The organism is Oribacterium sinus (genome assembly GCF_963553175.1).
GTDB lineage: Bacteria > Bacillota > Clostridia > Lachnospirales > Lachnospiraceae > Oribacterium > Oribacterium sinus_B.
Map to the genome: position 1 here is coordinate 1 of NZ_CAUVME010000014.1, position 57,671 is coordinate 57,671.

General features: G+C 43.4%; 54 protein-coding genes, 2 pseudogenes and 1 other annotated feature (1 of these 57 running past the window's edge). Of the genes and pseudogenes, 13 read left to right on the plus strand and 43 right to left on the minus strand.

Annotated elements, in window-relative coordinates:
* Positions 1–81 precede the first annotated feature (81 nt).
* The 11 genes from RYO92_RS05385 to RYO92_RS05435 all read right to left on the minus strand — a co-directional run bounded on the left by RYO92_RS05385 (position 82) and on the right by RYO92_RS05435 (position 12,217).
* Positions 82–942 carry a type II secretion system F family protein gene (locus tag RYO92_RS05385; RefSeq protein WP_183683677.1) on the minus strand — a complete coding sequence of 287 codons (861 nt, stop codon included), beginning with the start codon at positions 940–942 and terminating at the stop codon, positions 82–84.
* A 10-nt stretch (positions 943–952) separates the two neighbouring features.
* Positions 953–1,807: a type II secretion system F family protein gene (locus RYO92_RS05390; protein ID WP_314634426.1), complete on the minus strand. Its 855-nt coding sequence runs from the start codon at positions 1,805–1,807 to the stop codon at positions 953–955.
* Between the two features lie 17 nt (positions 1,808–1,824).
* The gene (locus RYO92_RS05395) at positions 1,825–3,063 is read right to left on the minus strand and encodes a CpaF family protein (RefSeq protein ID WP_314328339.1); all 1,239 of its coding nucleotides are present in this window, start codon (positions 3,061–3,063) and stop codon (positions 1,825–1,827) included.
* Between the two features lie 1,053 nt (positions 3,064–4,116).
* Positions 4,117–5,022, minus strand: a complete 906-nt coding sequence (locus RYO92_RS05400; RefSeq protein WP_314833603.1) for an ABC transporter permease — start codon at positions 5,020–5,022, stop codon at positions 4,117–4,119.
* The gene (locus RYO92_RS05405; protein ID WP_315369724.1) at positions 5,022–6,107 is read right to left on the minus strand and encodes an ABC transporter permease; all 1,086 of its coding nucleotides are present in this window, start codon (positions 6,105–6,107) and stop codon (positions 5,022–5,024) included. The genes RYO92_RS05400 and RYO92_RS05405 overlap by 1 nt, the downstream gene beginning before the upstream one ends.
* Positions 6,097–7,638: an ABC transporter ATP-binding protein gene (locus RYO92_RS05410; protein ID WP_315369725.1), complete on the minus strand. Its 1,542-nt coding sequence runs from the start codon at positions 7,636–7,638 to the stop codon at positions 6,097–6,099. The genes RYO92_RS05405 and RYO92_RS05410 overlap by 11 nt, the downstream gene beginning before the upstream one ends.
* A 137-nt stretch (positions 7,639–7,775) precedes the next feature.
* Complete coding sequence (locus RYO92_RS05415; protein WP_315369726.1) at positions 7,776–8,957, minus strand: BMP family ABC transporter substrate-binding protein; 1,182 nt, start codon at positions 8,955–8,957, stop codon at positions 7,776–7,778.
* On the minus strand, positions 8,957–10,273 hold the full coding sequence (locus RYO92_RS05420) for an amidohydrolase (RefSeq protein WP_315369727.1): 1,317 nt from the start codon (positions 10,271–10,273) through the stop codon (positions 8,957–8,959). The genes RYO92_RS05415 and RYO92_RS05420 overlap by 1 nt, the downstream gene beginning before the upstream one ends.
* A gap of 123 nt (positions 10,274–10,396) precedes the next feature.
* Positions 10,397–11,644, minus strand: a complete 1,248-nt coding sequence (locus RYO92_RS05425) for an MFS transporter (RefSeq protein WP_315369728.1) — start codon at positions 11,642–11,644, stop codon at positions 10,397–10,399.
* A gap of 111 nt (positions 11,645–11,755) precedes the next feature.
* On the minus strand, positions 11,756–11,977 hold the full coding sequence (locus RYO92_RS05430; RefSeq protein ID WP_315369729.1) for a hypothetical protein: 222 nt from the start codon (positions 11,975–11,977) through the stop codon (positions 11,756–11,758).
* Between the two features lie 27 nt (positions 11,978–12,004).
* Positions 12,005–12,217: a DUF3791 domain-containing protein gene (locus RYO92_RS05435; protein WP_183683659.1), complete on the minus strand. Its 213-nt coding sequence runs from the start codon at positions 12,215–12,217 to the stop codon at positions 12,005–12,007.
* A 175-nt stretch (positions 12,218–12,392) separates the two neighbouring features.
* On the opposite strand from RYO92_RS05435, the gene RYO92_RS05440 reads away from it, so the two are divergent.
* The gene (locus tag RYO92_RS05440; protein WP_442945624.1) at positions 12,393–13,016 is read left to right on the plus strand and encodes a DUF6088 family protein; all 624 of its coding nucleotides are present in this window, start codon (positions 12,393–12,395) and stop codon (positions 13,014–13,016) included.
* A gap of 77 nt (positions 13,017–13,093) precedes the next feature.
* On the opposite strand, the gene RYO92_RS11140 is transcribed toward RYO92_RS05440, so the two are convergent.
* Both RYO92_RS11140 and RYO92_RS11145 read right to left on the minus strand, forming a co-directional pair.
* Positions 13,094–13,198, minus strand: a complete 105-nt coding sequence (locus RYO92_RS11140) for a type III toxin-antitoxin system ToxN/AbiQ family toxin (RefSeq protein ID WP_331618437.1) — start codon at positions 13,196–13,198, stop codon at positions 13,094–13,096.
* Positions 13,177–13,305, minus strand: coding sequence for a type III toxin-antitoxin system ToxN/AbiQ family toxin (locus RYO92_RS11145; protein ID WP_243155854.1), 129 nt, complete (start codon positions 13,303–13,305; stop codon positions 13,177–13,179). The genes RYO92_RS11140 and RYO92_RS11145 overlap by 22 nt, the downstream gene beginning before the upstream one ends.
* A 369-nt stretch (positions 13,306–13,674) precedes the next feature.
* Between RYO92_RS11145 and RYO92_RS05450 the strand changes: the two genes are divergently transcribed.
* Entirely contained in the window at positions 13,675–14,391 is a 717-nt protein-coding gene (locus tag RYO92_RS05450) for an AzlC family ABC transporter permease (RefSeq protein WP_183683655.1), read from the plus strand.
* Between the two features lie 33 nt (positions 14,392–14,424).
* Positions 14,425–14,757 carry a branched-chain amino acid transporter permease gene (locus RYO92_RS05455; RefSeq protein ID WP_007158147.1) on the plus strand — a complete coding sequence of 111 codons (333 nt, stop codon included), beginning with the start codon at positions 14,425–14,427 and terminating at the stop codon, positions 14,755–14,757.
* Between the two features lie 33 nt (positions 14,758–14,790).
* On the opposite strand, the gene RYO92_RS05460 is transcribed toward RYO92_RS05455, so the two are convergent.
* Positions 14,791–15,372: a hypothetical protein gene (locus RYO92_RS05460; protein WP_007158148.1), complete on the minus strand. Its 582-nt coding sequence runs from the start codon at positions 15,370–15,372 to the stop codon at positions 14,791–14,793.
* Entirely contained in the window at positions 15,348–15,527 is a 180-nt protein-coding gene (locus tag RYO92_RS05465; protein ID WP_040649604.1) for a hypothetical protein, read from the minus strand. The genes RYO92_RS05460 and RYO92_RS05465 overlap by 25 nt, the downstream gene beginning before the upstream one ends.
* A gap of 130 nt (positions 15,528–15,657) precedes the next feature.
* Between RYO92_RS05465 and RYO92_RS05470 the strand changes: the two genes are divergently transcribed.
* The 5 genes and pseudogenes from RYO92_RS05470 (at position 15,658) to RYO92_RS05490 (ending at position 20,601) form a co-directional block, all read left to right on the plus strand.
* Positions 15,658–16,008, plus strand: a complete 351-nt coding sequence (locus RYO92_RS05470) for a nitrous oxide-stimulated promoter family protein (RefSeq protein WP_007158150.1) — start codon at positions 15,658–15,660, stop codon at positions 16,006–16,008.
* Between the two features lie 61 nt (positions 16,009–16,069).
* A complete protein-coding gene (locus tag RYO92_RS05475; RefSeq protein WP_304069370.1) occupies positions 16,070–17,923 on the plus strand; it encodes an ABC transporter ATP-binding protein/permease in 1,854 nt (617 codons plus the stop codon).
* Positions 17,916–19,637, plus strand: a complete 1,722-nt coding sequence (locus tag RYO92_RS05480) for an amino acid ABC transporter ATP-binding/permease protein (RefSeq protein WP_007158152.1) — start codon at positions 17,916–17,918, stop codon at positions 19,635–19,637. Before RYO92_RS05475 ends, RYO92_RS05480 begins: the two co-directional genes overlap by 8 nt.
* 58 nt (positions 19,638–19,695) lie before the next feature.
* Positions 19,696–19,836 (plus strand): annotated as a pseudogene (locus RYO92_RS05485) (YbaK/EbsC family protein); the annotation flags it as partial.
* A gap of 330 nt (positions 19,837–20,166) precedes the next feature.
* On the plus strand, positions 20,167–20,601 hold the full coding sequence (locus RYO92_RS05490; protein ID WP_040649605.1) for a hypothetical protein: 435 nt from the start codon (positions 20,167–20,169) through the stop codon (positions 20,599–20,601).
* A 163-nt stretch (positions 20,602–20,764) separates the two neighbouring features.
* Here the strand turns inward: RYO92_RS05490 and RYO92_RS05495 are convergent, their stop codons facing one another.
* Positions 20,765–21,631: a PD-(D/E)XK nuclease family transposase gene (locus tag RYO92_RS05495; RefSeq protein ID WP_183683652.1), complete on the minus strand. Its 867-nt coding sequence runs from the start codon at positions 21,629–21,631 to the stop codon at positions 20,765–20,767.
* Positions 21,632–21,859: 228 nt separating this feature from the next.
* A complete protein-coding gene (locus RYO92_RS05500) occupies positions 21,860–22,798 on the minus strand; it encodes a YARHG domain-containing protein (protein WP_007158158.1) in 939 nt (312 codons plus the stop codon).
* A 248-nt stretch (positions 22,799–23,046) separates the two neighbouring features.
* On the opposite strand from RYO92_RS05500, the gene RYO92_RS05505 reads away from it, so the two are divergent.
* Positions 23,047–23,391 (plus strand): type II toxin-antitoxin system RelB/DinJ family antitoxin, encoded by a 345-nt coding sequence (locus RYO92_RS05505; RefSeq protein WP_050768777.1) that lies wholly within the window; start codon positions 23,047–23,049, stop codon positions 23,389–23,391.
* 192 nt (positions 23,392–23,583) lie between these two features.
* On the opposite strand, the gene RYO92_RS05510 is transcribed toward RYO92_RS05505, so the two are convergent.
* A complete protein-coding gene (locus RYO92_RS05510; protein WP_315369731.1) occupies positions 23,584–24,993 on the minus strand; it encodes an MATE family efflux transporter in 1,410 nt (469 codons plus the stop codon).
* Between the two features lie 189 nt (positions 24,994–25,182).
* Between RYO92_RS05510 and RYO92_RS05515 the strand changes: the two genes are divergently transcribed.
* The gene (locus RYO92_RS05515) at positions 25,183–26,502 is read left to right on the plus strand and encodes an MATE family efflux transporter (protein WP_315369732.1); all 1,320 of its coding nucleotides are present in this window, start codon (positions 25,183–25,185) and stop codon (positions 26,500–26,502) included.
* 1,391 nt (positions 26,503–27,893) lie between these two features.
* On the opposite strand, the gene RYO92_RS05520 is transcribed toward RYO92_RS05515, so the two are convergent.
* The 10 genes and pseudogenes from RYO92_RS05520 to RYO92_RS05565 all read right to left on the minus strand — a co-directional run.
* The gene (locus tag RYO92_RS05520) at positions 27,894–28,772 is read right to left on the minus strand and encodes an aldose 1-epimerase family protein (protein ID WP_315369733.1); all 879 of its coding nucleotides are present in this window, start codon (positions 28,770–28,772) and stop codon (positions 27,894–27,896) included.
* A 214-nt stretch (positions 28,773–28,986) separates the two neighbouring features.
* Positions 28,987–29,220, minus strand: a complete 234-nt coding sequence (locus tag RYO92_RS05525) for a FeoB-associated Cys-rich membrane protein (protein ID WP_315364907.1) — start codon at positions 29,218–29,220, stop codon at positions 28,987–28,989.
* 552 nt (positions 29,221–29,772) lie between these two features.
* Positions 29,773–31,983, minus strand: a complete 2,211-nt coding sequence (gene feoB, locus RYO92_RS05530) for a ferrous iron transport protein B (RefSeq protein WP_315369734.1) — start codon at positions 31,981–31,983, stop codon at positions 29,773–29,775.
* 10 nt (positions 31,984–31,993) lie between these two features.
* On the minus strand, positions 31,994–32,221 hold the full coding sequence (locus tag RYO92_RS05535; protein ID WP_183683705.1) for a FeoA family protein: 228 nt from the start codon (positions 32,219–32,221) through the stop codon (positions 31,994–31,996).
* Positions 32,222–32,346: 125 nt separating this feature from the next.
* Entirely contained in the window at positions 32,347–32,556 is a 210-nt protein-coding gene (locus tag RYO92_RS05540; RefSeq protein ID WP_040649688.1) for a FeoA family protein, read from the minus strand.
* Positions 32,557–33,010: 454 nt separating this feature from the next.
* Complete coding sequence (locus RYO92_RS05545) at positions 33,011–33,406, minus strand: metal-dependent transcriptional regulator (protein ID WP_007158168.1); 396 nt, start codon at positions 33,404–33,406, stop codon at positions 33,011–33,013.
* Positions 33,407–33,516: 110 nt separating this feature from the next.
* The gene (locus tag RYO92_RS05550) at positions 33,517–35,667 is read right to left on the minus strand and encodes a heavy metal translocating P-type ATPase (RefSeq protein ID WP_304069354.1); all 2,151 of its coding nucleotides are present in this window, start codon (positions 35,665–35,667) and stop codon (positions 33,517–33,519) included.
* A gap of 124 nt (positions 35,668–35,791) precedes the next feature.
* A complete protein-coding gene (locus RYO92_RS05555; protein ID WP_040649607.1) occupies positions 35,792–36,091 on the minus strand; it encodes a DUF6110 family protein in 300 nt (99 codons plus the stop codon).
* Between the two features lie 642 nt (positions 36,092–36,733).
* Positions 36,734–36,934: a hypothetical protein gene (locus RYO92_RS05560; RefSeq protein ID WP_315369735.1), complete on the minus strand. Its 201-nt coding sequence runs from the start codon at positions 36,932–36,934 to the stop codon at positions 36,734–36,736.
* 246 nt (positions 36,935–37,180) lie between these two features.
* Positions 37,181–37,951, minus strand: a pseudogene (locus RYO92_RS05565) (transposase); the annotation flags it as partial.
* 52 nt (positions 37,952–38,003) lie between these two features.
* Between RYO92_RS05565 and RYO92_RS05570 the strand changes: the two are divergent.
* Positions 38,004–38,807, plus strand: a complete 804-nt coding sequence (locus RYO92_RS05570) for a KilA-N domain-containing protein (protein WP_315369736.1) — start codon at positions 38,004–38,006, stop codon at positions 38,805–38,807.
* Between the two features lie 7 nt (positions 38,808–38,814).
* Positions 38,815–39,123 (plus strand): transposase domain-containing protein, encoded by a 309-nt coding sequence (locus RYO92_RS11170; RefSeq protein ID WP_315369751.1) that lies wholly within the window; start codon positions 38,815–38,817, stop codon positions 39,121–39,123.
* A gap of 206 nt (positions 39,124–39,329) precedes the next feature.
* Here the strand turns inward: RYO92_RS11170 and rplL are convergent, their stop codons facing one another.
* The 3 genes from rplL to RYO92_RS05590 all read right to left on the minus strand — a co-directional run bounded on the left by rplL (position 39,330) and on the right by RYO92_RS05590 (position 42,932).
* The gene (rplL, locus tag RYO92_RS05580; RefSeq protein ID WP_009428111.1) at positions 39,330–39,713 is read right to left on the minus strand and encodes a 50S ribosomal protein L7/L12; all 384 of its coding nucleotides are present in this window, start codon (positions 39,711–39,713) and stop codon (positions 39,330–39,332) included.
* A gap of 65 nt (positions 39,714–39,778) precedes the next feature.
* Positions 39,779–40,276, minus strand: a complete 498-nt coding sequence (rplJ, locus tag RYO92_RS05585; RefSeq protein ID WP_315369737.1) for a 50S ribosomal protein L10 — start codon at positions 40,274–40,276, stop codon at positions 39,779–39,781.
* 118 nt (positions 40,277–40,394) lie between these two features.
* Positions 40,395–40,577 (minus strand) — a sequence feature (ribosomal protein L10 leader region).
* A 111-nt stretch (positions 40,578–40,688) separates the two neighbouring features.
* Positions 40,689–42,932: a right-handed parallel beta-helix repeat-containing protein gene (locus RYO92_RS05590; RefSeq protein WP_315369738.1), complete on the minus strand. Its 2,244-nt coding sequence runs from the start codon at positions 42,930–42,932 to the stop codon at positions 40,689–40,691.
* 439 nt (positions 42,933–43,371) lie between these two features.
* Here RYO92_RS05590 and RYO92_RS05595 point away from each other — a divergent pair, with 439 nt between their 5' ends.
* Entirely contained in the window at positions 43,372–44,133 is a 762-nt protein-coding gene (locus tag RYO92_RS05595) for a type IV toxin-antitoxin system AbiEi family antitoxin domain-containing protein (protein ID WP_315271190.1), read from the plus strand.
* Between the two features lie 245 nt (positions 44,134–44,378).
* On the opposite strand, the gene rplA is transcribed toward RYO92_RS05595, so the two are convergent.
* The 12 genes from rplA to RYO92_RS05655 form a co-directional block, all read right to left on the minus strand.
* Positions 44,379–45,071 carry a 50S ribosomal protein L1 gene (gene rplA / locus RYO92_RS05600; protein ID WP_314328291.1) on the minus strand — a complete coding sequence of 231 codons (693 nt, stop codon included), beginning with the start codon at positions 45,069–45,071 and terminating at the stop codon, positions 44,379–44,381.
* A gap of 19 nt (positions 45,072–45,090) precedes the next feature.
* Positions 45,091–45,516, minus strand: a complete 426-nt coding sequence (gene rplK, locus RYO92_RS05605) for a 50S ribosomal protein L11 (protein ID WP_007158181.1) — start codon at positions 45,514–45,516, stop codon at positions 45,091–45,093.
* A 108-nt stretch (positions 45,517–45,624) separates the two neighbouring features.
* The gene (nusG, locus tag RYO92_RS05610) at positions 45,625–46,155 is read right to left on the minus strand and encodes a transcription termination/antitermination protein NusG (protein WP_007158182.1); all 531 of its coding nucleotides are present in this window, start codon (positions 46,153–46,155) and stop codon (positions 45,625–45,627) included.
* 10 nt (positions 46,156–46,165) lie between these two features.
* On the minus strand, positions 46,166–46,366 hold the full coding sequence (secE, locus tag RYO92_RS05615; protein WP_007158183.1) for a preprotein translocase subunit SecE: 201 nt from the start codon (positions 46,364–46,366) through the stop codon (positions 46,166–46,168).
* On the minus strand, positions 46,366–46,515 hold the full coding sequence (gene rpmG / locus RYO92_RS05620; RefSeq protein ID WP_007158184.1) for a 50S ribosomal protein L33: 150 nt from the start codon (positions 46,513–46,515) through the stop codon (positions 46,366–46,368). The genes secE and rpmG overlap by 1 nt, the downstream gene beginning before the upstream one ends.
* A gap of 153 nt (positions 46,516–46,668) precedes the next feature.
* On the minus strand, positions 46,669–47,220 hold the full coding sequence (locus tag RYO92_RS05625; RefSeq protein ID WP_315369739.1) for a prolyl-tRNA synthetase associated domain-containing protein: 552 nt from the start codon (positions 47,218–47,220) through the stop codon (positions 46,669–46,671).
* 164 nt (positions 47,221–47,384) lie between these two features.
* The gene (locus RYO92_RS05630; protein ID WP_315369740.1) at positions 47,385–48,011 is read right to left on the minus strand and encodes a Fic family protein; all 627 of its coding nucleotides are present in this window, start codon (positions 48,009–48,011) and stop codon (positions 47,385–47,387) included.
* A 473-nt stretch (positions 48,012–48,484) separates the two neighbouring features.
* Positions 48,485–49,306 (minus strand): Spy0128 family protein, encoded by an 822-nt coding sequence (locus tag RYO92_RS05635; protein ID WP_315369741.1) that lies wholly within the window; start codon positions 49,304–49,306, stop codon positions 48,485–48,487.
* A gap of 15 nt (positions 49,307–49,321) precedes the next feature.
* Entirely contained in the window at positions 49,322–50,065 is a 744-nt protein-coding gene (srtB, locus tag RYO92_RS05640) for a class B sortase (protein WP_315369742.1), read from the minus strand.
* A 244-nt stretch (positions 50,066–50,309) separates the two neighbouring features.
* Positions 50,310–51,521: a QVPTGV class sortase B protein-sorting domain-containing protein gene (locus RYO92_RS05645; RefSeq protein ID WP_315369743.1), complete on the minus strand. Its 1,212-nt coding sequence runs from the start codon at positions 51,519–51,521 to the stop codon at positions 50,310–50,312.
* A gap of 419 nt (positions 51,522–51,940) precedes the next feature.
* Complete coding sequence (locus RYO92_RS05650; RefSeq protein WP_315369744.1) at positions 51,941–56,980, minus strand: cell envelope integrity protein TolA; 5,040 nt, start codon at positions 56,978–56,980, stop codon at positions 51,941–51,943.
* 477 nt (positions 56,981–57,457) lie between these two features.
* Positions 57,458–57,671, minus strand: the 3' portion of a protein-coding gene (locus RYO92_RS05655; RefSeq protein ID WP_183683622.1) for a metal-dependent transcriptional regulator. 194 nt of this gene lie beyond the right edge of the window; only the last 214 of its 408 coding nucleotides appear in the window; the start codon falls outside the window, past its right edge — the gene reads right to left on this strand; the stop codon is at positions 57,458–57,460.

The following is a 57,671-nucleotide window of genomic DNA, read 5'->3' on the forward strand; positions in this document are numbered from 1 at the left end:
CTTCTTCTACTGTTGCTTCTTCTACTGTTGCTTCTTCTACTGTTGCTTCTTCTACTGTTGCTTCTTCTACCGTTGCTTCTCCTACAGGGAAATTCCCGCAAAGGCGGAGGATAAAATAATGATAATAATGCCTAAGAAAATCAGCATGATGGGCATTAAGAGCTTGGCAGAGGCCTGTTCTCCCTTTTGTAAGAGTCTTTGCTTTTTCTCGTTCCAAAGGTCACTGGACTGTCTTGCCAAAAAGAGGGGCAGCTCTCCTGCGCCCTTTCCCATACTTTGCATTAAGGCACTGGTAAACTTGATAATCTCCGGAGAATTGGTGGCTCTTCCGAACTTGGCTATGGCCTCACTGTCCGCATGGCCGTTTCGAATATCCTCACTGGCATCCCGCATCAGGGCGTAGATGTCCCCTTCCCCTCTGCCGCCCACCATGTTCCAGGCGTCTCTAAGGATCATGCCGGAGTTCACCAGAATCGCCATGGTGGAAACTACCTCCGGAAGCTCCGTCTCGCAGTTTTCCGTTCTCTTTACCAGCTTCTGTCGCATGGAGTCGCAACCGTAAATCAGCCCTACAATCGCCAGAAAGATGCCCAGATAGAAGAAGTTCCTGCTATCCTGCCAGCCTGCCAGAAGGCAGCCAAAGCATAAGATAAAGTGGAAAAAGCTAAGGGCCATGGCGTAATACACATTGGCATAGTATTCCGCATACATTTCTCCGTATAAGACCTTGGCATTTTGCTCCAGGCGCTCGAAAAGCACGCCCCTCAAGCGAAGAGGCGGTAGCTCCGCCCAGCAAAAGCCCACGGTATAGATATCCTTTAACGGAAAATCCTTTTCTTCCAAGCCCTCCACCAGCTCTTCGTACTTCTGTCCCCGAAAAAGCTGAATCAGGAACAAAATCGCCAGAATGGTTCCTAAAATCATTGCTATGCTTCGCATCATTTTCCCCTTCTTACTTCACCACCTGCATAATCCGCTGTCCCATCACATAAGCTCCCGCAAAGATGCCGATGGCGATGGTCACCGCAACAATTCCGATGGGTGTGGAAAAGCTTCGATTAAAGCTGGATCCCATGCCCCTAAGCATTCCCGTAAGCACCACCGGGATAATCATCATGGCGGTAAACTGAATCTTGTTGGAAGAAATCGCCGTCTGGATTTCCTCACTGATTTCCATCTTTTCTCCGATAATGTCCGCGGTTCTTCGGACGATTTCCTTGATATTTCCGCCGGCCCGGTAGCTGACGTTGAAAATGATGGCAAAGTTCTCGATATCCTTATTGGCACTGCGCTTTCCCAGAGAAAGCATCATGTCCTCAATGGCTAAGTTGTTTCGTAAGCCCAGAATCATTTCCGCAGTTTCCCTGGTGATTTTTTCATCCTCTCCGAATTCCATCACCATATCCTTATAGGTACTGTCCAGAGAATCGTGCATGTTCATTCCGCTGGCCAGCGCCACCGCCAAGGATTCCAAAAAGCCTCTGAACTGTCTGGCTAATTCCTTCAGCCGTTTTTCCTTACATTGGTTTGCTCGAATAGGGAGGAAGAAGAAGCCGCAGAGACTGCCCACCAGCAGGAAAATGATGATATTTCCGTACATGGTGGCCTTCGTAGCCCTTCCTGTTGCATCCAAAAACTGATTGCCGTAAAACACCAGACTCACCGCACCGCCGATGACCAGCGCTATGGCAAAGGCCTGAAGCTTTTCCCTGAAATTCAGATAATATACGTTGTAATTGGTCAGCTCCGTTCCCAAGGGGGAAAGGTAGCTTGCCGGTTCCTTTTCCTTCTTTTTCCGAAAAAACATTTGTCCCTCCAAAGCGCTTAAATCACCGTGTTGATTCCTGCCAGACGAAGCTTAAAATCCTTCTGCATCTTATTTTCCGTCCGCTTCAAAATGCCGTGTACCTTGGTAACGGTACTCTGCTCGTCCTCCTCAAAAACATAGAGGGGGTTCAGAAGAATTTCCCCGTTATGGAAGCCTAAAACCTCCGTAATCTCCATGGTCTTTCGGGAACGGTCTCTAAGACGGGACAGGTGAATGATGATGTCCACCGCGGAACCGATCTGCTGCTTGATGGCTTCCAGAGGTACATTTGCCGCTCCCTGCAGCACCATGGTTTCCAAACGGCTTAACATATCTCTGGTGGAGTTGGCGTGTCCTGTGGAAAGGGAGCCGTCATGTCCGGTGTTCATGGCCTGGAGCATATCCAGCGCCTCCCGGCCACGAACCTCTCCCACAACGATACGGTCCGGTCTCATTCGGAGGGAGGACTTAATCAAATCCGTCATGGAAATCTCACCCACGCCGGCGGAGTTGGCATTTCTGGTTTCCAAACGCACAAGGTTATCTACATTTTCAATCTGTAACTCTGCGGTATCCTCTACGGTGATAACACGCTCGTCTCTTGGAATATAGTTGGACAGGGCATTCAGAAAGGTGGTCTTTCCGGAACCCGTACCGCCGCAGACGAAGATGTTGTAACGAGCCTTGACCAAAAGCTGAAGCTTCTCCGCAATTTCCTTGGTGAGGGAGCCGAAGCGAATCAGCTTCTCCATGGTCATAGGCTCCTTGGAGAACTTACGGATGGTAATGGTGGGGCCGCAGAGGGCAATGGGGGGAAGCACCACGTTGACACGGGAGCCGTCCGGTAAGGTGGTATCACAAATAGGATTGGCCTGGTTTACTTCACGGCCTGCCAAACCTACGATTCTTTGGATAATATCCTCCAGTCTCTTCTCGCTTTCAAACTGCCGATCCAGCTGGAAGAGATGTCCCTTTTGCTCTATAAAAATGTTTTCCGGGCCGTTAATCATGACCTCGGTAATGCTTTCATCCTTTAAAATGGCATCCAAAAGGCCGAAGCCTCTGATGGCTCCGTAAACCTGCTGAACGATGGAGAGCTTCTGCTCCACGGAGCAGTAAGAGTTGCCGATTCTCTGGGCAACCACTTCCTTCACCTTCTCCTCCAACACGTCATCTTCAATCTGGCTTAAAACAAAGTTCGAAGAAATAAAGGATTTTAACTCCTCAACCAATCTTTGCTCCTCTGCGTAGGTCATGCATACTCCTTTCCCTCATCACGAAAATGCCAAAACCACCCCCAACCCCCTTCCTTTTCCAAAGAGGGTTCGGTTTTTCCCGGGATATCCTTATTCAATTTTCTCTTTCTAAAACACGATTTATACCCTTTAAATTTTTTATTAAAATAATAAAATTAGAAGAAATTGCAAGATAAATAATAGTTAGTTTAACCTTTCTTGTCAATATAATTCTATTTTATATTAATTTAAATTTAATTTATCCAATAATTTAATTAATAGGAAGGCGTTATTTTACGTATATTTTTTACCGAATTTAATGAATATCCATACCTTTTTTTCTTCTTTTATCCTTCATTTTTGTAGAACTCCTACAAAAATACTATGGTTTTTCTAAAATTTGGCCAAGAAAAAAAGAGAAACTATACAAAAATAGTTTCTCTTTTGGTTTTTAAGGCTCGCTCCGATGCAGTGTGGGTCTATAATTGGGGTACGCTCCCGCTAGCCTCGCCTCTGCGAAGGGAAGGGCTATAAGCATTCAGGTGATAAGCTCCAAAGCAGTATAGGTATGAAATCGAGCACGCTATCGCTAACCTCGCCCTGCGAGGGGAAGGACTGTATTCTATGTGACGATGTGCTCTGATGCAGTATGGGTCTGTAAGCGGGGCACGCTCCCGCTAACTTCGCCTTCGTAGCAGTACTAACTTCAAGCTTCGCTTTAGCTCGCTTTCAGTAAGTACTGACGGGCTCAGATTGCCCCTCTTACAGACCCATACTGCATCATTCGCTTCATCTTATTGGTTTCTACAGTCCTTCCCTTCGCCGGCTTTAGGTAAGTTTCGATGGGCTCAGATTGCTCTCTTCCATGCCTATACTGCTTCGGTCGCTTCACCAGATTGATTTCTACAGTCCTTCCCTTCGCCAGTTTTCGTAAATACCTGAGAGCTCAGATTGTCCCTCTTACAGACCCACACTGCAATCGCTTCATTTATTGATTTTTGCAGTCCTTCCCTTCGCCGGCTTTACTTATCTTCATAACGTTTCACATCAAATGAATCCCATTCTATTTTTAGTTTATCGTTTCAACTTTGCCCTGCAATATGCACAATAGGCTACAACAATACTAAGGTAAGGGATTAACTGAATAAACTGTAGTGGTACTCCGGTGTTTTGCAGGTAGTTGGCCATGCTTTGGCAGAAGCCGAAGAGTAGGGAAGCGAGGAAGGCCAGATAGGCATTTCCTCCTGCGATGGCCTGGGTCGCCAAAGCAATATAGCCTCGTCCCGCAGTCATTCCTGCGGAGAACAATCCCACATAGCCCATGGAAAGAAAGGCTCCTGCCATACCGGTTAAGGCTCCGCTGATGAGAAGTGCTGTTCGCTTCACCCGTTTTACGGAAATTCCCAGGGATTCCGCCGCCTCCGGGTTCTCTCCCACCGCAATAATTTCCATCCCCAATCGGCTCTTCTTAAAAAGAGCTGCGATGACAAAAACCAAAATCAAGCTTACATAGGTCAGGATATGCTGTCCGGAAAGAATCTTTCCCACAAAGGGAATATTCTCCAGCAAAGGGATATTTAAAGCCGGAAGCTTTAAGCTGTGTAAAGAAGTGGAAGCTCCCTTTTCCCCGGTAATCAAAAACAGAAGAAATACGGTTCCTCCGGAAGCTAAGGTGTTCAAGGCAATACCGGAAAGGATTCCGTTGGAATGTAGCTCCAAGATAAAGTAGGACAGAAGCAGGGATATCAAAAGGCCAATTCCTACCGCCGCCAAAAAGCCCAGAAAAGCGCTTTGGCTAAAGGCACTGACAATCACCCCGAAGAAGGCGGCAAAAAGCATGGTTCCTTCTAATGCAATGTTGCTGACTCCTGCCCGGGAGGCTGTCATTGCCCCTAAGGTCGTAAGAAGTACCGGGGTTGCGGTACGGAGCATGGCAAAGTAAAAGTCTTCCTTTCCCAAAATGGATAGCAATTCTCCCATTATGCCTCCTCCTTTCCCGATTCCGGCAGAGCGGTGTCCGTCGCTGCCAAGGATTCCTTCACTTCTCTTCTATGCTCCCAGCCGGAAAGGAAGGCCTCCGCGGTAACAAAGAGAATCAGTAAAGCCTGAATCAAGGCTACCAGTTCATTTTGCACATCGGACTTTCTGGACATGATATCCGCGCCCACACGGATATAGGCCAGGAAGAGGGCGGAAAAGGGCACCAGCGCCGGATTATTTCGGGAAAGAATGGCAATAATCACCCCGTCCCAGGCATAGGAGGGGGACTCCTGCCAGTTAAAACGCTGATACATACCCATTTGCTCCACCGCCCCTCCCAGGCCGGCCACCATTCCCGCCAGAACCTGGGTCAGGAGGATAACCTTTGAGGAGGAAATGCCCACCATTTTCGCAAAGGAAGGATTGCTTCCGGAAAGCCGAAGCTCATAGCCGAAGCGGGTTTTGTACAGCAAAATGCTGAAAAGTACCGCCAAAAGCAGGGCCAGGAAAAAGCCCAGGTGTAGCTTACTGCCCTTCACCAAAATCGGCAGCACCGCAGTTTTGGCATACTTTAAGGAAGCAAAGGTTCCTGCCTCCCGATCCGCAAAGTATTTGCTGATGGTAAAGAGTCCCAGATAGAAAAAGACATAGTTTAGCATCAAGGAAGTGACCAGCTCATTGGCTTTAAAATATAGCTTCGCCAATGCCGGCAGGCTTCCGATGATTCCTCCCATCACTGCCGCCAATAGTAAAATCACTAAGGGGTGCAGAGGGAAGGGCAGGCTCATACGGATAGCCAAGGTCGCGGTAAGCACCGCAGAAATATAGAGGCAGGCATCCGTTATCATGGAAAAGTTTCCCGACTTAAAGCAAAGGCTTAGGGCAAGTCCGGTGAATATCAGCGGGGTGGCCTGGGCAAAGATGGAAAGAAAATGCCGCATACTGCCAAGGGGACCCAAAAGCAGGTAGGAAATGGCTGTCCAGGGCTCCTTACTTACTAAAAAGATAATCAGCATGGAAATGCCAAGGGATATGCCCAGCGCCAGGATAAAACGAAAAAGCTGAAATTGTTGTTTACTGCTCATAAGCCTCTCCTATTCTCTCCTGACTGTCTTCTTTAACGCCCAACATATATAAGCCCAGCTCCTCCTCCGTCAGACTGCCGTCATTGTCCAGATAGCCCACAAAGCGCCCCTCATGCATCACAAGAATATGGTCACTTAGGGACAGAAGCTCCCCGAGATCTGCGGAAATGAGTAGCACCGCCTTCTTATTCTTCCGCATGTCCAAAATTTTCTTTCGGATAAAGGCAATAGCGCCCACATCAATTCCTCTGGTGGGCTGATTCAGGATGAACAAATGAGGATTGGCCTCATATTCCCGCCCGAAAATCAGCTTCTGGGCATTTCCGCCGGAAAGGGACTTCACATCCTGCTTGGTATTTTTGTATTTTACGGAAAAGGCCGAAAGGACCTTCTTGGTAAAGGCCTGAATCTTTCCGCTGTTTAAAAGCCCGAAGGAAAAAAGCGCCTTCTCCCGATAGCTGCGGGAAATGGCATTTTCCTCCAAGCTAAGCTTGGGCGCAGAGCCGTAAAGGAAGCGATCCTCCGACACATAGGAAATTCCCAGGTCCTGTCGCTTCTGTACGGAAAATGCGGAAAAGTCCTGGGAAAAGAGCTGAAGCTCTGCTCCATTTGCCGGAAGCGTTCCCACTAAGACCTGACAAAGCTCATTTTGTCCATTTCCGTCAATACCGGCAATCCCCAGAATTTCTCCCTCGGAAAGAGAGAAGGACAGATTTTGTAAAATCGCCTTTCCCCCCTCTCCCCGCAGGAAAATGTTTTTCCCGGAAAAGACCTTTTTCCCCGGAGAAAATGGCTCTTTCTCGATATCCAGACGAATTTCTCTTCCCACCATCAGTCGGGAAATGTCCGCCTCCGACAGGCTTTCCACCCCATAGGTTCCCATGGTCTTTCCGTCCCGGAGAATGGTCATTCTGTCGCAAAGAGCCTTTACTTCCTGCAATTTATGGGAAATAAAGAGGATGGTATGCCCCTTTTCCCGCAAGCTCCGAAGCTGCACAAAAAGCTCCTCGGTTTCCTGGGGCGTCAGCACCGCTGTGGGCTCGTCCAGAATAAAGATTTCCGCTCCTCTATAAAGCGCCTTTAATATTTCCAGCTTCTGTCGCATGGCAATGGAGATGTCGGAAACCTTTTTTTCCGCCTCCACTTGCAGACCGTATTTTTCGGAAAGTGCCTTACATTCCTCCACCGCTTTTTTACGGTCAACAAATAAAGACTTGCCGGTTCCCAGCACCAGATTCTCCGCCACCGTCATGGAAGGAATCTGCATAAAATGCTGGTGTACCATGCCGATGCCTTTTTCCATGGCTTCTTTGGAGGAATGAAACTCCACTTCCTCTCCCTTTACCAGTATTTTCCCCTTGGTGGGGGCGATTTCTCCATAGAGCATCTTCATCAATGTGGACTTGCCTGCTCCATTTTCCCCTACTAAAGCATGAATCTCTCCTTTTTCCACGGAGAGATTCACGTCTTCATTGGCCAAAACGCCACCGGGATAGATCTGGTAAAGTCCTCTTCCTGCTATGACTTCCACAGTTCCTCCTGTTAATATTCCTGATTCTATGCTGTAACTGATTCTCCACTTAGCCTTTCTTTAGAAAAGCTTGCAAAGCCTTTGCCAACTCTACGCTCCGAAAAAGCTTGCCGGGCAAGCGAAGATTTTGTCGGGATTTATTCGCCGCTGATAATGCTCTTTAACTTGCTTTCTTCCATACCGTAAGCAGTGTCTACAGTCACCTTGCCGCCAAGGATATCCTGCTTTGCGTCCTCTACCTTCTTCTGTACGTCTTCCGGTACTTCCTTCTTGTAAATGTCATTTTCCGCAATACCGACTACGCCGTCCTTAAGGCCCAGCACCTCCGCCTCACCGAAGGGAAGCTTGTCCTCTGCCGCCTTTTCCACGGAAAGATACAGGCTCTCTCCCACATTTTTGATGGCGGAGGAAATGATGTATTCCTGCTCAGGCTTTCCGGCATAAGCTTCCGCCTGGTCGGAGTCTACCCCGATAACATACTTCTTGCTTTCCGCCGCAGCCTCGATAACCCCTACGCTGGCAGGACCTGCTGCCACGAAAACGGTGTCCGCATTGTTGGCATACTGGGTTAATGCCAGATCCTTTGCTGTAGCGGAATCCACATAGGAGCCTACATAGGAAACCAATACCTTTACCTCAGGATCCATAAACTTTGCGCCCTGAATGTATCCTACTGCAGAGTCATTGATGACCGCAGCGGTATCCTTTGCCCCTACGAAACCGATGATATTGTCTTCATTTGCATAAGGCATGGAAGACTTGGTTACCCCTGCTGCCAAAACACCGGCCAGGAAGGCACCCTCATTTTGCTTATAGCTCATGGAATATACATTGGAAAGGTCTCCCAAAGTATAGTCTACAGCAGTATCGAAAAGGATGTACTTCTTCTCCGGATATTCCTGGGCAATCTTCTCGGTGATTTCCTTCATGTCCCAAAGACCGGTGATAATCAAATCCGCATCGGACTCGGAAGCATCCTGCATAGCCCCTTCAAACTTGGTCTTGTCGTTCCCCATTTCCACCATGGTCACTTCCGCCTTGTCGGAAAGCTCTTCCTGAATCTTCTTCATTCCTGCCTGCGCGGAATCGTTAAAGGCCTTGTCTCCGAAGGAACCGGTAACCAAAAGGGTGACCTTCAGCTTCTTGCCGTTACTTTCCTTATTGCCTTCCGCCTTCTCCTCCTTAGCTGCCGGGGTAGTTCCCTCCTTCGCGGCCTCTGTAGCGGTGGTGGCTTTAGCATTTGCATTGCCTCCGCAAGCTGCCAAAATAGCCATCATGCCTACTGCACTCAATCCTAAAATCCAGTTCTTTTTTCTCATTATTCCTTCTCCCTTTCGTAAAATAAACTTGTATGAAGTCTATCCAGCTCTGCCAGATAGTTCTCCTTCTTGAATTTGGGTACAAAGCTCTCTTGGATTCTTTTGGCTTCCGCCCCCTCGTTTTCCAAAAGTCGCATGACCGTATCCACAAAATAGTGGGCGGGAATCTGATAGGCCTCCCTTTCATTTTCCGTGCCGAAGTCTCGGCCGTGAATCCGTCCCTTGAAGCCGGAAATGCCGATTTCCACCGTGGGAAAGAGCATGGACAGGTCTCCCATGTCCCCGGAGGCTGTGCCGTGGGTTCCCTCCGCAATCCGACTTTCCGGCATATAACGAAGAATCTGGCTCCGTACCAGTTCCGTAAGTGCCGGATCCTGCTCTAAGGGAAGGTAGCCCGGGGTATTTTGGATTTCCAGGTCGCAGTTTATGGCCAGAGCCGCTCCCCGTAAAGCCCGGTCCACCTTTCTCTCCGTACTTCGGATGGCCTCTACAGTCTTTCCTCGAATATACATTTCCATCTTGGTTCTGGAAGGAACGGAATTCACCGTCTGTCCTCCCTCGGTTACGATGTAATGCACCCGGATGCAATCCTCCTCCGGAAAGCTTTCCCGAAGGGCATTGATGGCGGAAATCGCTAAAGTCATGGCATGAAGGGCATTTACCCCCAAATGAGGGCTGGCCCCGGCATGTGCCTCAGTGCCCAGGAAAGTGACCTTCTTTTGGCAGAAGCCGTTTAAGGAAGCCCCCACCTCGGCCTGATAGTCCGTGTCGATGAGCCCCATACTGTGGCAGGACAGAAGCACCGCACATTCATCAAAAAGTCCCAGTGAAATCATTTCCTGCTTGCCGGAGGAATGGGAAACCTTCCCCTCTCTAATGAGATTTCTTCGATAATCCATGTCGCAGAATTCTTCCGCAGGAGTGAAGAAAAGCTTCACCTTTCCCGGAAGCTGTTCCATAATCCCGGCTTCCTTCAGCGCCAAAAATACGGAAAGCATCACCCCGGTCTGGGCATAGTGGCCGCAGGCGTGGGCGGCATTTTGGTCGCTTGAGGCATAGGGATGTCCCAGAACCGGCACCGCATCAAACTCTGCAACTAAGCCGATGCAGGGACCTTCCTTTCCGGAATCCAAAGTCGCCATAAGTCCTGTGTAAGCCACCTCGGTAAAGGGAATCTCCGCATCCTGTAAGGCCTCTTCCACCTTTTCTCGGCTCCGAAATTCCTTATAGCCCAGCTCCGGGTTTTTGAAAATGTCTTCCGCCAAGGCGATGGCCTTGGGCAAAATACGTTCCAGTTCTTCATGTACTTTTTGCATAGGATGTCCATCCTTTCTTTAATGTGCTGACTTGCTGTCGCCGTTCCCTCGGCGCAACAGTTTGTTGCAAAAGTAAATATCTTTCGTATTCGTTCTTTGGCTGACTGCTATAGAAAAAGCTCCTTATCGCTTCTCCCGCCTTGCCTTCTTGGTGACTTGAAGCATTCTTCTATAGGTAAAAACCATAAAAAGCAAAAGGAACATGGAGTAATAGGGGAAGAGCTTCATGCTGAAGCTGCGTCCCAGAACCCCAAAGAAGGGAGGCATAATCAAGGTTCCCACATAGGCTGAGGCCATTTGTGCTCCAATCAGGGCAGAGGAATGCTCCACCCCAAAGTTATAGGGGGTGGAATGAATTACGGAAGGATAAACCGGGGCACAGCCCAGGCCGATGAGAATTAAGGCCGGCAGTACCATAGCCTTACTCCAGGGCGTAAAGAGGAGAAAAATGCCGAAGAAGACAATGGCGCTTCCCCCCAGTACCAACTGCTCATCCTTCCATTTCATGGTAAAAAAGCCGGAAAGAAAACGGCCGAAGGTAATGCCGAAATAGAATAGTGCCACATAGGAGGCGGCTAATTTTTCCTCCATGCCAAGGGCAAGAACCATGAAAGAGCCTGCCCATAAGCCCACGGTTTGCTCCAAGGCGCAGTAGCCATAGAAGCTGGCCAAGCTTTCCTTGGCTCCGGGAATGGCAAAGACCTCTCTAAGACTAAGCGCTCTTTGTTTGGGGGCTTCTTGTTTGGGAGCTTCTTGTTTAGGGGCTTCTTGTTTGGGGGCTTCTTGTTTTGCAGTGCTTGCTGCATTTTCCGTAAGCTCCTCCGGATTTTTCTTCCATAAGGAGAGACTGCAAAAAAGAATGATAGCCAGAATAAACTGAATTATAGAAACAATCAGATAGCCCCTATTCCAAGGCTCTCCTCTTTGTAAAACAAAGCCCATGATATAAGGACCTACGGAGGCGCCCAGGCCCCACATACAATGTAGCCAGCTCATGTGTCTGCTGGAATAGTGCAGAGCCACATAATGGTTTAAAGCCGCATCCACAGAACCTGCTCCCAAACCATAGGGAATGGCAAAAAGACAGAGCATAAGGAAGCTATGGCTAATGGAAAAACCGAATAAGGCAATGGCGGTTAAAAACACCGAAATTGCCGTAATTTTCCCCGTTCCAAAGCGACGATTCAATTTTTCGCTGTTTAAGCTGGAGAGAATCGTTCCTCCGCAAATAATCATAAAAACTGTTCCCGAATAGGATACGGGAACAGCAAATTCCTGATACATGATCGGCCAGGCAGAGCCCAGCAAAGCATCCGGCAGCCCAAGACTGACAAAAGCCAGATAAATCATGAACAACAGTATAGAAAACATCTTCTCTCCCCCTTAAATTCAATACCGCTCAAGAATACTCTGAAAAGAAGTTCTATGCAATAAATTTTAGGGAAAGTTATGATTTGAAAACGATGATTTGAAAATGATGGTTTAGCCGCTTACTTTTTGCTCGGATCTCCTATAGTAGTCCAGAAAATAGTCGGATCCTTCCTTCCACAATCCTGAATCAAAATTATAAAGACACTTGCACGCATTGGAGCTTAAGAGCCTATTTCTCGACTCTTCAATGGAGATATTCTCCTCCTCAGCCATATCCTCAATAGCATTTGTGAGTATCATGTCTGCACATATATTCATTTTTTCAAATGACATATTTTCTTGCCTCCTGAAAGCTTAGCTTCACAAAATCGCTCCTTTCGCCTTCAAAACAGTGCTAATTTCATCTAAATTGTACTCATCACCATTGATATGGAAAATGTCATAGCATGACTCTATATATTGCCAAATTTTATATTTTGAGAAGAGGGCATTGGCAGCAGCCCGACTCATTTTATATTTTTGACAAAACTCTCCTAATAATCTAATTTCCATAAATAATATTTCATTAATCATAAGAGTGTTACTCCTTATATGCTTAAGCGTCCAAATAGCAGTAAAATTAGTTTCTAACACTGCATTCTTATGAAATGATAATATCACAATTTATGAAATGCACCAATACGAAGTACGCCTATAAAGGCTATTTCCATTTTGTCTCGAATACTATATATTATTCGGGACAAAGGAGGTGAAGCTCTTGGCTGAAGGATACGCTAAACAAATTCAAGATCGAATCCATAAAGCTCCGGAGAGTAGTGTCTTCGTGAATTCAGATTTTGCTGACATCGCCAATACAGATACTGTCCGCCGAACTCTGAATCGCTTAGCACAAAAGGACACTCTTCGTAGAGTATTCAACGGTGTTTATGAAAAGCCAAAGTACAGTAAATTACTGGATGAGTATGTCGCAATCAATCCTGACACTGTGGTTAAAGCCCTAGCTAGGAGTTACCACTGGACTATCGCCCCATGTGGAAACACTGCTCTTAATCTTTTAGGTCTATCTACACAAGTAAGTACAAGCTGGTCCTACATTAGTGACGGCCCCTATAAAAGCTATAAGTGGAATAACACAGAAATTGAATTTAAGCATAGAACAAACAAAGAAATCACCGGACTCTCCTATATGACCAGCCTTGTCATTCAAGCATTAAAAGCTTTAGGAAAAAATAATGTAAAGTCTGACACCATAGACTATCTAAGGAAGAAATTATCAAAAGAAGAAAAACAAGCTTGTTTGCAAGAAGCTAAAGAGTCTACAGACTGGATTTATGATGCCATTCGTAAAATATGTGAAGGTGAAGTGCTATGAGAAAAATTGCTTGTTTGTCGGACAGCAATCGGCTGGAACTTTTTCGAAATACTGCTGAAAAAATGATAGATAAAGCATTATCTTTGCTCATCAGAAACATTTTTCCATCTTTTGTGTTTTTCCTTTGCAGAAGATATTGGAATAAAATAATTATAGTTTTCTATTCCAACAAATGGTTTAATACTGTTCCTATATGATAGGTTGTATAAACTTCTGAATCTATTTGATTGAGATATTCAAGATAATCAGGATTTACAGCGTAAAATCCATATTTAATCGCTTCTGCCATTGGATTCTCCTAAAAAAAACAGAGAGGATAACCCCCCTCTGTTAGCTTTAATGCTTCACCTTTGGGATATAGGTAGTGAGACACCTTCTTTAATGCTCCACCTTTAACGGTAGTGGGACACCCTTTTTTTTTTACTGGAAGTATAACGAATATTTTTAGAAATATCAAATTGGTATATTTCCTATAGTATTCTCCTCTTTTTATGGAAATTTTTTTCCGCCTTTCCCTTGAAATTCATAAAAAAAATTTATAGACTATTGCTGTTTTTTTCTTTAGTTGAGACTCCTTATCCTATTTAGTCCAGCCGGTTTTTACTTTAATCCGAAAGGCTCTACAACTAAAGAACTTTATAGAAGGAGATTTTGTTTTATGCTTCATGAACAGCAAAAAAAGGCGCTAAAGGCCGCCTTCCCTCATACCGTTCCCATCTTAACCGGCTTTTTATTTCTGGGCTTTGCTTACGGTATCTATATGCACAGCGCCGGCCTTTCCGTGGTCTACACCTTCTTTATGGCTTCCTTAATCTACGGCGGTTCCTTAGAGCTCTTGGCTGTAGGATTTCTATTAGGTCCTTTCGCTCCTATGGAAACGCTTTTTCTGGCTATTATGATTCAGCTTCGACATCTGTTCTACGGCATTGCCATGCTGGATAAATTCCCCAAAAAAGGATGGAAGCATTTTTATCTAATCTTCGGCATGTGCGACGAAAGTTTCAGTATTAATTATAGTACAAAAATACCGGAAGGGGTGGATCCCGGCTGGTTTATGTTTTTTGTGACACTCTTAAATCAAATCTACTGGGTGCTAGGCTCCTGTCTTGGTACGCTTCTTGGAAATGTCCTGCCTTTTTCCACAGAGGGGATTGATTTTGTCATGACTGCTCTCTTTGCGGTGATTTTCTTAGATCAGTTTTTGAAGGAGAAAAATCATTTTTCTTCTCTGCTGGGACTGGGGGTATCCATCCTTTCCCTAGTAATTTTTAAAGCAGAGCATTTCATCCTACCTGCTATGCTTGGCATCCTAAGCATTTTCCTCCTGGCAAAGCCTAAGCTGGAAAGGCAATTTATGGAAGCGAAGAAAAGCTAATGTAGTAAACGAAGTTTTTAGAAAGGCAAGCTTATGACTGTATGGCAACGCATCATTATCATAGCGCTTTGTATTCTGGGCACCATGCTGACCCGCTTTTTGCCCTTTATCTTATTTCAAAAAAATACCCCTAAAACAGTGCAATATCTGGGAAAGGCTCTGCCTCCCGCAAGCTTTGCTCTGCTTTTGGTGTATTGTCTTCGTAATGTTCAGTTATTTAGCGGAAACCAAGGACTACCGGAGTTTCTTTCTCTTGGACTAACCATCCTGATGCATTGTTGGAAGCGGAATATGCTGCTTTCCATCTTCTCCGGCACCGTCCTGTATATGCTGTTTCAACAGGGGATTTTGGCTTTGCCGTTTTAACGGCCTAGGAATTGTCAGAACAGCTATGCGTCTTTAAAGATAGCGATTATCGATTGCTCTACTCATGTAAGCGCCTTTTTTGAAAAATCCGCCTTCCTTTAAGCCCCAAGCGATTGCCGAGCAGGCAAGCTCTTCTTTAGCATTCATTTTCGCACTTAGAGAGGTGAGAACTATCCCTTGGGGGAACAGCTGTGCACTCAGGTATTCATACAGCCTATCTGCCTCTCCCTTTTCCACCAGCTTCGTAAGATAAGTAGGATTGGTATCCCACCATTCAGATGCCTTACAGAAGGATGCACTGGCACGCATTTCTCCAGTAGAGAGCTTCTCTGCGCAAAGCGCACGCAAATTTTCCAGCTGTGCCTCCTCTATCACACCATTTGTAATCGAATAAGCATAGTACGCACAAGCCAGACCTTCATCTTCAGCTTCCTTTAAAAGGTAAAGATTCGAAATGCCCCTTTTCTTGTATTTCTTCCACTTTGCGGCAATATCATGAAATACCTTTCCACTATAACGATCAGAGCTTCCCTGCTCTAAAGCTTCTTCCAATGCAGGAAGATCCACCTCTTTCTTTTCCCAATCATCAATCAAATTATACTGTAGCTCTGCCATCCTCTTCCTCCTAATCTTAAAGTAAAGCACAAGACAAATCCTTTACTTTTCATTGTATTTCGAAAATCATAAATTACAAGAGAAAAGCCACTATATTTGTTCTCTGCGTCAAGTAAGCCTTTTGCCAAAACCTCCAATAGTGCTACAATATCCATTAGAGTAATCTCCTTTGCATAGTTTTTTAGTCGAAACCATTGTATCAAAGTGTTAATGATTACTCTCTTTTTATTCCTTTAGCAACTGACAAAATCTTTACTCTATTGGCAAAGAAAGGGAATGCGCTTTATGAATTCAGAGCAGATTGAAAAGAAGAGACAGGGTGAAATCCGTTTGATCTCGGAGATGATTTCTCTATACTGCAAGAAGAAGCACGGTGGATCCGGGGCACTTTGCGAAGAATGTAAGGCGCTTTCGGACTATGCCATATCGAGGATTGCCCGTTGTCCTTTTATGGAAAAAAAGAGTTTCTGCAGTTATTGCCCGGTACACTGCTATTCGCCGGAAATGCGGGAGAAGATTCGGACGGTCATGCGGATAAGCGGACCGAGTATGCTGCTCCATCATCCGCTCTTATCGATTTCTCATGCGGTAGAGGGAATGAAAAATAAGAAAGCGGGAAAAAAGCCGGATGCTTAGGGGATAAAACTGAAATGATGGAAAAGGAAAGTGTAAATAGATAAAAGAAAAGGGAGAATTAATGATTAAAATGCGTTTGATTCGGCTCTTAGAGGGAGCCGGAAAGTATATCGTACAGCAGATAGTATGGCAATGGATTTCACTCCTTGCACAGGTCGTGATTGTGTACAATATTGCTCATCTCTTAGAGAATGCTTGGCAGAAGAAATTAAGTACGGAGGGAATAGCCCTGACTATGGGGATTGTTCTGCTCGGACTGGGCTTTCGCTTTCTCTGCGACCGCCTGTATACAAAGGCGAGCTTTCATGCCAGTGCGGATGTGAAACGAATCCTTCGCAATAAGATTTATGGGAAAATGCTTGCCCTCGGACCGGCTTATCGAGAAAGCGTAAACAGCGCGGAAATCGTGCAAATGGCAGGAGAAGGCGTGGAACAGCTGGAAACCTATTTCGGAAGGTACTTAAGTCAGTTCTTCTACTCCCTTTTGGCTCCGATTACCCTCTTCTTTATCCTCTCGCGCATCAGCGTTCAAACGGCACTGCTCCTCCTACTTGCTGTGCCTCTTATTCCTATTGTCATTATGCTTGTTATGATTGTAGCCAAAAAATTACTCAGTAACTATTTTGCAATCTATTATGGACTTGGCGACAGCTTTTTGGAAAAGCTGCAGGGCATGACCACCTTAAAGATTTATCAGGCGGATCAGGCTGCAGCGGAGGACATGGACAGGGAAGCGGAGCTTTTCCGGAAAATCACGATGAAGGTGCTTTCCATGCAGTTAAACAGTACTTCGGTGATGGATATTATCGCTTACGGCGGGGCGGCGGTCGGGATCATCTCGGCACTTGGTCAATTTTCCAAAGGGGCAATTTCTCTTTCCGATGTTTTAATGATTACCCTCCTTGCGGCGGAATTCTTTCTCCCCATGCGACTGCTCGGAAGCTTCTTTCATATCGGCATGAACGGCATGAAGGCAAGTGACCGAATCTTTGCTTTCCTGGATCTTCCGGAAGCGGAAGACGGGAAAGCTGTACTGGAAGAAAAAGAAATACGGATTTCTATGGAGAAACTTTGCTTTTCCTATGAGGAGAGTCGGGAAATCCTTCGTGATGTCGAATTGGAAATTCCTGCCTATTCCTTTGTGTCCCTCGTGGGTCTTTCCGGATCCGGAAAATCCACTATAGCCGGGATTCTTATGGGGAAAAATAAGGGCTACAAAGGCTCCGTAAAGTTAAACGGCAGAGAGCTTACGGAATTTTCGTCTCGGTCTGTCCTCGATAAAATGACGATGATCGGGCATGACAGTTGGATCTTTAAGGGGACTGTGCGGGATAATCTTCTTCTTGGAAATCCCGGTGCAACAGAGGAGGAGATGAAGGAAGCCTTAAAAAAGGTAAACCTCCTCTCCTTTATAGAAGCACAGGGCGGACTTGCTATGCCGCTCCTTTCGAATGGTACCAATATTTCCGGAGGGCAGAAACAGAGACTTTCTCTTGCAAGAGCACTTCTCCACGATACTCCGGTCTATATTTTTGATGAAGCGACATCGAATATTGATGCGGAAAGTGAAGAAAGGATTATGGAGGTCATTCATGAGCTTGCAAAGAGCAGAACGATTCTCTTGATTTCCCATAGGCTGGCTAATGTTGTAGGGAGTGATTGTATTTTCATGTTGGAAAACGGTAGAGTGGCGGAAGCCGGAAAGCATGAGGAGCTCCTTAAAAAGGGAGGCAGCTACAGCCGTTTGTTTAAGGAACAAAAGGAGCTGGAAAGCTTTTCCGAAACACGTAAAGAAAGTTCTACAGAAAAACAAAAAGATACTGGTTTTGAAGAACAAGGGATTATGGAAGACTTGCAGGATAAAACAGGAGAAAGGGAAGATACAGTAGAGGAAGGAGGGGAAAAGCATGAATAAAAGAAGGTCGGATTTGGCCATTATGCGGAAACTTATCGTTCTTGTAAAGCCTCTTACGGGAGTAATGCTGACCGGTATTATCTTAGGTGTTTTGGGATTTTTATGTGCAATCTTCCTGACCATTCTCGGGGGATACGGAATCCTAAAGGGGATTTTGGAGCTTCCTGCTTTGCATGGGCTTTCCGGAGACGGTTTATTTATGCCGGGGGGCGTCATCTCTTTTGTTACAGGCTCATGGCAGAAGCTCTTTACCGTGATTTTCCTCTTTGCCGTAGCACGTGGAAGCTTGCACTACGGCGAACAGTATTGTAACCACTACATTGCCTTTCGAATCTTAGCGATTATCCGTCACAAGGTATTTGCCATATTAAGAAAACTCTGCCCGGCAAAGTTGGAGGGAAAGGAAAAGGGGAATCTCATCTCCGTCATTACTTCGGACATCGAACTCTTAGAGGTCTTTTTTGCGCATACCGTTTCCCCGATTGCAATTGCCTTTTTAACTTCGCTGATTATGCTGATTTTTATCGGAAAGCAACATATCCTGGCTGGGGGAATTGCTTTTTTTGCCTATCTTACTGTCGGCGTGCTACTTCCCATTTGGAACGGAAAGCGCAGCGCAGAAGCCGGAATGGCGCTTAGAAGCGAGATGGGTGAGCTAAATAACTTTGTTTTGGATAGTCTCTACGGTCTGGATGAAATCCAGCAATACCATGTGGGAGAAAAACAAGCTATGGAAATGGACGAAAGGTCGAAAAGACTCTCTGCTTTCCAGAGAAACTTAAGCTCCTTTGAGGGCTCACAGCGTGCGGTGACGAATCTTGCGATTCAGCTTTTTTCCTGGGGAATGCTCTTTACCATGCTTTTCCTTTATCAGAGAAATGCAGTCAGCTTTTCTGAAATGCTTCTTTCCACCCTTGCCATGATGAGTTCCTTTGGACCGGTTGTAGCACTTTCTTCTCTTTCCAATACCCTAAACCAGACCTTGGCCTCCGGAGAGAGGGTGCTTTCCCTTTTAGAGGAGGAGCCGGCGGTAGAAGAGGTATCAAACGGAGAAAATATTGAATTTAACGGTGCAAACGTCGAAAAACTTACATTTTCTTATCAGTATGAAATCATTCTGAAGCAGGTTTCGATTGACATTCCGAAGGGAAAGGTTCTCGGGATTCACGGTGTCAGCGGCTCCGGAAAATCCACTCTTTTAAAGCTGCTTATGCGTTTCTGGGATACGAAAAAGGGAGAGATTTTATTTTCCGGAAAAAATGTGAAGGAAATCAATACGGACTGCCTTCGCAAAATGACGAGCTATGTGACACAGGATACCATTCTCTTCCATGATAGCATCGGGAAAAATATTGCGGTCGCAAAGCTCTCCGCTACGCAGGAAGAGATTGAAAATGCGGCGAAGAAAGCAAGCATTCATGACTTTATCATGAGCCTCCCCAAAGGATATGAAACAAAGGTGGGCGAGCTTGGAGATTCTCTTTCTGATGGAGAAAAGCAACGAATAGGTCTTGCAAGAGCCTTCCTTCACGATGCGGAGCTTCTGCTTCTCGATGAGCCTAGCAGTAATCTCGATGTCTTAAACGAGGGAATTATTTTGCAGTCCTTAGAGAAAGAAAAAGAAGGAAAGACTGTAGTGCTGGTTTCTCACAGACAATCCACCATGTCCCTTGCTGACCGGATTTATGAGATGGAAAAGGGACGAGTTTCCTAGTTAGGAGAATAGTATGGGAAAAGAAACAAAAACCAATGCGTGCAGAATTCTCGACAAGGCGAAGATTTCCGGAAACAAAAAGGTAGAAATGCTTCCCATGAAGGATTTACTGAGTATCACTGGTTATATCCGAGGATGCTGCAGCCTCGTCGGAATGAAAAAGCAGTTTCCGACCTTTGTGCAGGAAGAAGCAACGGTGCTGTAAGAAAGGCTGATGCCAAGAGAGACGATTAAGAATGACTATAGAGATATATTTATTCCTCCATTTTCTTAAAATTCCGGGCTTTTCCGGGTGAAACAAAACAATATTGCTGCCATGGATAAAGCCTTTTTTTCACAAGGGGCCCCGCGCGAAGCGTGAGGTATTCCAAGTACATTCTAAGTTTTACAATACGGGAAGTCGGTCTGTATTGCAACGAAAAAATGCACTATATGTACCTACAGCTCTTGGCAAAAGATTGTGTATTCTTGGGATAAAGACTATACTACAAAAAATGACAAAACGCTTTGAACGACAATGAGGATCAATATGAAAATCAGTAGTGACTATACATCAAATAGAGCATGGTTAAGAGATGTGGTTGGCAATCAGCCGATGATTTTACGCTCTGTCTCCGCCTTGGAATATTTGCAGCTCTTTGTGGGCTACTTTTCAGAAAACAAGGTGGAGGTTTATGCCTTGGAGGAAAGTCCGGAAGAAAATATCCGATGCCATATCATAGAAGATTTGGAAGCTATAGAGTATATACGTTTTGAAAATGTTCTTTGTTCCAGTCCAAGCCAGGCTGTAAATGATATGCTTTCCGATTTTGAGCATAGCGATGAAACTGCTCTTGTAGAAGCTTTGAGCAAATATTACTATTCCCACGAAGAAAGCTTTAGCGGATTGAATATCAAAAAAGAAAACCAAAAGCGATTTGAAGAACTAAAGGACTGGGCTATAAACTATTTTGAGGTAGGTTGAATGAAATGACTAAGCAAGAAGAGATTTATTCCTAGCTTTTACGATTCCTCGAACCATTTTACAACGATAATCCAAAGTCCAACTCCGTTTGGGACAATGATAAAAAGGAATGGTCTGGCAATATCTAATTACACTTAAAGCATGCACAATAATAGAACTGCCTCTACATTAAGTTCAGTTCACGGAAGAGTTTTTTTCTGTAGCGTTTATCCTTTGAAGCTTTTTTGATATCTTCCAGTCTGCCACTTTCCGCTAAAATACCCATTAATTGTGCTAATTTCTCACTGCCTTCTTCTCTGCCTTCTTCTAGGGCAGCTTGGCGATAACGTTCTAAAAGAATATTCATATTTTTGTCTCCCTTCTGCATAAAGTCTGTGGATTTAAGTTCTGCTACTCTTTTGGACAGTATTGTCGAATGCATTTGCTTGGGATTGTTGGCATGAAAATCTTCTGCCAGTCTTCCCAAGCTATTATTTTCTATTTTCGAGGTATTAAAGTATATAATATAAGAGTCATCATCAAAGGGCTGGCCATTTTCTTTAATGATTCTTTCAATATGATAAGATTGTAGTCCTCGTTTGAAAATATCTTTAGCTGTAATAAATATAACATATGTTTTAGGTAATTGCTTGAAATTTTGTCCTTTCTTTAGAGAATGAATGTCTATTAGACTGGCGTGAAATCTAGCTCGTTTCGGGATTGCTTCTTGAGAATCATTTTGGATTTCAATGTTATATAGATTGTGCTCTTTGTCCTCGCAGTAACAATCCAAGACAAGAGAATGTCCATGAATATTGGGAGTGTCTTTCTGAATACATTGATCTTTCAAACGTAAAGAATCATTTTCCATAATAACTTGTAAAATAAATTCGGTGCATTGCTTATCCTGCAATACGATTTTGATAAAGATATCATCCATAAGAGTTAGGGATGATATAATAGCTTGTTTTACTTCTAGCTGAGAGCTTGATTTTTGTAATGTGTGTTGCTCTTTTGAATTTTTAGAATTTTTTGCTGGAAATTGAGGCATGAGATTCTCCTTTTAGAAATAGGAATAAGAATAGACATAGTAAGAAGGGAAAGAATCGACAGAATTATGTAGTGCTATAATTGTAATGTGGCAATTGTAAATATACTAGTCTCCATATTCGGATAATATCCGTTAATGGATAAGGTGTGCAATAAAATATCTCCTCGCATCCAAGGTAATGGACGAGAGGAGATATTGGAATTTCTTTTCCACTGCTTTTTCATTCTATTATCCTACTTTTCCCAGCAGGCTGTCTCTATATCCGGTAAGGATCTTTATATTCTCTCGCTCGTAAGAATTCAAAACCTGACTTTCAATCTTATCATATTCCGACTTACTGTACTGCGGTCTATACCAGGATTTAGAAGAAAAATATGCATTAAGGTCTTGAGTGTCGTATTGTCTTCCATGGCGAGCATAAATTTCATTAATCGCTAAACGGAGGGTTGCCGCATCCAAGCTCTCATACTCTCCCCGAGCAATCAGTCTCTCGTTGGCGTATGGGAAAATAAATTCAGAAGCATTGGTAGCCGTTCCGGCATTGGATTGACCTGTACTGTTCACCAAGCCGGCATAACTATAATCTCCCCCCATATCTACATCGGTAAATTCCGTACCATTGGTTAAAGTCACTATAGGATAATCAATGGTTTCAAGACTATTCCATGTCACATCCGCATCCCCGTTCCAGCTATTGTCTTTTAGGTTTCGCATCTTGCCGGATACCTTTAAACCGTTTTGCTCTGTTTTGGAAAAGGAAAGCCCCTCTAATAAAAACTTTGCTTCTCCATAAAGACGAAACTCAATCTGTTCTTTTCCGTCCTTAATATAAGGGATAAGCATATACTCATTAGCAGTACTCTTCCACATTGCATCTCCGGGATAGGATGCAAATATATTGGATTTGTTTACCGCTCCGCTATCATAACTAAGCTCCTCTGAACCGGCGGATGTACTTTCTTCTGTAGCTACAGTAGATTCATCAGCTTTCTCTTCCGCCTTTACCGATGTACTTTCTTCCGCCTTAGTTCCTTCACTTCCCTTTGCCTGACTATTCCCTTTACAGGAAACCAGACTAAGGCTTAGAAGCAATCCCAAAAAGACGATTGCCAAGCTTTTCTGCAGAACCGCTCCGGTTCCTTTTGTCTTCATCATTGTTCTTTTCATACGCTCTTTCTCCCATGATTCATTATGTTAAATTTTATGAATATACCTTATTGCATTATAAGGTTTGGAGTAGTGAATAGCAAGTATGATGGCCTTATCCCGAAGTTATGAAATAAGGATTAGATAATTTATAGAAACATAATCAATCATCACTTTACTCGCAATAATCAATCATCTATTTGCTTGCAAATGCTTGCAAAGTAGCTCCACTAAAACTATACTATGGGATAATAAAGGAGGCGAATTATATGGCAAATACAAAAGCAGTTTATGCAAGAATTGACACGAAATTAAAAGAAAATGCTGAAGGCATACTACAACAACTGGGAATTTCTCCTTCCAGCGCCATTCAAATGCTATATAGTCAGATAGTACGGACAAATGGATTTCCTTTGGATTTACACTTGTCTTACCAAGTTCCAACAGCTATAGGAAATATGAGTCAAACTGAATTAAATACCGCATTACAAGAAGGATATGAATCTACTCTGACAGGGAAGAGTTATTCTGTGGAAGAAGTTCAACAGCTAATGAAAGAAGAGTTTCAAGTGGGAACCATGGACAAGTCGAAATACTCACAGGGTTCATGTTGATAATTTTGTCATATTCTATATGGTTCATTCTAATATCAATGAGCTTACCATTCTCCGAATCTTATATGGGAAGTAGAATATTGAGCAAGTCCTAATGTCTCGAATAATATTTTATTCTTAACTCTTTATTCCGGTTTCATCTAATAAATATTACATCTTTAGTTCTTTATTTCCGCTTCCATCCCATGAACGCTATACTTTAATTTCCTTCTTCTCCCTTTCCTTCAATTCCTTTAAAATTCCTCCGGTAATCAGGGCTGCAATAAGCGCCGCAAAGATATCACTGAGGGGCTGAGACATTTGCAGGCCGAAAAGCCCGAAGGCACGGGGGAAAATCAGTAAAATCGGAATCAGGCAAATGCCCTGCCGTAGCAGTGCCACGATACTGGCCCGAAGGGGATAGCCGGTGGTCTGGGAAAACATATTGGCCATGGTAATCTGAGCAGCCAGGGGCATGGTCAGGCATTGCAGCTGCAACGCCATTGTGCCGATTCGAATAACCTCCACATCTTCTTTTCGGAAGGCAGTGACGATGGGCTTTGCCATAAGGAAGACTCCTGCTCCGGCAAAAATCAGCATAATAAAGCAGACCTTCAAACTGAAACGGTAGGCCTCCGCCACACGCTTGTAGTGCTTGGCTCCATAGGCATAGCCGCAAACCGGTTGAAAGCCCTGTCCGAAGCCGATAACCAAGGAAAAGATAAACATGCTGACACGCATTACAATGGCCATAGCTGCGATAGCCGCATCTCCGTAAGGATGGGCGGAAAAGTTCAGTAAAATGGTGGAAACACCGGCAATTCCCTGTCTGGCAAGGCTGGGACAGCCGAAGCGCAGAATAATGCTGTAACGTTTTAAGCCGGGCTTAAAATTTCGAAGCGCTACGGAAATGCAGGCCGGCATCTTGTTGCATTGGTACAATAAAATACCGAAGGATATCATTTGACTGATTACGGTAGCCACCGCAGCGACGCCAATCCCCATTTTCCCAACGTAAATAAAGAGAGGGTCTAAAAACATATTGAGGACACCGCCGGTACTGATGCCGATCATGGAATAAAAGGAATTTCCCTGAAAGCGGAGCATATTGTTCATGCCCAGTGAAGCCATCATAAAGGGGCTTCCGAAAAGAATGATTCTGGCGTACTGCGTAGCGTAAGGGGCAATGGTTTTGGTGGATCCCAGAGCGTAAACCAGAGGTTCTACGAAAATGCCGGCAATGATTGCAATCATAGTTCCGATAATCAATTCCGTAAAAAATCCTACTGCCACATAACGTTCCGCTTCTTCCTGCTTTTTCGCTCCCAACAAACGGGAAATTTCGTTTCCGCAACCCATGCCGATCATGAAGGCGATTGCCTGAATGATTGCCGCCATGGAGAATACCACTCCCACTGCGGCAGAGGCGGAGGTTCCCAAGCGGGAAACGAAGAAGGTGTCCGCCATATTATACACCGCCACCACAATCATGGACACCATGGAGGGAAAGGCCAACTTGGGAATCAAACGATTCACCGGTTCCTCCAGCATTTGCCGAAACTTCTCCTCCTCGCTTATGGCCATGTCTTCCTCTCCCTTCTCTGGCAATTTTTCTACTTCCATGCTACAATGACAGCCATTATACTACCGTGAAATTTTTTTCGCAAAAAAATCTTGAGTTTTGAGAGTTATCAGCGTTTATCGGTGGTTTTATTGATTTGACGTTTATCGGTGGTTTTATTGATTTTGCGTTCATCAGTGGTTTTGCAATTTTAGTATTGTGAGTATGTTAAGAGTCAGGGGAGTTCAGAAATGAAGAAGTTTTTTCGTTATGTCAGTCAAAGTATAGTCGGGATGATTGGACTTTCCGTTTATATTTTAGCGGATACCTATTTTATTTCTTCCTATGCAGGAACCGATGGACTTGCGGTTTTAAATTTGATTCTTCCGCTGTACGGCCTTCTCAATGCCCTGGGCAATATGATTGCGGTGGGTTGTGCCACCAGATACAGCATCCGACAGGCTGCGGGAAAGGATGTAAGCTCCTTCTTTTTACAAGCTATTTTTTGGAACTTCATTTTCGCCCTGCCCTTCACCTTCTTCGGGCTCTTTTTTCCGAAGCAGGTTTTGGCAATTTTAGGGGCAAATGCGGAATTGCAGAATCTGGGAATGAGCTACGTTCGAATCATTTTAGGCTCTGCCTTCCTCTTTATGGCAAACAGCAGTATGACTGCCTTCACCAGAAATGACAAGAACCCCTCCATGGCCATGGTCGGCTCTTTGATGGGTTCCCTCTTTAATATCGTATTTGACTATATTTTCATGTTCCCCATGGATTTGGGCATGACCGGTGCTGCTCTGGCTACTGCCCTATCTCCGGTGGTTACCAGCTTGGTTTGCACTCTGCATTTTCGGAGTCCGAAAAATACCATTGCCTTTCGTTGGCAAAGTCCGCGCTTCAAGCATCTCTGTGCCTGCTGCAAGCTGGGATTTTCTGCCTTTGTCGGCGACCTGACCAGTGCCGTGACCATCAGTACCTTTAACGGCCTGATTTTAGGTCTTAGCGGAAATATCGGTGTTGCCGCCTACGGTGTCATTGCCAATGTTTCCTCTGTCTGCACCTGTGTATTCAATGGTTTGGCTCAGGGAAGCCAGCCCTTAATCAGCAACAGCTACGGAAAACGTGATATTCATAAGCTGCAGTCCTACCTGCATTACGGCATTGTAAGTGCTTTGGTACTGGCGGTTTTGATTGTGGCAAGCATCATTTTCCAAAGCGACTTTTGTATCGCTCTTTTTAACCGGGAAAATGATTCTATCCTCTACCAGTATGCCAAGGAAGGAATTCCCTTGTATTTCATCGGTTTCCTTGCGGCCGGGCTGAATATCCTGATGGTAAGCTATTTCTCCGCTACCAACAATCCCCGCCCCGCCTTTATCTGTTCTTTACTGAGAGGCACCATCGCCATCGTATTTTTTGCCTTCTTACTTTCTTCCCTTCTGAAAATGCCGGGGGTTTGGCTTTCCTTCCCCGCATCTGAAGCCTTCACCTTCCTGGTGGTGCTGTATTTTTACCGGAAGGAGCGGAAAGAGATGAAGCTGCATTTGGAGGCGCAGCAGGAGGGTAAATAAAGCCGGAAGAAAGACCGAAATCATTGAAGGAATACGCTCCGACGCAGTATAGGTATGAAATCGAGCACGCTCCCGCTAACTTCGCCCTGCAGCGGTACTAAGCGAAAAACTACAGTTCCTTTGTTTTTCGCAAGTACCGGCGGGCTCAGATTGCTCTCTTTCATACCTATACTGCTTCTGTCGCTTCAGCTTATTGATTTCTACAGTTCTTCCCTTCGATGGCTTTCTGCAAATATCAGTGAGCTCAGATTACCCCTTTTACAGATCTATACTACATCTGTCGCTTCACTAGATTGATTTCTACAGTACTTCCCGCCGCTGATTTGCAAGTAACGTGAGATAAAATTGCCCCTTTTTCAGGCCTATACTACATCTGCCGCTTCACTAGATTGATTTGTATAGTTCTTTCCTTCGCAGGCTTGCAAGTATCAGTGAGCTCAGATTGCTCTCTTTCATAACTATACTGCTTCTGTCGCTTCAGCTTATTGATTCTTGGGTATAACCGATGAAATGCTTTTATCTGTAGTCATTTAGCTTAATATTTCAGACAAAGAAAGTGACTCCGCAGAGTGCATATAGCACACCAAAAGACCGCTTTTATTCTTCCTTCTTCCGGCATTGTGATTTGTGCTTTTTTAGCGAACAAGCAGTCTAAGAAACCGTTCAATTCCTTTGCATTATTATCAGCATATTTTTTCCACCCTCAAAGTTGTATTTAAAAAAATCGAACCGCCCTACAGCCTTGCTTTACAAGGGTGCAGAGCGGTTTTAATCAATACCTTTCATGCTATAAGTCACTTTTATTCTATAAGCTGACAATACAAGTCTCATGGTAGTGCGATTGCAGTATAAGTGGGTAGGAGGACAATCTAAGCTAATCAGGGCTTGCAGATAGCATACCAAGCGAAGCACTGTAGAATTTAAAAAGTCAAAGCGAAAGATACAGTATAGGTATGGAAGAGGGCAACCTGAGCTTGTCGCTACTTGCAAACCTGTGAAGCGAAGGAATATGAGAATTAATTGAGTGAAGCGACAGATGCAGTATAGGCATGAAAGAAGGCAATCCGAGCTTGTCGGTACTTGCAAACCTACGAAGGGAAGGACTATGGAAATTAATTGAGTGAAGCGACTGATGCATAATAGGTCTGTAAGAGAGGCAATCTGAGCCCGCCGGTACTTACTGAAAGCGAGCAAAGCGAAGCTTGAAGTTAGTACCGTTGCGAAGGCGAAGTTAGCGAGAGCGTGCCACGATTACAGACCTATTATGCATTGGAGCGTATTTCTTCAATAGTTACCGTCCATCCCTTCGTAGGGGCGAGGTTAGCGGGAGCATGCTCGATTTCATACCTATACTGCATCGGAGCTTACTTCTATACTGCATCAGAGCATCCCTATTTATCTTCCAGAATGATACTGTAGCAAAAGCTCTTTGCTTCATCCGGTCCCAGGGTAATGCGATCTTTCATGGAGCATAGCTCCTCCATTACGCCTTCTCTTCCGGGGAGGCTTGTCCATGGCTCTACGCAAAGGAAGGGAGTCTTCTCTCCATAGGGCTGCCAGAGAGCAATATAGGGATAGTCCTCATAAAGGAAACGAAGGGAGACCGGCTCGTCATCACTTCCCAGCACCAGTTCTCCTCCACTGTTCGCCAGCACCACCGCATCATTTCGGAACAGAACGGTTTCCAAGGGGAGGCGTCCGTTTACCAAGGCGAAATTCTCCCGTTCCTCCAAGGTAAGTAAGTCTTTTGAAAAGCGAACCTTCTCCATCATCGCTTCCTGCTTAGGGAAGTGAATGGCGTAATCACTTATTGCCTGCTTCTTGGAAAAAGGGAGGTAGAAACCGGGATGTCCTCCCAGTGCAAAATACATTACCTCAATTCCCAGATTCTCCACTCTGGAGCAAACATCCAGACGATTGTCCTTTACCCGGTAGCTTTGCTGTAAACGAAAGGAAAAGGGGTAAATCTTTCTGGATTCCGCACTATCCCGAAATTCCAAGGTGCAGGAATCCTCTTCCTGATCTACGATACGAGCCTGCATGGAGCGTAAAAAGCCATGCACGTCCATGGGGTATTTCTCTCCATTGTAATAATAGGCCTTCTGAAAAAGACGTCCGATAAAGGGAAACAGAAGCGGGGAACGCTCTTTCCAATACTTTGCATCTCCCTGCCATAAGCACTCTCTGTTTCGTTTTTTGTCAAACACGGACTGTAATTCCGCTTCTCGGTTAATCTCCACCTGCAACAGGGCGGACTCAATCTTTATCATGCCTTTTTCCCTCCTTTAAACGGAACAGCTCCCTCTGTTCCTGCACCGACTTTTCCCGATGCCTCTGTCATTACTTCTGTCATTACTTCTGTCGTTACTTCTGTCAATGTTCCTGCCTACAATCTTGCCTTGCAAAATCTTTTTGCAATCCTGCATGCCCGATCAATCAGGATGCAGGAGAGTTTGCAAGATGCATACTCTATTTATGCTTTATTTAAGCCTTCTTCCGGTTTCTGGTATGCCGGTCAATAATAGCCTGTTGCTCCTTGGTCAAATGAAATTCTTGTCCCTTATGATCCAACTCTTCATGGCCTACATGGTCACACTTTCCGGATTTTGCATAACTGCAATATGCACAAGCGCCATTTTCCCGGTGCTCCTTCCGTAAAGCTCGAATGATAGCAACTACAATTAACGCCACAATGGCCAGTACGATAACGTTTCCCATTTTTCTTCCTTTCTCTAATAAATAATAAACCGCTAGATTATCCCGGATGAACAACTAAAGCTGAGATCCTGAGATAAAACTATCTGCTACAAAAACTTCTTAATACCCCCAGTTGCTTGAAGCCCCTAGCTATTTGATACCATAGCTACTTGATACCACAGCGTTTTAATAAAGCTTTCTGCTGAATAAGACCGTTCGCAAAACGAACTTACTTACTATATTATAGCAAAACCGTCATTTTCCAAAGGTTTATTCTAAAAATTAATATTCTTTAGGATTTCTTCAAAAAAACTTGGTTTTTGAGCTATCTCTTTTTGAGCTATCTCTTTTTGTGCTATCTCTTTTTGAGCTATCTCTTTTTGGCTATCTCTTTTCGACTATCTCTTTTCCTTATCTATCGCAAAGGACAGTATAAAACGGCCAAATACACAGTAAAATGTCTCAGGCTTCAGCTTTGCCACTTTCTAAGTAGTAGAAATGAAAAAGAGCCCTGCAAGGCAGGAGCTCCTTTCCAAGCTCATTCCGTTTTCCGGAATACATTCATAAAAATCTTTATGCCATGGCCTTCTCCACTGCCAGCTCTTCGGAACCGGAAAGAGTTGCCGCTTCCTTGTAAGGTCTGAACAAGCCCCAAAGTCCTGCAAGAATCAGGATAAATGCTACGATGGTGAAGGGGTTAAAGCTAACCTCACCGGTTACCAAACCGCCTACCTGATAGATGACCAGAGATACACAGTAAGCCAGGAAGCACTCCCAAGCAATAGCGAAGATGGTCCATCTACCGTTGTTCATCTCTCTCTTGATAGCACCGATAGCTGCAAAGCAAGGTGCGCAGAGAAGGTTGAAAGCAAGGAAGCTGTAGCCTGCTACGCCGCTGGCAAAGTATTCCTTAACCTGTGGCCAGATTGCCGTACTGTCATCTTTTAAATCTACGCTTCCCGCATAGTGGAAGAGGGTACCGAAGGTTCCTACTACATTCTCCTTTGCGATAAGTCCGGTAAGAGCTGCCACAACAGCCTTCCACTTGCCCCATCCAAGAGGAGCAAAAAGCCAAGCCAAGGCATTACCAAAAGCTGCCAGGATAGAAGTATCCATATCTTCCTCAGGAAGATACTGTAAGCTAAAGTTAAAGCGGGATAAGAACCATACCAGAATGGTTGCCAGAAGGATAACGGTTCCCGCCTTCTTCACGAAGGACATTCCTCTTTCTCCTACACTCTTTAAAATATCAATAGGTCTTGGCATATGGTATGCAGGAAGCTCCATAACGAAGGGGGCGGGCTTTCCGGCAAACATCTTGGTCTTCTTCAATACGATTCCGGAGAATACGATAGCACAGATTCCTAAGAAATATGCACTCCAGCCTACCCAAGCAGAGTTGTCAAACATTGCTCCTGCCAAAAGTCCGATAATAGGAAGCTTAGCGGAACAAGGAATGAAGGTGGTGGTCATAATGGTCATACGACGATCTCTATCATTCTCTACGGTACGAGATCCCATAACACCGGGAACACCACAACCGGTACCGATCAACATGGGGATGAAGGACTTTCCGGAAAGACCGAACTTACGGAAAATTCTATCCATGATGAAAGCAACTCTGGCCATGTATCCGCAGCCCTCCAGGAAAGCAAGGAAGAGGAAGAAGGTCAGCATCTGGGGTAAGAATCCGATTACCGCACCCATACCGGCAATGATTCCATCGATTACAAGTCCCTGAATAGCCTCACTTACATTCATCGCTTCCAAAGCGGAGGTAGCAATGCCCGGAATAGATGGAACCTCCACCAGACCGAAGAAGGACCAAGGGTCGGAGCCGAATAAAACATCATTTACCCAGTCGGTCATAGCGGTTCCCACAGTGGAAATGGAAATGTAGTACACCAGGAACATCGCTGCGGCGAAGATGGGGATTGCCAGAAAACGGTTGGTTACGATGGCGTCAATCTTATCGGAAACAGTAAGTCCCTTCTGGGCTCTCTTTACATAAGCCGCATCGATAATGCTCTGAATATAGTTGTATCGCTCATTGGTGATGATACTCTCGGAATCATCATCCTCCGCCTTCTCTACAGCGGCAATAATGCTCTCCACATCTAAGTTCTTCGCTTTCTCCGGCATTTCATTACGAATCTTATCATCTCTTTCGAAAAGCTTGATGGCGAAGAAACGCTTCTGGCTCTCCGGTACATTGCCCTCTAAAAGATTTTCAATGGAGTTGATCGCTCCTTCCACCTGCTCGGAGAACTTGTGCTGTACAACAGTGTCGTTCTTCCCATTGGCTTCCGCAACGGCTAAGGCAGAGGCCTCCGCAACACCCTTGTTTCTTAAAGCGGAAATGCTGACTACCTTACAGCCCATAGCCTTTCCCAGCTCTTCCAGATTCAGCACATCTCCGTTCTTCTCTACCACATCCATCATATTGATGGCCATAACAACGGGGATGCCTAATTCCTTTAACTGGGTAGAAAGGTAAAGGTTTCTCTCTAAGTTGGTTCCGTCCACGATGTTTAAGATGGCATCCGGGCGGTTATTGATCAAATAATTTCTCGCTACCACTTCCTCCAGGGTATAAGGAGAAAGAGAATAAATTCCGGGAAGGTCTGCGATGACCACATCCTTGTGTCCCTTAAGCTTTCCTTCTTTCTTTTCTACAGTAACACCGGGCCAGTTTCCTACATACTGGTTGGAACCGGTGAGCTGATTAAACAATGTGGTTTTGCCGGCATTGGGGTTTCCGGCAAGTGCGATGGTAATGGCCATGTCTCTCCTCCTAGTTCTTTAATTCTACTTCAATCATCTCGGCATCTGCTTTACGAACGGATAATTCATATCCCCGTACTGTAAGCTCCAAAGGGTCTCCCAATGGCGCCACCTTACGAACCAAAAGCTCCGCTCCCTTGGTTAGGCCCATGTCCATAATTCTTCTCTTTACAGCGCCCTCGCCTGATAGTTTCTTTACGACAGCGCTCTGTCCCGGTTTTAAATCTTTCAGTGTCATCTTGTCCTCCACCTTCTCTCGCTGGTAAAACTCTCTGAATTCCTCTCTTCCAATCTTCTCCGGCATGCGCCCCATAACTTTCGAAGAGAAAAATTCTGAGATCCTTTTAGGTTCATTCTATACCTTTACACCATGATTTTGTTCGCCATCTCTTTACTGATGGCTACCCTGGCATCCTTAACCTTTACAATGACATTGCCCATAGAGGTGGAAATAACGGTAACCTCTCCCCCTACTACAAAGCCCAGGTCGCTAAGATGCTGTCTCACTTCTGCACTTCCACTAATCTTCTGGATAATCTGTGGAACCCCTGTTCCTGCTAATGTTAATGGCATAGTCCCTCCTTCCGCTGTAAATACTTTTTCTTTTTTAGTTTCAAGATTCCAGTTGTTTTTGAAAAAGCCTAACACAGCCAGTCTATACAGCACGAATCTGCCTCATTAAATTAGCACTGTCTAACCATAAAGTCAAGATTTTGTAAGAATTAATTAGCTCTGAGTAGGATTGTATTTAATTAAAATATGAAATTCCAGATATTTAATGATGGCAATGTCAAAAAATTCTCCACAAAAGCTTGCCTGTAGGAAAATTCAGGCTTATAGGGCAAAAGCTGTTGATGACGCCCCCATCGGCATATCCCAAAAAGGACTGTAAAAAAATCAAAAAGCTTTTCCATACAACGAGTATCGCACACTACACGTGCGATACTCGTTAAGAATAAGGCCTGAAACAGGGTAATCTCAGATTGCTCCTGTTTCAGGCCTTATTGCCAAAAATTTATTTCTTCACTTACGCTTTAATCTTTTGATCCTTTAATTTCGCATAAAATTCCTTGATTTTGGTGAAAGATTCCGGACTTAAAACATGCTCCATACGGCAGGCATCCTGGGAGGCAGTATAGGCATTTACCCCTAAGGCCACCAGCACATCCGTTAAAACCGTGTGCTTTTCATAGGTTCCCTGGGCAATGGACAAACCGTGCTCGGTTAAGCTTAAGGCTCCCTTCTCGTCCACTTCCACCTTTCCCTCTTCCCGAAGGCGCTTTAAGGCAATGCTGACACTGGGCTTGGAAAATCCCAGCATATTGGCAATGTCAATAGCTCTGACATTTCTATGGTCCATGGACAGCATCAGGATGGCCTCCAGATAGTTCTCCTCTGATTCATGACTTTCGTATGGTTTCATTCCCTATTTCCTCCCTTTGTGCTTTCTTTGGATTCTTATTGCCGGAGAATTCCATCCGGCATTTTTATCTCTTCGGCTTTTCCCTCCGTTCAGAACGGGACGCATATTTCTTAGGATGCCTTCTTAGCCAAGGCTTTCTTTCTCCGTTTTCCGGCTTCCAGTACCTCTTCCTTGTCCGCTTCGATTTCCTCCTCCGGAATCAAAGGTGTCATGCTCTTCAATCCGGTTGCGATGGTGGAAATGTTATGGAACAGGGCGGAGTTGGAAGGTGTCATAATACCGGCTAAACCTAAGGCAATCAGCATAGCGTTAAAACCGATAATAAAGTTGTAATTGCCGTGAATTCTCTTCATCAAACGGTTGCTCAGCTTCTTTAAGATAACCAGTTCGTAAAGGTCGCCCTCTTGGATAGTAATGTCCGCAACCTCCTTGGCGATAGCCGCTCCTGCGGAAATGGCGATTCCCGCATCCGCTTCGGAAAGAGCCGGAGAGTCATTAATGCCGTCTCCTACCATGATTACCTTTCTGCCTAAGCGATGCTCTTCCTGAATAAAGCTTGCCTTATCCTCCGGAAGAACCTCTGCATGGAACTCATCCACGCCAACCATTCTGGCTACTGCATGGGCAGTCTTTTTATTATCTCCGGTCATCATCACAACCTTGTCGATTCCCAGAGCCTTTAAGTCCTGAATAACCCCAACCGCTTCTTTTCGTAAAGGATCGGAAATCAGAATTACGGTGGTGAGCTCTCCGTCAACCGCAAGATAGAGGGCGGAATGCTCAGGCGGAATGCTTGCCAGCTTCTCCTCTTCTCCCTTTGGTACGGTACAATGCTCGTCATCAAAGATAAAGTGATGGCTTCCGATTAACACGTGCTTTCCTTCGTAAATGCTGGAAATTCCGTGGGCTACCACATATTCCACCTTGGAATGGCGCTCCGCATGATGTAAATCTCTTGCTTCCGCCTCAGCCACAACTGCATTTGCCATGGAGTGAGGATAATGCTCCTCCAGGCACGCCGCCATACGAAGCATCTCATTTTCATCCGCATTATTGAAGGTGATAATGTCCTCCACCTTCGGCTTAGCGTATGTCAAGGTTCCGGTCTTATCAAAGACGATGGTGTTGGCCTCGGAAATGGCCTCCATAAACTTTCCGCCCTTGACGGAAATCTTGTGCTTTCCGGCTTCTCTCATAGCGGAAAGTACCGCTACCGGCATAGAAAGCTTCAAAGCACAGGAGAAGTCTACCATTAAGAAGGCTAAAGCCTTGGTCACATTTCTGGTGAGCAGGTAGGTCAATGCCGCACCGCCCAAGCTATAAGGCACCAGCTTATCCGCCAAATGGGAAGCCTTGTCCTCTGTTGCGGACTTTAACTTCTCCGACTCCTCAATCATTTTCACGATACGATCATAGCGTCCGGAGCCTGCCAGCTTCTCTACGCGAATACGACATTCTCCCTCTTCTACTACGGTTCCCGCATAGGCGGAGGAGCCGATTTTCTTCCGAACAGGGATGGATTCTCCGGTCATGGAAGCCTGGTTCACCATAGCCTCACCAAAGCTTACCTTTCCGTCCAAAGGAATCATATTTCCGGTACGGACAATGATTTCCTGTCCTACTTCCACTTCATTTAAGGGAAGTAAAACTTCCTCGCCCTGAACTAAGGTCCAAACCTTGTCCACATTTAAGGACATGGTTCTTGCCAGGTCGTCCACAGACTTCTTATGAGTCCACTCTTCCAGGATTTCTCCTACGGAAAGGAGGAACATTACGGAGGACGCGGTATCGTAGTCTCCGGTTAAGATGGAAGCGGAAATTGCCACCGCATCCAGGAGGGATACTTCAATCTTTCTTTGGAAGAGAGTCTGTAATCCCTTAAATAAGTAGGGAATCGCCTTTACTCCTGTAATCACCCGCTTTAAGGGGATGGGATAGAAGAGGGTGGAAATCACTCGATCCACTACTGTCAGCACCAATTTGTCTTCATATTCTCTGTTTAAGGCTCTACCGGTCTGACTTGGTACAAGGCCTTCATTTCCCTTATAAGAAAAACGGGACAGGGCAAGAATCATGCCTTCCCGTTTTCCTTCGTAGAAAATGACTGCATCTCCGGTTCGGTCATAAACCTTCGCCTCTATGACTCCCTCCTGGCCCTTGAGATAATACTCAAGGATATCTGCCTGTGCCATGGTCATGCGCTTCTGCATGGCGTGAACACGGATACGCCCCGGGGATTCATGTAAGATATTCCATTTCATTTTCCCTTACCACTTCTTTCTCAAAATTACAGAGCCGGGAATGCGTAAATCCCTTCCCTAGGATCAATGCCTTTCCGGCTCGAGTTACTTCTGATTCAGTTTCCGTTGATTCAGTTTCCGTTGATTAAACTTCCTTTGCATCGAAGTCGGAAACTTCTTCAAAATCCTCGATTAAAGAGTTCTCTGCAGCCTCTGCTCTCTTCTCGTTAATGCGCTTTGCATCTGCATAGATGTCCTCGCAGCTTTCCTTAATGCCGGTGCTTACCTTCATAACGCAATCCTGTCCTCTAAGAACTGCTGCAGCTGCCTCTGTGTAAAGCTTCTTCGCATCGGTAGAAGCCAAAATCTTCATACCTGCTGTTCCGAATAAAACTCCACCTGCGAAAATCCCAATCTTCTTCCATGCCCAATTTGCTAAAAACATATTCTTTCCTCCTCTTATTTTGCTATACATAAACTACTATTTGCTACTAAAGAATAAAGCTTTCTTGCATTTGACACTCAGTTGTGCACTACGGTTAAAGTCTTGTTCTTTAGGACGAGCATATTGTAAAATAGGAATTATTATTAAGTCAAGGCTAACTCTTTTGTATTTCGTTTCCATTTTTAATACAATGTAGTCTACGCTAACAAAAGTTAGTAATGAATAACTTGTAACATCGATTATTGAAAAAGTCAAGAAGGAAGTGCTGTATTCGTTATAAGAAAGCGCTCTGAAGCAGTATGGGTCTATAAATGGGGCACGCTTCCGCTAGCCTCGCCTCGTAGCGGTACTAACTTCAAGCTTCGCTTCACTCGCTTTCAGTAAGTACCGACGGGCTCAGACTACCCCTATTATAGACCCATACTGCTTCATTCGCTTCAGCTTATTGATTGCTACAGGCCTTCCCGCCGCTGGTTTCTGCATGTACCGGCGGGCTCAGATTGTTCCTCTTACAGCCCCCATACTGCTTCAGTCGCTTCAGCTTATTGATTGCTACAGTCCTTCCTACCGCTGATTTTCGCAAGTAACGCGGACTCAAATTACTCTCTTTCATACCCATACTGCATCAGTCGCTTAACGATATCATTTGTTCAGCTCTTCACCTTCTGCTTTTCCCCAATCCAATTCTTGATGACGAATACCGTCATCTTCCCATTCGGCAAATAACTGCTGAATGTTTGTTACTTTGGGATTTTTCCATTGGTAAATGGTAAATAACCTGTCATCTTTTTTCTCTCCATAAAAATTGAGATAATCGTGAAAAGTTGAACGCACTTTTTCCACTTTACACACTATCTCAGGGAGGAATTCAAGATGAACACAAAACTTGCTAAAAGCAGGATGCGAACAGGGCAATGGGCTGACATTATTAAAGATTGTAAGACTAACTATTAATGGTCAAGCATAAAATTTAGATTATTCAGAATAAAATACGGAAACGTATTTTAGATAGATTAGTACATTGAAAACTGTATGACGAATAGAGCATCAGCGATGATGCTCTCAGAAAAGATTATGAGCTAATTTAACTTATAAAGGCTGATATGACGTATGGGTTATTTCCATCCGAAAGATGGTTCTGACAAGCTTTTTAACCACATGGCTTATTGCGACATAGTAATGTTTTCCCTCTGCCCGCTTTTTTGACAGATAGAGCCTGAATCGCTCGTCCCATACAGAAGCATATATAGCAGCATTGAAAAGTGCGTAACGCAGATACTTAGACCCACGTTTTTCCATGCGAGCATAAGAAGATATTAGCTGTCCGGACTGGTACGTAGATGGAGATAGTCCTGCATAAGCAAGAACTTGATCTGCATTGTTAAAGCGTGTAAAGTCTCCAATCTCTGCTAGAATCATTGCACCCATACGATACTTGATGCCGGGAATAGTTGTAATTGGAGAACCACACTCATCCATGATTTTTTGAATGGACTGCTCGACTTCTTTAATATCGGAAGACAGTGTGTCAATTCGGCGGAGTGTCTGCCTGAGTTCCATTGATTTAGCAGGCATAAGTGATCCGATAGAAGATTTTGCAGTCTCTCTGATTTCGATGGCCTTTTCACGACCATAGTGCCCTTTTGAAGCATCAGCAAGTAGAGCTTTCAGGTGGGTGAGATTGGAACTTGCGATAAAATATGCTCCCGGCAGTTCCTGAAGAAGACGGTATACCGAGTTCATGTGCAGAGTCGAAACAAGAGACTCAAGTTCCGGGAACAGGATGTTTACAAGCCTAGATACTGAAGTTTTCAGTTTCGCACGTTCTTTGACAAGCTCAAAACGCATGGAAACAATGCTCTAAAAATGCTATAATGCAAAGTAATCAATTTAATGATTGAGAGGTGATTATATGTCTAAAATAAATGTTGAAGGTTCAGAAATCAGCATTATTGCCATAGACAATAGAGATTATATTTCTTTAACGGATATGGTTAGAAATATTGAGAACGGTTCTGCTTTGATTGAAAAGTGGCTCAGAAACAAGAATACAATAGAGTTTTTAGGTATTTGGGAAAAAATGTATAACACGAATTTTAATTCCCCCGAATTCGAGGGAATTAAAAATGAAGCAGGATTTAACCGTTTTATATTATCGGTCAAGCAATGGGTGGAAAAAACTAATTCTATCGGTATCGTTGCGAGAGCAGGAAGATATGGTGGAACTTATGCTCATAAAGATATAGCATTTGAGTTTGCTTCTTGGGTATCGCCATACTTTAAATTATATTTAATCAAGGAATTTGAACGCCTAAAGGAAGAAGAACAAAAGAAGTTAGGATGGGATATTAAGAGAAATTTGGCAAAAATCAATTATAGAATTCACACAGATGCCATTAAAAACAAACTTGTACCAGATAAACTTTCAAAAGAAAAAATCAATTTTATTTATGCAAGTGAAGCGGATATTCTTAATGTTTCTCTATTTGGAATAACAGCTAAGGAGTGGCGTGATGAAAATCCGGATTTAAAAGGCAATATTAGAGATTATGCGGATATATCACAGCTTGTCTGCCTTTCTAATCTTGAGAATCTTAATGCGGTATTTATAAATGAAGGCATGAGCCAATCTGAAAGATTGGAAAAATTAAATGCAATAGCTATTGAACAAATGAAGATACTATCTGAAAGTGAATCAATTAAAAAATTGAAATAGAGTAATAATATTCTTGCAGGATGCTTTAATTCCTCTAGATAATAATGATGCAGAGCGAAGCATCAGAAGCTTCTGCGTTGGAGAGCATTCCTGGCACATCATCGATTCCGTCAGAGGAGCCTCTGCCAGTGCTCTTCTATACAGCATTGCGGAAAGCGCAAAGGCAAACCAACTAAAGCCCTACGAATACTTTACATACCTACTAAAGGAGCTCATCAAATATCCAAGAGAAAATATTCCTGAGGAGGAGTTGAAAAAACTGATGCCTTGGTCGGAGGTATTACCGGATAGCTGTAGGAAGAATAAAACTAGATAATAAAAATCTGCCAGCCTGAGAGCCGGCAGATTTTTATTGAACGGACGGGTTATTTACCATTTACTTCCATTGTGATTGTTTAGTGGATTTTTGCGGTTCGTTTTTTATCTCTTGTTGTGTATCTCTCCCCATATCTTTTTTCTCCATGAAAAATTTAAAAAAAGATCGGGGAGTTCTCCCCGACCTTCTTATCTTCTCTAGAAAAATTACTTAAGAGTGATCTTAGCGCCTTCAGCCTCAAGCTTAGCCTTGATATCATCAGCCTCAGCCTTGGAAGCACCTTCCTTAAGAACCTTTGGAGCTGCCTCAACGAGGTCCTTAGCTTCCTTAAGTCCAAGACCGGTAGCCTCACGAACAACCTTGATAACCTTGATCTTGTTTGGTCCTACATCAGTAAGCTCAACGTCGAATTCAGTCTTCTCTTCCTCAGCTGCGCCTGCACCTGCACCAGCGCCTGCTGCTGCAACTACTACACCTGCTGCTGCGGAAACACCGAATTCCTCTTCGCAAGCCTTTACCAAATCATTTAATTCCATTACGGAAAGTTCCTTAATTGCTGCAATAAACTCTTCAACAGTTAACTTTGCCATTGTATTATCCTCCATTATTTTTATTTTTTGAAAATGTTACGGAATAAATTCCGTATTAAGCTGCTTTACGCTGCTTCTCCGCCGTCCTTCTGTGCAATCTGATTAAGCACACGTGCGAAATTGCTGACAGGGGACTTGATGGATCCGAGAAGTCTTCCAAGAAGCTCTTCTCTGGATGGAATCTCTGCCAATGCCTGAACTGCCTTTGCATCGTAGAACTTTCCTTCCACTACTGCACCCTTAAACTCTAACTTTGGTGCTGTTTTTGCAAACTTTGCAAAAATTCTTGCTGCCGCTGTAGCATCTTCCTTAGATACTGCCAAAGCAGTAGGTCCATCTAATACTACGTCTAACTGAGCAAAATCTGTACCCTCTGCGGCTCTCTTGATTAAGGTGTTCTTGAAAACCTTGTACTGTACACCGGCTTCTCTTAATGCTTTACGAAGCTCTGTGTCCTGTGCTACGGTAAGACCGCGATAGTCTACAACAGTAGCGGCAACAGCACCGTCCAAAAGGGCCTTAATCTCGTCGATGATCGGCTGCTTTAATTCAACCTTTGCCATTCCTTGCTTTCCTCCTTCTGTAATTTTTCTAGAAAGTATTAACGGAAACGAGAGGCTTTCTTCTTCAGAGCATCCGGAAAATGCAAGAAACAAACTCACATTCAATCGATACTGCATTTCAGAAGAATAAAAAATCCCTTGCCAAAGACAAGGGATGAACGCTCATAATAGGATAAATCCTAGCTCTTTCCTCGGCGGGCGATTTCTCTTTACATCCTCGGCTTTCTTAGCTCCGCAAGATACTGCGAAACAATCTGAAAGCTTAGATACCTGCTGTCTTCGGTTAATACCTTGCAGATACTAGCATCTTTCCGGGATAATGTCAAGAAAAATATAAAAATAGAGCGACAGAACCAAAATCCCCGACTGCCTATACAGACAGCCGGGGAATCATTCTTTGCCGAGCTTTTACTTACTTTTTGCTCCAGTACCGAATCTTCACATACTGTACCCCTTCCGGGCTTTCCCAACGGATCCAGTCCTCTCCTTCATAGTAGTAATCCTCTACAAAGGCGGTTCCGGAAATGGGGATATACTCCGGAATGTCATCCGGGGTAAAGTTGAAGACCTTGGTGCCGTCCTCAAGGGAATACTCCATGGACTCGTCCAAATGAATGCCTTCCAGCTTCTTCACCCAGTAACGGACGGTTCTGCCGTTTTCCTCGGTCTCGCCGGAGAACCAATAGAGTTTGAAGTTTGCGGTTTCCGGAATTTCTTCCTGATCGTGGAGTTCGATATTCAGGGCGCCGTCATAGCCGGGCTGTTCACCCTCATGCTTTGCCTGCTCCGCCTGCTCAGCCGCCTTCTTCAGTTCTTCCGCTTTTTTTAGCTCCTCCTGCTTCTTTAGTTCTTCCGCCTTCTTCTGCTCCTCTGCCAGCTTTTCTTCCTCGGATAATGGCGCGAAGTTCTTCTCTTCCTCTGCCAGCATTGGCTCTACATCAATGCTTTTCTCTTCGTTATTTCTTAAAGTAATTTCTGTTGTACCCTCTTCCGGAATATAGAAGTTTCCGGAATATTTTCCGTGGGGAGAGTTAATCAGGCGGTTATCCGCTACGGTAATCTTCTTCATATCCCCAAAAAGCTTCTCAAAATGAATGGAAGCCAGGGCATTGCCGTAGAAATCGTTGTCGGTTCCGGTCTGAATCAAGAGATTTCTCTTAATAGAAATGTTTTGGTTGTCATCAAAGTTGTATCCGGGGAAAACGGTGCTGACACGTAATCCCGGGCCGGATGTGATGTCCTTCACCAGATTTCCTTCAATGCGATGGTTTTCACCGCCGTGGAGGGCAATGCCGGAAGCTCGCCAAGTCAGCTCTACCGTGTTGTTTAAAAAGGCATTGTTCTCCGCAGGCTTGGATTCTGTATGAATGTAACGAACTCGCTCTTCCCCATTGACATTTTCCTTGATTTTCACAATCGCCTTGCTGGCAAAGGTTGCCAGACCATCATCTCCATTTCCACGGATATCAGAGTTCTGCACCTTGGAATTTCTGGTTCCCTGAGCAAAGTTCACGCCGTCCGCAAAGTTGTCTCGGATACGGCTGTTGGAAACGGTCAGGTTCTTGGTATATTTCATCTTATCCGCTTCCACATAGTCTCCTACCCAGATTCCGCATTCAAAATGCTCAATCCAGAGGTCATGGAGCTTGGAATTCTCTCCCAAAACGCCGGCGATTCCCTTGTAATTTGCCTCCTGATGAAAACGGGACTTTAATTCGGAATCCATGTATAGGTTATCCATCTCAACATTTGAACTGCTGTCCAGAAACTCGATACCGCCTCCGGCCTGCTCCTCAGAGGTAAAATGAAGCCGGGTGTGCCAGATTCCTGCACCGGTAATCCGCATATCCGTAGCACTTAGCACCAGCTTTTGGTCAAAATCGAAGGTTCCCTCCGGAATATATAAGGTCTTGTTCTCCGCATCCGCATCTTTCAGGGCATCCAGAAATGCTTGGGAATCGTCCTGTCCATCGTTCGGCACTGCACTGTATGGAGCGTCCGTGATGGAAATGCTGTTGCTTGGGGCGCCCTTTGCTTCCGGGGCCTGCTCCAGCTCGATAAAGTCGATTCCCAGTTCATCCGCTTTTTTATCGGTTCTGCGGATGGTGAGAACGTCACCCGCTTCCAGTTCCATTAGTTCCTTGTTGTCATTTCCCAAGAGAAAATGTCTCTCATCAAAACGAAAACGAGAATGAGAATCGGCTATATTTTCATCGAAAACATCATTTTCCTTCACATACTGCCAAGCAGAACTGTTGTCCAGCTCCACCGTTTTCTTTCCAAGAAGCTCTCCATTTCTCTCTACAGAAATCTCCAGCTCTCCGGATGCATCCTCCGGCATGGTAAAACGAAGGGTCATGGCATTGGCCGACTTCTTTACCGTAAAGCGTACTGAAGAATCCTCCTTAGTCAACTGTACATAGCTTTGGTTGGAAGCCTCCATCTCCACTTCATCGTAAGCAGTGGAGTGCTTCAGCACCGCGTCTCTTCCAACTCCCTCTTCCGCCTCATAGCGAAGGTAGGGAAGCTTGGCGCCATAGCCCTGGCTTTCCTTTGCCCAAAGCTCTGTCCTCGTTTCCGCAAATGCGGTTCCACGGGAAAGAAGCCCCAGGCCGGTCATGGTCAAGAGTAACGTAAGTTGTTTTCTGAATTTCATTCTTCTTCCTTTCTTCTCCAAAAAAAGTTACATGTATTTTTTTCGACTTACTTTTTTAGTTTAAAAGGAAATTCAGAAAATATTATGATTTATTCCGGACAAAATATTAAATAAATACAAAATTCGTTGTAATTTATTGTTTTCTGTTATAAGCAAAAGGCACATTTGCAACTTACTGCAACTTAGCGCAACTTAAATTTCTGCTTCATACTCTTCAAAAACCCTTATTTTATGCGGTTTTTGATTTTTCAAATAAAGAATTTTTCACGTTTTTGCAACTTACTGCAACTTAGCGCAACTTAAATTCCCTAATACTCCAAATCTCTAATGCAAGACTTATATCATCAACGGCTTCTATACTTTATTTCTATTTTTTATCAAAAACCCTGTATTTCCTAGGATTTTGATGTAAAATAGAAACAAAGGTCGGAGGTGACAAATGGATTTATATAAAGAATTAGCACGTTTACGATGTTTCAGCTATGCGGACATGGTTCAGCTCTGCGGATCCGAAAAAGCCGCTGATTGGCAAATCAAAACTTATCTAAATAGGGGATATATCGAACGTGTAAGGCGTAATCTATACGTCGTAATCAGTATGGAAACCGAACAGCCAATAGCCAATAGATTCCAAATAGCATCACAAGTTACACAAGATGCTTGTATCTCTCATCACAGCGCATTTGAATACTACGGCTATGCCAATCAAGTATTCTACGAAGTTTATTTTTCCACGTGCAAAAATGTTCGTCCTTTTACTTATGACGGAATAGAGTATATACCACTTCCAAAGACAAGTGCTATAGAGATACCGGATATGAATAACGGAGTTAGAGTGACATCCCTTGAACGTACTGTCATTGATAGTATTTTTGACATGGACAAAATCGCGGGGCTTGAGGAAATTTTACGATGCCTGGAACTGATTCCCTCTCTAAACGAAAAAAAATTACTTACTGTTTTAAAAGCATATGGTAAAAAGCAGCTTTATCAAAAAGTGGGATATATACTAGAATTTTACAAAGAGGATTTATCGCTTTCCCAAGATTTTTTCCTAAAATGCATTTCATGCTCCTCTTCCAGCAAAACTTATCTAACTCAGGAAATAAGAGAGAATATTTTTCACCCAAAGTGGCTACTCTACGCCCCCAAGGATCTTAAACAACTTATTAATAAAGAAGTAGATGATGATGTTATTTGATCGTATGTCCCTTGGCAGACAGGCAAAAAAAGAGGCTATAAAAAATCAAAATAATAGAGAATTTTCGGCAATATAGGTCTGAATCCGGGGTAGTCTGAGCCCGTCGGTACTTGCGAAAAACAAGAGAAACGCAGTTTTTCGCTTAGTATCCGCTACGTGGCGAAGCTAGCGAGAGCGTGCCCCGTTTCAGACCTATATTGCTTAGAAAATTTTTTTGATTTTTTATAGCCTACTTAAAATTTCTATTATGCGCCGAACTGTAATCCGTCTAACTTCACGCCGGGGCCCATGGTAGAAGTCAAGGTGATGGACTTCAGGTAGGTTCCCTTTAAGGAAGATGGACGAGCCTTTACGATAGCTGCCATTAAGGTATCCAGGTTGGACTTTAACTGTTCCTCGGAGAAGGAAGCCTTTCCGACAGGAACGTGGATGATGTTTGCCTTGTCCAGTCTGTACTCAACCTTACCGGCCTTAGTATCAGCGATAGCCTTAGCTACATCCATAGTAACGGTTCCAAGCTTTGGGTTTGGCATTAAGCCCTTAGGTCCAAGCAAACGTCCGATACGTCCAACTACACCCATCATATCAGGAGTTGCGATTACTACATCGTAGTCGAACCAACCGTCCTGAATTCTTGGTACAAGGTCATCTGCACCAACGAAGTCTGCGCCTGCAGCCAAAGCCTCATCAGCCTTAGCGTCCTTAGCGAATACCAAGATACGAACGTTCTTACCGGTTCCTGCAGGAAGAACTACAGAACCACGAACCTGCTGGTCAGCGTGACGTCCGTCACAACCGGTTCTGATGTGTAACTCTACAGTCTCATCGAACTTAGCAGTTGCATTCTTCTTTACCAACTGAATTGCATCCAACTCAGCGTACTTAACCTGTCTATCTACAGCCTTTGCCACTTCGGCATATCTCTTTCCCTGTTTCATGAATCAAAGCCTCCTTCTTTTACTCTTCTACCTTAACACCCATAGATCTGCAGGTACCTGCGATCATGGACATTGCAGATTCTAATGATGCAGCGTTTAAGTCTTTCATCTTAGTCTCGGCAATCTTCTGAAGGTCAGCCTTGGAGATAGTAGCAACTTTATTCTTATTTGGCTCGCCTGAACCCTTCTGCAGCTTACAAGCTTTCTTAATGAGAACAGGAGCAGGAGGAGTCTTTGTAATAAAGCTGAAACTTCTATCTGCGTAAACGGTAATAACAACAGGAATGATCATGTCCCCTTCATTAGCAGTTCTAGCGTTGAACTCCTTAGTGAAGGCAACGATGTTAACCCCGTGCTGTCCTAATGCAGGTCCAACGGGGGGTGCTGGAGTTGCTTTTCCAGCGGGAATCTGTAATTTAATGTATCCTTCTACTTTCTTTGCCATATAGGCACCTCCTTGTGGTAATTGCGGGTAAACCCTCCCACGAGCTTGCTTTGCAAGCGGTGGCTAAATGTACTCCATGGGATAAAATCCCTCGGGTATTACCAAATCTTATCTTAACTTCTGTACTTCACCATAGGAAAGCTCAACAGGAGTATCCCTACCGAACATTTCCACGTTAATGGTGACGGTCTTCTTCTGGTCATTGATTTCTGTAATGACACCAACGGTATCCTTCCAAGCACCGGAGACTACGCTTACGGTGTCTCCCTCTGCAAAGTCAACCAAAACTTCAGACTTTCTATAGCCTAAGGTCAGGATTTCTTCCTCAGAAAGGGGGACCGGCTTCGATCCGGGGCCGACGAATCCGGTAACGCCTCTGGTATTTCTTACCACATACCAGGTTTCATCGTTCATCACCATGTTCACCAGAACGTATCCCGGGAACATCTTCTTGTCGGTTTTCTTCTCTACGCCATTCTTTACTTCAATAACCGGCTGCATGGGAACGCTGACCTCTAAAATCACATCTTGAAGACCACGGTTGTCAATGGTCTTCTCTAAGTCCATCTTCACCTTGTTCTCATAGCCGGAGTAGGTATGGGCTACATACCAACGGGCTTCTGTGTTCTTCTCTGCCATATTCCCACCTTTACTTTACAAGAATCAATCCAAGACCCCACTTCATAGCAATGTCTAAACCTGTAATCAAAAGGCCTACCAACACACTAAGAACGATGGTTGCAACAGAGTGCTTAATCACTTCCTGACGTGTGGGGAAAACAATCTTCTTAAATTCAGATTTTAACCCTGCAATGAATCCGGCTCCTCCGGATTTCTTTTCATCTTGCATTACTTTGTCTCCTTATGCAGCGTGTGCTTCTTACAGAACTTGCAAAACTTTGTTACTTCCATACGCTCCGGATGAAGCTTCTTCTCTTTGGTAATAAAGTAGTTTCTCTGCTTACATTCTGTACATGCTAATATAATCTTTGTACGCACGGCTTTCACCTCCAATGATTTTTAACTTCGCATGACTACGAAATTAGTGCATAAAAAATAGGGCGTTGCCCCAAGTTCTGCTATAGGATAGCATGGAGACTCGCCCTATGTCAAGGCATTTCGATGTTCTAAACGCTTTATTTTTCTATTGTCCTATTCCTCGCCCTTTAATTGCACCTCTGTCTTATAGTGCTTTGTGGACTTTAAGAACTTCCCGAAAAGGTCGGAGGTTTTTACCTTCAAGGTGGCAATGTTATGGCAGGGATGGGCACAGAGATATTCCTCCTTCATCAGATCCTTATCCACCAAAAGCTCTACCAGATCCTCTTTATCATGAATCAGTCCGAAAATGGAGGAAGATCCCGGTGTGCATCCTAAGACCTCTTCCATCTCCTCCGGCTCAGCAAAGGAAAGTCGGGACACCCCAAGCTGTGCGGACAGCTCCTTGGTTTTAAAGGGCTTATCTCCAGGCATCAGGAGCAAATAGTAATAGCTGTGCTTACTATTGGTTAAAAACAGGTTTTTGAAAACCTTTGCCCCCAGAGCCTCTTCAATGGGGATACAATCCTCCATGGTATGTGCCTCCGGATGGTCTACTCTCTCATAGGCAATGCCCTGCTTGTCCAGATAATCGTAAACTGCAAGCTCCTTCTTGCTTCTGCCTTCATTTTGCACCGGTCTTCCTTTTTCTACTTGTAATGCCATTGGACTTTTCCTCCATGTTTTCTAATTGTTCTAGTTTTTCTTTGAGTGTTTTGGAATTTTATTCCATCTTCTTTTTGTGGCCTCATTGATAATATCTTAACTACTATAACATAGAATGAGGAAAATGTTTTAAAGTTCTTCCGATTTACAGAGATAGTCTATAATCACATCGAAAGTATGCAAGTCTTTAAGCATTCTTTAAGTTCCTTACTGTCTCCGTTATCATAATACTGTAATAGAGTCTCGTTAAACTTCTCTCCTTCAGACTTTCCGATACTAAGAATCCCTATCCCTGCTTCCATAAGTATTTTGCTGGCAAATATGGTGGCTGTTCTTTTGTTCCCATCCCAAAAGAGCTGATGATAGACGATATAGCAAAAGCTTTCCAGTGCTTTCTCCACCGTATCGGATATGGAAAGAATCTTATGTAGCTCTTCCTTTACTTCTTCTTCCTTGGGTATTTCAGGCATATATTCTGTTCCGCTGATGCCGACTTTTCCTGTTCGCAGGCTACCCCAAGCTAGGCTTTCATTGCGAGATACCATTTCGTTTAATTTACAAAGAAAGTCGTAGTTCGTTGTGCTTTCAAAGTTGTTAATACAATAACGCCAGGCATCTCTTAGGTTCAGTACCGTCTGGATATCGGAAACCGGTACCTGATTCACGATTCCGCCATCCAATATAGTCTGCGTCTGAGGGAAGGTAACATTTACACCTTCAATGTAAGCGGTATTAAATACCAATTCTGTAAATAATTTTTTTGCCAAAAATACTGTTGTTTTCTTATCCATTGCTATCCTTTGTTCTATATTTCTACTTTTACGTTATATTCTTTCTCTTATGTGCTTAGACTACTTGTCCTCTAAGTAAGATGTAGCTTTAAAAAGCCTTATCTTTGCATGACTCAACTTTTCAAGCATACAACTTGTGAATATTTATAGTCTATAATTTATTATAGTACAAAAAACTTCCAAGCAGAACTTGGAAGTTTTTTAGAACAAATAGATTTTCATCTAGGACATATAACACCATGTCCCACGGTGTCACACCAGTTGCTTCTACAACTTTTGCACTTATATTTTTTAGGATAAGCATTAGGTGCTTTTCACTTCTTCCTCTTTCGCTCAACTTAAGCTATGATTCGTCAATGAAGTTGCTTAGCCTGAAGTGCCTTGCGGCTTATCCATCCTTGGGTTTTTGCGATTCTGAAGAAATCGCATCGAATCAAATCCTTAGTTGATTGTATATGGCTGAATCTTTAGATTTAGCCTCTGTTCTCTTTCTTCTGTCCCTGCTTTTTATAACCAAGTCCCCAGAAAATAAGAGACATGAGGGATAATGCTGCAAAGAGTCCGTATAATGCCATGAAGCTTGCATCTCCGGTTGCTACCTGTCTCAATGCTCCCAATACTTCAGGAACCTTTGGCTCTCTGTCTACGCCGAGAACTCCGGGTTCTACGCTACTAGGTCTTGTTGCACCAAGTACGGAAGGATTACTGGGATTCGGGTTTGGATTAGGACTAGGATTAGGACCCGGGTTAGGACCTGGATTCGGGCTAGGAGGATTTCCACCACCACCTCTGTTATAACGGTTATAGAAGGAAATATCTCCATGCTTTGCCGAATTCTCTCCTGTTCCTACCCAGAATACCGGTAAAATATACGGAGAAATTTCATCTCCGTTAGCATCTGTTGTAATTTCCGTGGTCTTTACCAAAAGTGTATAGGTTCTGCTGTCGTAGGTAAAATTGCTTTGTGTTCCTACAGTCTGCTTAATTGTATACTTATAGTCGCCTTCTGTGGTATATACCATCTCCGGAAATTCCAGGATATAATCCTTTGCTCCAGTTCCTTTAACACTTACCTGATTCGGTGAAGGCAGTGGAGCGTTTGGATTGGAAGGATCTCTTTCAATCGTAACTGTATAGGTTTCCTCCGGTGCAGCGCCTGATGTGCTAATCTTTACCGGAATCTTTAAGCTTGCACTTTGCGCAGCTGCCTGGGATGAAAATCCCAATCCTGCGGAAAGGAATAGCACCGCTGATAATACTGTACCAGCCTTTATTAAAATGTCTTTTGCTTTCATTTCCGTTTTCCTCCCTTATGGGTTTACTCTTGCTAATACAACAACCCTACCATTTGTTTCCAGTGATACACAGGTGGAGAGTGCCATAATCTGGTCGCTTTCCTTAATCCCAATATCTCTAAAGTTTGTGGAATTTTTTTTCAGATATTCCACCAGTTCCATAATGTGTCCCTTTTTGTCTTCAGTGCTATAAATCATGTTGTCATATGCATCACATTCAATAGCAGCAAATACTTCCATCTTCCGCGCTCTACCATCCGGCATGAATAGATTTCCAGTAAGATGCTTATCGAAGTATTCCTTGTGAACATACTCCATTACATCTCCATACATCCCCCCGTTATCCATATGGTGTCCATAGGTAAGCATATAGGGGTCTGAAAAATCTGCCTGATTATAGGCACTTAAGAAAATTGCTCCGGATAATGAAAAATTACCGGTGACACTTTTGTTTACATACTCCATGTCGTCTCTTCCCTGAACCATGGGGTAGTCAATGTGGGTTCCATCAATGGTTATCCAGCCTCTTGTATCCGGATTAATCTTAGTAAGCTCTTCCAGACTTAATCTGGTATATTCCGGATTATCTACTGAAGGCTTATATTTTAGTAAATCTCCATTTAGAAAAGCACCTGACATCGTAATGTAGGTGTCCCAAAGAGAGTATCCACCAAAGGCCAACATGGTAACCATGAGGACAATCGCCAGGACTGATAATACTTTATCTCCGGCTCTAGCGGCTTTTGCTGCTGTATTCATTCCTTGTCCTTTCCACTCCTTTTCCTGCTGTACACCGTGTGTACATGGGTTTCTTGAAGCTTTCAAAAAACCAATCTACATACGATTTCCAGTATCTCTTCCGGGTGGCAAAGCCACCCGGAGATTTTGATACTGATTCAAAATATCTTGTTCTCTTACTTTCGCGCTATTTTTGGAGAAGAAGAATTTATGCTCTACGGTAAGTTAACGCCATATTCTGAAAACATTTTTTATAGAGAAAGAATTATTCCTCTTCCTTCTTGCGGTTCATGAATACTACACCTAATCCGCCAGCTACTGCAAGCATCATAGCGTAAGGAGCAACATTCATTACAATACCGGTAGGAGTAATAGCATCCTTCTTGTTGGTTACTGTAACCTTTGCATCATCATGGACTGCATTGAAAACTGTAGTGTAGGTAGCTGTTACATCCTTATCTGCATCGGTAAGACCAGTGATAAGAGAAGGAGTCTCAGTCTTTACTAACATTGTATAACCTGTACCGTTAGCCTCCTTAACAGTAATCTTATCTCCATTAGTAAGTCCCCAAATACGAATTCCTTCTCCACCGTCCTTAACGTGGAAAACCTTTGCATCCTGTACATCAGACTCGATAAATGTTCCAGCTGCAACATTCTCACCGGTTACTGCATAGTACTCATGGCCATCCTTATCTCCAAGCTTATCACTCTCAATCTTAATCTCAAAGTCGAAGGTCATGGACTTGTTAGCCATAGCTCCCTTAACAACCTTCTTGATTAATACATCATGTGTATCATTATCTGGAGTATCCGGTGTGATAGGAGGATTCTCTGGAGTCTCAGGTGGTGTTACAGGAGGATTTTCCGGAGTCGTAGGTGGTGGTGTCTCTCTACCATAGTTGTTTCCGATAGAAGAGGTCTTAACGCTAGTATTGTTTGCACCAACTCTGCTAACTACAACTTTGGACTTTAACTTGTCATGATCAGCCTCATCCTTATAGATGATTACTAAGAGCTTGTAATCATGCTCATCATATCTGATACCCTCATAAGTTCCCTTATGCTCCTTTAAATTGAATAGGTAATAACCTTCTCCAGGAAACTTATCAAGGTTTACATTGATGGCACCGGACTTTCTGAAAACATTTCCATCATTATCTAACCTGGTTCCCAACTGATCATCTGCAGGATTGAATTTGATTGGAGCAACTGTTACAGCGGAGTTTTTAGCTGTATCCTTAGGTGTGCTGAGAGTAACTGTAGACTCACCGTTCTTGAAGGATGTAACAGAAGAATCATGTGTTACATCAAATGTAAATGTTGTGTTCGGTGCAAAAGTATGACCATCTGTGTAAAGTACCTTGTTGATTTCCGGCTGGTCAAAATTCTGTGCAGCCATAGCAGGTACTGCCATAGACATTACCATCATTCCGGATAATGCCAGAGTTGCAAGTCTGTTTAAATTCTTTCTCATCTTGTTCTCCTTTTTAAAAAATAGTAGAAACGTTGTGTGATTTATAATGAGAAGGAGCGACCCTTCAAATTATTAAAGTTACTTGTTGAGTTTCAGCTCACGTTGTATCGAGATACATCCTTCGGCTCCGTGGGCGTTCCCTCGCCAATTTACCATGCCGTACCATGTCTGAACCTCCTTTCTTTTTCCTAAGAAAAAAGACTTATATTTGTTTTGTCTTTGCCGATAGTGTATCTAAAGGCAATTATTCAGTCCGCTTCTGCTACAGATGCAGCTGTTGTAGTGACGCAGGAGTCGCCATTTCAACTCCTTTCGTCGGTCTTCTGTTACGAAGTTCTTTTCCAACTTCTGTCCTGCAACAGATGTATCTGTAGCAGAAGCGGGTGAATGTTTAATTGAGAATGTGCTGAAGAGGAGTCTTATACTTCTCTTCTTTTTTTGCTAATGGTGAGGTATGCACCTGCCATTGCTACAAATCCGAAGATTCCGAAGAGGTATGGTGTAAAATCATACACTAAACCTGTTGGCACCATTGTTATTCTTGGATTATACAAAGTTACTGTAGTTTTGTTTACAACTTTAGATGCTGTGCAAGCATACCATAAGCCATTCGCTTTAATTACAGTACAAAACTCTTCGACTCCACTTTTCTCTTCAGTGAGTGAGTATTTTGGCTTTTTATAGCCATTTTCTTGCTTTTCATATACTCGATACTTTATGCCATTGTCTAATGGAAGTGTTATTTTTTCGTTATGCTTTAACTTAAAATGAATAACATAATGCCCAGTTTCTAATGCATCTTCAAACAAAGTTCCAGTATCTGGATCGATTTCAATATTATCTAATTTAATTACTTCAACCGTTTTTTCTCTGCCTGATTTTTGATAGTAATCATTTACTACTGACTCTAACTCTTCCTTAGTAAATGATTTTCTCTTCTTTACATTATCCACTGTTTGATCAGTAAACAAACCGAGATAGAAATCAAATTCTTTATCTTTTGCTTCTTTTGTTACTGCTGTACCATTAAATTCTCTTACAATTTTCTTGACTGTAATATCTGTCTTTGGTTCCTTAGGTTGATAAGTATTCTTAATGGTTACTGCACTATGCTCTGTCAAAGCAAATGCCTTTTCATCAGTATTATTTTCTTTAGAAATAAGCTTGTACGAATCTTTTTCTGATGCATTTCCATAAGACTTCTCAGGAACATTCTCCACAACTTTGTACTTCTTATTCGGATTAAGTCCTGTAATCGTGTAGCTGAAAGATAAGCGATCGTATGGCTGATTATATACTACTTGATGTCGTTTTACAGTTATATTACCAACGGTGAACTCAAGTTCTTTACCTTGATCTTCCAAAAATTCATCTCGATAAAGTTTAAAGCTTACATATTCTTTATCTTTTCCATCTTCTTGTACTTCATATACTGTAATTTTTATATCTCGTAGTATAGCCTTTCCTAATTCAGTTATTTTTTGCTCAGGAACTCCGCCAATTTTACTCTTATCATTTTCTATTACTTTGTAACCCTCTCCTTTAAGTCCAACAATCTGCTTTTCAATAGTCAAATCTCTATTTTGAACTTTAATGATTGGTTTATTGTATGGAGTTTTTGGTGTCTTTCCTTTCCACTTATAGCTGAAATGCGCTTCATTATTCGTAAATAAACCATATTTTCCGGCTGAAGTTCCATATAGAGCTTTATCTGTATAATCGCTAGGTAAATTTATTTTTTCTTTACGATAGATATCTTGCAGGTCTGTACGGTCACCTCCGCGGTCATTTGAAGCTTGGCCTTTACTTAACTTTTCATAAGCCTTAGCACTCGGCTTAATCTTAGCAGTCAGTCGAATCTCATAGCCCGCCGGCAAACTGAAATCTGAAGGATCCGTTGTTAACTTTATCTCTCCACCTTGTTGTAAAGCAGGATTAGGTTTCTCAAGTATAAACCTATTTAAGCCTAGTTCCTTAAGTTGATCTACTGTTAACGCGTTTCCATCAGTATCTACTCCATTGGCTTGCATCTTAAATACTTCAGCCTTAAGTTCTGTATCATTTACCAGAGTTACATTTTCACTTAAGGTATCTGTAATTGTAAGTTCTGTTGCATTTGGAGCTATCTTTTGTCCCAAATCTATAATACTCGACTTAAGACTTTCCGGAGTTGAACCATCAAATATCTTACTATCTGCTCCCTTCAACAACGCAGATTTTGCTCTTATAAACTTTCCTTTATTTGTTTTAGGTACTTCTTCCCAAGGTCTATGATCGTCCCCAGTAAACTCACTAGGTCCATGTGCTTGAGTCAATTCTTTCAAATGCTTCCAGTTATCCTTATTACCAATTCCTATGGTATAAAATGCTGTATATGAATTGCCATTAAAATTTGAAAGAAATCCTCTCGCTTGATTTAACGCAACCCTACTGAAATCAACCCCATTTCCATAAGAGTAGCCTTTTTGTAGCGATGCTGTGAAGTTGCTTAATCCACCGTTCGTCTTCCTTGTTTCATCATATACCCCATTTTCTAGAACATAGCTGTAAACGGGATCATTATCTGCAATTAAGACAATGATTTTATTTGTATCATGTCCTACAGAACTTGAAGTTACGTGATCTGCTCCATCGAAATTGCCAATGAAACTATCATCAATCAGCCTTCTTGCTCCCATAATTGCAGCAGTATAGTTTGGACCTGTCTGGCCACCTTCGCTTTCAGGTAAGTTTGCAAGCATATTATTGAAATCACTTGCAGAATTTGTAAATCCTCCTACATAAGTCACATCATTAAAAGCTGTATCGCTTATTGTAGTACCATCATCTGTTTTACTACCTCCAAATCCAACTAATCCAAATCTTAAATTATAGTTTGAATTCTTTGATAAACTGGTTACCATTTCAGAAAGATAGTCCTGAACAGCTTCTCTTCTGCTTCTGGTTTTTTCATTTTTGGTATCAAATGATGCATCCATGGTTTTTGTTGTTTCTACCAAAAATACAATATCCAGATTTTCAGGCTTACTTTTTTTCTTCACCTGTGCGCTTAAGGTCAAATCATAAGTACCATCTTGATTATCCTTGATATACTTATCTTGTTTAGACTCCACATCTTCTATAGTTCTTTTCTGCGCCTCTTTGGGTTCTATATCATACACAAAATAGAAGTCATTAGTTCCGCAAAAAGCGTACTGATAATTCTTATATACAATCCATCTAGTTACATCTCTGTTTTCATTTCTTGCTCTTACAGTTTGGAAACCCGTATCATCTATAAAGTCTACACCCTCACCAAATTCCTTCGAGTTTGGTGAATACTTGTAATTAATATCGAAGTAGTCATCATGATTTGCGGAATTTTTATCCAAATGATCTTCTGAAGCTTTGAATGGGTACACTTCTAAGAATTTGTAACCCCTAAAAGTTTTCATTGCCTCTCCGGCTTTTTCCCGATCTTCCGGATTTTTTTTAGCTTCATTTCTATTGTAATAATTACGTTTCGGACCATCGTATGTTGTATATTGAGTTTTGCCATAATTATCTGTCATATACGTTATACCAGACCAGTATTTTAAATCCACGCGTACTGTTGGGCCGATTTCATTGAAATTCTTATCAACATAATGAAACCTTATTGGCAAACATTCTCCTAAATCTTCAAAAGTAATTTGATAAAGAGAAAATGACTCTACTGTAAATTCTTTAGTAATCATTTCTTCTTTTTTATCGTTATTTCCTGTTTTCAAGGTGCTAATTGAATCTTCCAATTTCTTTTCAGATTCTTCATTTCCAGCAACATCATCTTTTACGACAATGTTTTTATAATTATTTGATTGAACAACGGTGTCTACTCTTTCAATCTCTTTTGTTTCATTATTCTCCACCAAGTGATGGATAGAAATTGCATCAGAGGAAACCTCTACCGGCAAAGCTTTCTTATCAATACTAATTCTTACAGATACCGGAGACTTTGGCTCTACTTCTACAGTGCTGTCTTTCTTATCCACAAAGCGGATATCCAAGCTAGCTGCATCGTCGTAGATAGAATGCTCTTTTAGAACCTTAACCTGCTCTTCGGAAAGCTTTTCTCCTTCTACTTCTTCGTCCGGCTTGAAGAGACGCTTTGCTTCTAATACTACATCGCCGTCAAATGCCGCTTCGTCGTAGAATACCTGTACGTTACCGAATCCTTCAATCTCTACGTTCTGGCTCTTTCTACCAAGTTCGTTCAAGCTGTACTGGGTAAAACGAACAGATTGTAATTCAGGAAGGATTTCTTCGCTGTGCTCTGTAATATCTTTCAGAAGACTGCCGTCTTCTACAACTTCTTTCTGTGCTTCTGTTGCCTTTTCAGCCTGAGCTGTCTCGGCTTTAGCTACGGTTTCTTTAACTTCCGCTTCAGTAGCTTCTACCTTAGCTTCTGTTGCTTCTTCTGAAGCTTCTGTCTTCACTTCAGCCTTGGCTTCAGTGGATTCCGCTACTGCTTCTGCAGCGGTACTTACGATTGCTACTTCCGAATCATCCTTACGTGCTTCCTCGGAAGCCTTGCTTTCCTCTGTAGCTTTAGTTGCTTCAGTTGCTTTGCTTTCTGCAACTTCCTGCTTAGCTTCGGTAGAACTCTCTTCTACTTTGGAAGCTTCTACAGTCTGTGCTTCTGTGCTTTCAGCCTTAGCTTCTGTAGCCTTGGCATTCTTAGCTTCTGCCTGTGCCTTCTTGGCATCGCTCAAGAACTGCTTGAACAGGCTTGTCTTGGAAGCCACGGTTACTTTCGGATATTTATTACCATCAACAGAGAGCTGGAAGGTCATTCTTTCTGTAGACTTGTTCTCATACACGAAGGTGATGAGCTCGCTTCCGGTTAGCTCTGTGTTTCTTTCAAGGTTACTGTCAGATGCTTTCTCTTCTTCTGTTAAGGAAACAGTTGTTGCTTCTTCTTTCTTAGGAAGAAGTCCTGCTACTGCACTCTCTTTGCTGTAGAGCAGTAAGCTTTCTTTACTTTCCTTACGAACCAGTCTGTCTAAGTCCTTCGCATCTCTTTCTACATAAATCTGTAAGCCGGCTTCTTCAGCGTTCAGGCTTTCTTCCAGATTCTCGGCGATACTGTTCAGAGGAATGTTGTAAATCTCTTTCTCTCCGTCAAAGTACTCTTCGAACTCTGTCACCAGTTCCTGATCCTTGCTGTAGGAACGAAGGTTGCTCTTTCCCACTTTCTCGCCCTTCAGGATAGCTTCTGTAGCCGCTCTCCGAAGATCCGCACCAAGGAGCTGTACCTTTACTTGGCTTCCGCTTACTTCGATTTCGTTATTCTGTTCGGTATGAGAGGAATCTGCTCGTCCGGAAATGGTAAGTCCACGATAGCCGGTGAACAAAAGACAAGCAATCATCAGCAAGGATAACTTCTGCTTGAATCCCTTCTTCATCTTCCCTATATAATTATTTCTACGATAATTCTTCATGCCATCGACCACCTTTTTCGTACTGTTGGGTTTACGATTCTTTGAAAGAATCCGAAAGCTTTCTTTCAGACTTTCGAAAAGTTCTCAGACATTCTTAGACTTTCCGGAAGTTTCCTTTAAGATTACTTTTCCACTTTCTTAGAATCTTCTTTCCTTATTCTTACTCAGTACAGTTCAGGCTCGATGTTGCGGGCGTTCCTTCTCTGTATCCCGTATTCTAGCAAAAGCAGTTTTTATTTCAATAGACTTTGCGCAAAAGGCCCTTTAAATGTCATGAAAAGGGTTTTTCCCGTTTTATCCCATTTTTCGCCTATTCAAAATGCTTTAAATATCTTCTCGTTCCTTCGATTTTCTGTGCAATATTTCTTAATATTTTTTTAGTTTTTTCTTGTTTCTTTTTCTTCTCAGCTGTATTTTCGCGCAAAAGATTCGGAAGAAGTCCTTTCTCCCTATATTTACGCGCACGAAAAAGAGTTCTTACGCCTTGTCTTCATTTTCATAGATGATTGCCCCGTGGGGACAGGTCTTCGGAAAATGTAAATATGCGTTCAAACGTTCTATCAGCTTCTCATCGCTGATGTGCTCCAGCTGCTCCGCCTGTTCGTGGACTTCCGCTTCTTCATATTGAAGCTTGGTCATCAAAAAGCTTTCCCACAAACGGTGTCTGCTTAAAATGCGTTTGGCGATCCGC

Excerpts from the sequence above, each read along its gene's own strand:
- RYO92_RS05490 (WP_040649605.1), top strand. The coding sequence starts at position 20,167 with ATGAAAATCAGTAGTGACTATACATCAAATAGAGCATGGTTAAGAGAT.
- RYO92_RS05630 (WP_315369740.1), bottom strand. The coding sequence starts at position 48,011 with ATGGATAAGAAAACAACAGTATTTTTGGCAAAAAAATTATTTACAGAA.
- RYO92_RS05450 (WP_183683655.1), top strand. The coding sequence starts at position 13,675 with ATGCTTCATGAACAGCAAAAAAAGGCGCTAAAGGCCGCCTTCCCTCAT.
- RYO92_RS05425 (WP_315369728.1), bottom strand. The coding sequence starts at position 11,644 with ATGTTTTCTATACTGTTGTTCATGATTTATCTGGCTTTTGTCAGTCTT.
- RYO92_RS05525 (WP_315364907.1), bottom strand. The coding sequence starts at position 29,220 with ATGGGAAACGTTATCGTACTGGCCATTGTGGCGTTAATTGTAGTTGCT.
- RYO92_RS05420 (WP_315369727.1), bottom strand. The coding sequence starts at position 10,273 with ATGCAAAAAGTACATGAAGAACTGGAACGTATTTTGCCCAAGGCCATC.
- rplK (WP_007158181.1), bottom strand. The coding sequence starts at position 45,516 with ATGGCAAAGAAAGTAGAAGGATACATTAAATTACAGATTCCCGCTGGA.
- RYO92_RS05405 (WP_315369724.1), bottom strand. The coding sequence starts at position 6,107 with ATGAGCAGTAAACAACAATTTCAGCTTTTTCGTTTTATCCTGGCGCTG.
- RYO92_RS05475 (WP_304069370.1), top strand. The coding sequence starts at position 16,070 with ATGATTAAAATGCGTTTGATTCGGCTCTTAGAGGGAGCCGGAAAGTAT.
- RYO92_RS05415 (WP_315369726.1), bottom strand. The coding sequence starts at position 8,957 with ATGAGAAAAAAGAACTGGATTTTAGGATTGAGTGCAGTAGGCATGATG.
- RYO92_RS05480 (WP_007158152.1), top strand. The coding sequence starts at position 17,916 with ATGAATAAAAGAAGGTCGGATTTGGCCATTATGCGGAAACTTATCGTT.
- RYO92_RS05635 (WP_315369741.1), bottom strand. The coding sequence starts at position 49,306 with ATGAAAGCAAAAGACATTTTAATAAAGGCTGGTACAGTATTATCAGCG.
- RYO92_RS05650 (WP_315369744.1), bottom strand. The coding sequence starts at position 56,980 with ATGAAGAATTATCGTAGAAATAATTATATAGGGAAGATGAAGAAGGGA.
- RYO92_RS05540 (WP_040649688.1), bottom strand. The coding sequence starts at position 32,556 with ATGCCATTAACATTAGCAGGAACAGGGGTTCCACAGATTATCCAGAAG.
- RYO92_RS05430 (WP_315369729.1), bottom strand. The coding sequence starts at position 11,977 with ATGTCATTTGAAAAAATGAATATATGTGCAGACATGATACTCACAAAT.
- RYO92_RS05465 (WP_040649604.1), bottom strand. The coding sequence starts at position 15,527 with ATGGATATTGTAGCACTATTGGAGGTTTTGGCAAAAGGCTTACTTGAC.
- rplJ (WP_315369737.1), bottom strand. The coding sequence starts at position 40,276 with ATGGCAAAGGTTGAATTAAAGCAGCCGATCATCGACGAGATTAAGGCC.
- RYO92_RS05455 (WP_007158147.1), top strand. The coding sequence starts at position 14,425 with ATGACTGTATGGCAACGCATCATTATCATAGCGCTTTGTATTCTGGGC.
- RYO92_RS05515 (WP_315369732.1), top strand. The coding sequence starts at position 25,183 with ATGAAGAAGTTTTTTCGTTATGTCAGTCAAAGTATAGTCGGGATGATT.
- rplA (WP_314328291.1), bottom strand. The coding sequence starts at position 45,071 with ATGAAACAGGGAAAGAGATATGCCGAAGTGGCAAAGGCTGTAGATAGA.
- RYO92_RS05385 (WP_183683677.1), bottom strand. The coding sequence starts at position 942 with ATGATGCGAAGCATAGCAATGATTTTAGGAACCATTCTGGCGATTTTG.
- RYO92_RS05400 (WP_314833603.1), bottom strand. The coding sequence starts at position 5,022 with ATGGGAGAATTGCTATCCATTTTGGGAAAGGAAGACTTTTACTTTGCC.
- RYO92_RS05495 (WP_183683652.1), bottom strand. The coding sequence starts at position 21,631 with ATGCCTCAATTTCCAGCAAAAAATTCTAAAAATTCAAAAGAGCAACAC.
- RYO92_RS05520 (WP_315369733.1), bottom strand. The coding sequence starts at position 28,772 with ATGATAAAGATTGAGTCCGCCCTGTTGCAGGTGGAGATTAACCGAGAA.
- rplL (WP_009428111.1), bottom strand. The coding sequence starts at position 39,713 with ATGGCAAAGTTAACTGTTGAAGAGTTTATTGCAGCAATTAAGGAACTT.
- RYO92_RS05390 (WP_314634426.1), bottom strand. The coding sequence starts at position 1,807 with ATGTTTTTTCGGAAAAAGAAGGAAAAGGAACCGGCAAGCTACCTTTCC.
- RYO92_RS05510 (WP_315369731.1), bottom strand. The coding sequence starts at position 24,993 with ATGGAAGTAGAAAAATTGCCAGAGAAGGGAGAGGAAGACATGGCCATA.
- RYO92_RS05505 (WP_050768777.1), top strand. The coding sequence starts at position 23,047 with ATGGCAAATACAAAAGCAGTTTATGCAAGAATTGACACGAAATTAAAA.
- RYO92_RS05395 (WP_314328339.1), bottom strand. The coding sequence starts at position 3,063 with ATGACCTACGCAGAGGAGCAAAGATTGGTTGAGGAGTTAAAATCCTTT.
- RYO92_RS05570 (WP_315369736.1), top strand. The coding sequence starts at position 38,004 with ATGTCTAAAATAAATGTTGAAGGTTCAGAAATCAGCATTATTGCCATA.
- RYO92_RS05590 (WP_315369738.1), bottom strand. The coding sequence starts at position 42,932 with ATGAAATTCAGAAAACAACTTACGTTACTCTTGACCATGACCGGCCTG.
- feoB (WP_315369734.1), bottom strand. The coding sequence starts at position 31,983 with ATGGCCATTACCATCGCACTTGCCGGAAACCCCAATGCCGGCAAAACC.
- RYO92_RS05535 (WP_183683705.1), bottom strand. The coding sequence starts at position 32,221 with ATGACACTGAAAGATTTAAAACCGGGACAGAGCGCTGTCGTAAAGAAA.
- RYO92_RS05500 (WP_007158158.1), bottom strand. The coding sequence starts at position 22,798 with ATGAAAAGAACAATGATGAAGACAAAAGGAACCGGAGCGGTTCTGCAG.
- RYO92_RS05460 (WP_007158148.1), bottom strand. The coding sequence starts at position 15,372 with ATGGCAGAGCTACAGTATAATTTGATTGATGATTGGGAAAAGAAAGAG.
- nusG (WP_007158182.1), bottom strand. The coding sequence starts at position 46,155 with ATGGCAGAGAAGAACACAGAAGCCCGTTGGTATGTAGCCCATACCTAC.
- RYO92_RS05555 (WP_040649607.1), bottom strand. The coding sequence starts at position 36,091 with ATGTTTTTAGCAAATTGGGCATGGAAGAAGATTGGGATTTTCGCAGGT.
- secE (WP_007158183.1), bottom strand. The coding sequence starts at position 46,366 with ATGCAAGATGAAAAGAAATCCGGAGGAGCCGGATTCATTGCAGGGTTA.
- RYO92_RS11145 (WP_243155854.1), bottom strand. The coding sequence starts at position 13,305 with ATGGCAGAAGCGATTAAATATGGATTTTACGCTGTAAATCCTGATTAT.
- RYO92_RS05595 (WP_315271190.1), top strand. The coding sequence starts at position 43,372 with ATGGATTTATATAAAGAATTAGCACGTTTACGATGTTTCAGCTATGCG.
- RYO92_RS05625 (WP_315369739.1), bottom strand. The coding sequence starts at position 47,220 with ATGGCATTACAAGTAGAAAAAGGAAGACCGGTGCAAAATGAAGGCAGA.
- RYO92_RS05550 (WP_304069354.1), bottom strand. The coding sequence starts at position 35,667 with ATGAAATGGAATATCTTACATGAATCCCCGGGGCGTATCCGTGTTCAC.
- RYO92_RS05645 (WP_315369743.1), bottom strand. The coding sequence starts at position 51,521 with ATGAGAAAGAATTTAAACAGACTTGCAACTCTGGCATTATCCGGAATG.
- RYO92_RS05545 (WP_007158168.1), bottom strand. The coding sequence starts at position 33,406 with ATGAAACCATACGAAAGTCATGAATCAGAGGAGAACTATCTGGAGGCC.
- RYO92_RS05470 (WP_007158150.1), top strand. The coding sequence starts at position 15,658 with ATGAATTCAGAGCAGATTGAAAAGAAGAGACAGGGTGAAATCCGTTTG.
- srtB (WP_315369742.1), bottom strand. The coding sequence starts at position 50,065 with ATGAATACAGCAGCAAAAGCCGCTAGAGCCGGAGATAAAGTATTATCA.
- RYO92_RS05435 (WP_183683659.1), bottom strand. The coding sequence starts at position 12,217 with ATGATTAATGAAATATTATTTATGGAAATTAGATTATTAGGAGAGTTT.